Origin of the sequence: Haloarcula rubra, from assembly GCF_019599465.1 — an archaeon.
In the GTDB taxonomy this organism is placed as follows: domain Archaea; phylum Halobacteriota; class Halobacteria; order Halobacteriales; family Haloarculaceae; genus Haloarcula; species Haloarcula rubra.
Genome location: NZ_RKLR01000003.1, coordinates 109,143 through 165,555, shown reverse-complemented (window position 1 = coordinate 165,555; position 56,413 = coordinate 109,143). Strand labels below are relative to the sequence as shown.

Here is a 56,413-nt window from a genome sequence, read left to right as displayed (position 1 = left end):
ACCACGTCGAGGCGTCGCTGCCGGGCATCGAGGGCGCGTGGACGTGGGACGAGGACTACCGGGACGCGTTCGCGAACGCGGCCGGCGACGTCGTCCGCGTCCTCGACGGCGACCGCTCGAACCCGTCGACGGGCGAAGAAGCCACCCGGTCGCTGGAGATAATCGCCGGGTTCTACATCTCGCACTACACCGGTGGACAGGTGTCTATCCCGCTGGACCGGCCGCTCAGGGACGTGACCATCACGTCGTGGTGACCGAGTCCGTGGGAAAACCTGTTCCGCAGAAGTGAACAGCGTTTCTCTCTGTCCAGTCGCGTCGTTTTTCTGCCCTGAATGCGAACGGCCGGTATGGACGACGACGCCGACGTGGTCACGCTGACGTACAGAGCGAGCGATTCGGCCGGCGTCGCGGCGTCACTACGTAACGAGACCTTTCAGCAGTACCTCCGGCGGTCGAAGTCGGGTACGGTTGCCGTCGGTGACGAGTGGGACGAAGTCGTCAACGACGGGTGCGGGACGACGACGGCCGTGACGCTCACCGTGACGGCGGTGCGCGGGGGCGAGACTGTCGGCGAGACGACCCGGTTCTCGTTCTCGCCACCGGTGGTGTCCTGACCGACCCACCCGTCCAGTCGTTCAGCTAGAGTGAACGACACGTAGCGTCACCGCTCCCGCCGGATTCTCGTGAGTGTAACATACGTACGTTCGTTAGGATACGTGGTCGTGAGCGTTTTCCACGCCCGCCACTGCGTTCCGCAGGACCGAACAGTTGTCTCGCCCGTCCGGACGGGCTCTGCGGACAGTGAGAGGGCTGCTGGGAGACCGACGACGGACGCTGGCGGTCGTGTCGGCACCGACTCAGACCACCGTCACCGAGTTCGAGAGGCGACCGATACTCTCGATGTGGACGTCGATGCGGTCGCCCTGCTGGAGCGTGAACCCCTCTTCGGGGACCAGCGACGTCCCGGTCAGCAACACCGTCGTCTCCGGAATCCTGTTGTGGCGGGTGAGAAACGAGACGAGTTCCTCGCACGTCCGGACCATCTCTCCCGTCGACGTGACGCCCTGGTACACGCGCTCGTCGTCGCGGTCGACGGTCATCGTCATCTCCAGGTCGTGGGGGTCGCCGACGGCCGCCGGCGTCGCGACGCAGGGCCCGAGCGAGCAGGCGCGGTCGTAGATCTTCGCCTGCGGGAGATACAGCGGGTTCTCGCCTTCGATAGAGCGACTGCTCACGTCGTTGCCGACGGTGTATCCCACGATGTCGCCCTCGTGGAGGACGATACCGAGTTCCGGTTCCGGGACGTCCCACTCGGAGTCGCCGCGGATACCGACCGCCTCGTCGGGGCCGACCGTCCGGCTCGGCGTCGCCTTGAAGAAAATCTCCGGCCGCTCGGCCTCGTACACGTCGAGGTACATCTCGGGCATCCCGCTCTCGGCCTCGCGGGCCTGCTCGCTTATCTCGTAGGTGACGCCGGCGGCCCACACCTCGTCGACCCGCGGGGCGGCGCAGTCGGCGGCGTCGGGTCGGTCGACTGCGACGGCGTCCTCGAACAACCCACGTGCCACGGCGTCGGGAGATTCGCCGGCGACGTCCGCGACGTGCGCGAGGTCGGTGAACGCCGTCACGCTGGACCGGGCGGCGGTGAGGTCGTAGGCGTCGTCGCCGTCCCGCGCGACGAGTCGTGGCTCTCCGCCCGCGACTGTGCGGTAGTAGCGCATACGTGTCTACTGCACGCCGGGGGCTCTTGTCGGTTCCGGTGACCCACCAAAACTTTATCGTAGCCCGGGCGTGTCGGTTGATTCGATGGTCGATACGTACCACAACTACGTCGACGGCGAGTGGGTAGCCGCCGAGACGGGCGAGACGTTCGAGAACCGCAACCCCGCCGACCGGAGCGACGTCGTCGGCGCGTTCCAGCAGTCCGGCGTGGAGGACGCCGAACGCGCCGTCGAGGCCGCGGCCGCCGCGAGCGACGAGTGGGCCGACACACCGGGCCCAGAGCGCGGGGCGATTCTGCGGGCTTCGTCACAGGCCCTCGAAGCGCGCAAGGACGAACTGACAGAGACGCTCGTCCGCGAGGAAGGGAAGGCCCGGCCCGAGGCCGCCGGCGAGGTTCAGCGAGCCATCGACATCTTCTCGTACTACGGGGCGAAGGCCAGCGACATCGGCGGGACGGTCAAGTCCTCGAGCAGTCGCGACACGACGCTGTACACGGTGAACGAACCCGTCGGCGTCGCCGGCCTCATCACGCCGTGGAACTACCCCATCGCCATCCCGGCGTGGAAGATAGCGCCGGCGCTGGCGACGGGGACGACCGTCGCGTTCAAGCCCGCCTCCGCCGCGCCGAACGTCGCCCGGAAACTCGTCGAGTGTCTCGACGAGGCGGGTCTCCCGGACGGCGCCCTCAACTACGTGACCGGGCCGGGGAGCGCCGTCGGCAAGACGTTCTCGACGCACGAGGCCATCGACGCCGTCTCCTTCACCGGGAGTTCGGCCGTCGGGAACACCGTCGGCGAACAGGCCAACGAGACGGGCAAGCGCGTCCAGTTGGAGATGGGCGGAAAGAACCCCGTGGTCGTGATGGACAGCGCCGACGTCGACGAGGCCGTCGACATCGCTGCCAGCGGCGCGTTCGGCGTCACCGGGCAGGCCTGTACGGCCACCTCGCGAGCCATCGTCCACGAGGACGTCTACGACGAGTTCGTCGAGGGCGTCGTGGCGGCCGCAGAGGCCATCGAGGTCGGTCCCGGTCTGGCGGGTGCGGACATGGGCCCGCAGGTCAACCAGAGCGAACTCGACAGCACGCTGGAGTACGTCGACATCGGGGAGTCCGAGGGTGCGACGCTCGCAACCGGCGGCGGTGAAGTCGACGCCGGCGACGGGTTCTTCGTCGAACCGGCGGTGTTCTCCGACGTAGACCCGGACATGCGTATCGCACAGGAAGAGATATTCGGCCCGGTCCTCGCAGTCATCCCGGTCGGTAGCTACGAGGAAGGTCTCCAGGTGGCCAACGACGTACGCTACGGCCTCTCCGCGAGTATCGTCACGCAGGACCTCTCGGAGGCCCACGACTTCGTCGACGAGTCCGAGTCCGGCGTCGTGAAGGTCAACGAGAAGACGACCGGACTCGAACTCCACGTTCCCTTCGGCGGCATGAAGGACTCCTCCAGCGAGACGTACCGCGAACAGGGCGACGCCGGCCTCGACTTCTACACCCTCTCGAAGACGGTGTACCTGAACTACTGAGGCCGCTCGCCGGGTTCACCGTCCGTATCCGGTGCCAGCAGTTCGACGGGATGGCGCGGCTTGCGCTCCAGGAGCGCGTCTATCTGTTCGAGACAGGAGGTACCGCTGGCGACCACCGGCCGCTCTGCGACGTCCTCGGTCTCTAGCTGGTCGGCCAACCGTTCGCCCACGTCCACGCTGAGTTCGTAGTAGTCGCTCTTGTAGCCGAAACTCCCCGCCATCCCACAGCACTCGACGTCGGAGACGGCCACGTCGTAGCCCAGTCGTTCGAGGACGGCGACGGTGTGGGCTTCGAGACCGAGCGTCCGCTGTTGGCAGTGGGCGTGGTAGGCGATCTCCCCGGTGTCGACGCCGGCCAACGCGCCCTCGTCCGCACCGCCTTCGAGCAGTCCGTAGACGTACTCCATGACCTCGTAGCTGTGCTCCGCGAGCGTCTCGAAGGAGGACTCGTCGACCAGTTTCTCGTACTCCGAGACGAACATCGCGTGGTCGCTCGGTTCGATGACGACGACGTCTCGCCCGTCTCGAATGTAGGGTTCCAGCGTCTCGTGGACGCGTTCGGCGTGGTCCGTCGCCGTCGTGACCATCCCCTGCGAGAACGGCGCGCGACCGCTGGAGGGAACGGACGGGACCACGACGTCGACGCCGAGGGCTTCGAGGACTTCGACGGTCGCCCGCCCGCGGTCGACCTGCACGTGGTCGGTGTAGAGGTCCGGATACACGACGGCCCGCCGGCGGGGGTTCTCGACGGTCGATTCCCGGTCCGCGAACCACTCGACGAACGTCTCGCGCTGGAACTGCGGGAGGTCCCGGCGCGGGTCAACACCCAGTACCCAGTCCAGTAGCCACCGCGCGGTCTGCGTGTCGGCCAGCCAGTTCGAGACGGGTGCCGTCGCACTGCCGAGTCTCGCGACGGTGGCAAAGTTACCGAAGAAACGCTTCTGGAGGGGTGCCCCCTCGTCTTCCTCGTCGGGTGTCAAGCCGTCGACCAGCCAGTCCGCGGGTCGCTCTCCCTCGCGGTTGATGCGGTCCCGGACGACTGTGTTTATCCACGGGATGTCGATTCCGACCGGACAGGCGTCGACACACCGGGTGCACCCCGTACAGAGGTCGTTGAACTCGGCGGCGGTGTCGAGGCCCTCGATGCCGGCTTCCCACCCCGTGGCGATGCCGCCCGAGTACGTCTCGCCGCCGAAGGCGTGCCCGCCGACGCTCTGGAAGTTGGCACACGAGTTCGCACACGCCGAGCAGCGGATGCAGTACAGCGTCTCGCGCAACTGGTCGTCGTCCCGCATCGCCATCCGGCCGTTGTCGACCAGCACCAGGTGGAAGTCCCGGTCGTGTTCGAACTCGGAGAGGGGCGTCTCGTCGTCGGCGAAGTCGACCACGGGCGTCTCGACGGGCGGCGTCAACAGTGAGACGTACGAGGTGATGTCCTGACCGGTACCCGACCGACCGATGAGTTCGACGAACGGCTGGAAGTCGGCGACGCTCGGGACGACCTTCTCGACGCCGGCCACGGCGACGTGGGTGTCCGTCGCCGCCACCGTCTTCCGGGCGTTGCCCTCGCTCGTCACGAGCGCCATCGTCCCCGACTCGGCGGCGAGGAAGTTCGCCCCCGTGATGCCGACCTCGCTGTCGACGATGCGCTCGCCCAGTTCCGCCCGCGCGAACCGTGTCAGCTCCTCGGCCGTCTCCAGCGGTTCCTCGGGGTCGAACAGTTCCTCGAACAGGTCCGCGATGGACTCGCGGGACTTGTGGATGGCCGGCGCGACGATGTGTGAGGGCGCTTCCTCGGCCAACTGGAGGACCCACTCCCCGAGGTCGGTCTCCAGCACGTCCACGCCGTCGGCTTCCAGCGCCTCGTTGACTTCCAGTTCCTCGGTCGTCATCGACTTGCTCTTGACGACGCGGTCGGCGTCGCGTTCGGCTACGACCGACCGGATGTACTCGTTGGCGTCGGCGGCGTCCTCGGCGAGGTACACCGTGCCGCCGTTCTCCGTGACCGCCGTCTCCAACTGGTCGACGAGTTCGGGCAAGCGCTCGATAGCGTCCTCCTTGATGGCTCTGGCCTCGCTCTTGAGCTCTTCGTAGTCCGCTAAGTCCGCGACCGACGCGTAGCGGCCCTCGTTGAACCCCTGCGTGTTCTCGGCGATGGCGGCCCCCTCCGTCCGCATCAGGTCGCGGATGTCGTCGGCCCGCGACATCACCCGTCCTCCGTGACGACGACGTGGACGTCTTTCGGCCCGTGGGCCCCGCGGACGAGCGCACCCATGTCAGCCGTCGCGCTCGGGCCGGTCGCGAGTATCGTGCTCCCCCGCGATTCCTCCACAGCGTCCCCCAGCGACTCGATAGCTGTCTCCATCTCAGCGACGAGGTCGGCCTCCCGCACGACCACGACGTGGGTGTCGACGAAGAGACTCACCAGTTCGCTCCCGCGCTCGGTCTGGTCGAGCGCGACCGTCCCGTAGTCGCCCACGCCGAGACGCGCGCCAGTCACGCCCGTCAGCGCCGCCTGCAGTTCCGCAGGCGTGGGGTCGACGGTAACGTCGGTGTCGGTGAGCGAGAAGGCGTCGTCACCGAACGTCTCGTCGAGTGCGACGCCGACGGCCGGTGGGTCGGCGACTTCGGCCACCGTCGTCGCGACTGCCGCTCGGTCGGTGCGTGTCACCGGCACGTCGTACTCGGCGAGCGATGACTCGAAGGTAGCCAGCGTGTCCGTGGGCATCGATGTCTGGACACACGGAACACACGGGTATAAAGTTTCGAGCGGAGGGGAGACGTCGCCCGAACCGACACACAGCGTCTCTCACAGGGGTGCTATCCCGAACCCGGTGGTTGGCCGATGAGTGCGGACAGCGGGAAATTGTGTATAGCGACATGCGGTTTACGGGTGGGATTTCGAGCAACCCCAATTATGATATTTTTGACAGTATCGGGTACATCTATCGTCGCAGATAGGTGCGGATTCAGGATTCGAAGGTGTACTCGACGAGGTACTTCACGAGGTACATCGAGACGACGAGACTCACGAGCATCACCGCGACGACGATGAGGGCCATGAACAGGCGGACGAGACCGGGGTCTGCCATCCTACGGGCGCCCTCTGTGTAGCAGGTGGTCCTTCGGAGCCCGGTTCATACTCGCCACAAGCCAACCCAGCGTCAAGCCGTTTTGGATTGGGACTTCGTGTTCGTCCCGGCGTCGGTCTCTTCGCTGGCCGGCAGTACACCGGCACTTCTCGTCACAGGGCACTGGTCACGAGAGTGGACTCTATCGGGTCTTGAGGCGAGACATCGTTTCGACTTACGGAGACCATCCGCGATCGACTCTCGGAAGTGTAGCCGTGATAGATGCCGCGCCCGGAGCGGAACCCCAAGAGACGCAGCCCTGATTCACCTTCTTCGACCAGCAGGCATGGCGACGAGTCGGGCGTAGAGCGCGCTGATGACAACTGATTCGATCGACGAGATTCCTCGTGACCGTGACGCAGACGCTATCTAACGGGCCCAGAGCGTGCAAACCGTCAGGAAGAGCGTCTACGGTGGTGTCCCTGCACACACGCCTATCGGGCCTCGACGGTACTGCTACCGACGACGAGGACCCCCGCACATGTGAGGATACCGTCGACGACGGCGACGACGTGACAGTCGACCGCGGCGGACCGAGTCGAGCTACCATCGCTGTCGCGAAGCACGAGGCGCAGCCGGGGCCGACTTCCATCTTCACGGAACTGCGGCCCCCTGTCGAGGAGACAGCACCGGACACGGCGCCGCAGAGGCCTCCGTCAGGCGCGCGAACCGGAGTGGGACGACCGGGACAGGAAGGGTCCGAGACACCGGATTGAGCACGTTTGCGGCAGCCTCGGTGGCGACGGCTCCGTACTCGACCGTGGTGGTGCGCGGGTCGACAGCGTCTCCAGGAGACCAGTGTCACCGCCTCGCAGTCGTCGAAGCACACGGTGTGCTCCGTACGTCGAATGCCGGCGTTCGGGACAGGTGACCGACCGAGCACGTCACTAGTCGGTCGGCCAGAGGTGTCTCCATCTGTCGAAACGCTGCTCGTGTTCGGACGACTGGTCGGTTCCTGGGGCTGGAACGTCGAGGACTCGAGCCACTGCCGGCCTGTCGGGACCGAGACATCCGGTGAGGAACAGCCACGTCTTCGGTCGTCGATGAACGGGCACCCATACTACTGTCGGGATACGGCGAAGGAGGCACCACCGGGATGGCCCCAATTTCCTCGACGCGATAGCCTCGGTTTCTCGCCGACGAGTACCGGCAGGTGAATCTGGAAAGGACTCGGGACGAAGGAGCGTGATAGCCGAACGGGATGGTGTCGGGAAGACCAAGTCGAGTGGAGCGGCGATATTTTTTATCCGTGAATCTATCCAGCCACTGTTACCGAATCCGGGGCGCATATCCAACAGATGCGTATATCTATGACTAGTATCGGCTCTTTTACGGAGCCAAGCACACAGATAAATGTCTTTATCCGGTAAGGTAGGACTACTTTGAAGTGGCCGGGGTGAGTGGCAGTAGATATGACAGCGGACAGTGATGGGACCGAACGGACGTCGGTCCGGACGTACGTGCCGGCCTATCAGAAAGAGCAGTGGCGCGAACACGCGTCGGAACTCGACATGAGTCAGAGCGAATTCGTCCGTACGATGGTACAGGCGGGCCGGAGCGGGTTCGAACCCGCCGAACCGACGTCGACGGGCGACGCCCCGAACGGCGGCGGCCAGTCGGAACCCACTTCCTCGGACGCAACCCCTGGGGTCGACGGCCTGAAGACCCGGGTGCAGGAGGTTCTCTCCGACGGCGACCACTACGACTGGGACGAGTTGCTCGCGGAGCTCACCGACGACATCGAACAGCGACTGGACGAGACGTTACAGGAACTCCAGTCGTCGGGCCGGGTTCGATACAGCGGTCGGCACGGGGGGTACGTGCTGGACGAATGAGTTCCGACGCCGCCGCGCCCGACGCGAGCGAGGACCCGGTCGGGTACTTCCTCGACGACATCACGTATCACGGCAAGAGCGACCGGACGCGGTCGTTCTACGAGCGCGTCCTCCGTGACTTCGAGTCCTTCCTCTCCGAGGGTGGGCGACCGATTCCCGTCGCGGAGGCGTCACACCGCGACTGCATGGCGTACGTCCACGGACTCCGCGGGGGGAAGAGCGAGAGCACGGTCGCCACGTACGCCTCCTACCTCCACCGGTTCTACGCGTACATGACGCAGGTCGGAACCTTCGACTCGAATCCGATGACGCTGGTGATGGAGGAGATGGACGAGTCCATCAACACCGATCCGACACGGCGCGAGATAGGCCTCCCGGCGATGCGGTCGTTCGTCGCCGACGTCACCCACCCCCTCGAACGGGCCGTCGTCGTCACGCTACTCAAGACCGGAATGCGTGTCGGCGAACTCTGCAACCTCGACGTGCGGGACCTGAACCTCGCAGACGCCGGTCTACGACCCGACGTGCCCATCCGTGCGGGATTGGACGGCCGGCCCGATTCACTGTACGTGTCGGCGGCGCCGACCCGCGGGGACGTCGTCAACGGCGAGGAGCGGACGGCCTCGAACAAACGAAAGCGAGACACGACCGTCCCCGTCGACGACGAGTTGGCCGCCGTCCTGCGGCGGTGGCTCGCGATACGGCCGGACACGCGATCGCCGGCCACGCCGCTGTTCGTCTCGACCAGCGGGGACTGGGGCCAGCGCTTGACGCCGGACATGGTCCACCACGTCGTCGAGACACACGCTCGAGCCCACGGGTGGTACCGCGACGGCGGCGGCGCCGAGGAGAACGTCACGCCCCACTACTTCCGGCACTTCTTCACCACGCACCTCCGGGACCGAACCGGGGACCGTGGCGTCGTGAAGTACCTCCGCGGCGACGTCGCACAGGACGTCATCGACACCTACACGCACGAGTGGGGCGACCGCGTCAGAGACGTCTACACGGCCAACATCTACGGTCTGTTGTAGTTGGCCGCCGTATTCTGTTGTTGCTAGAACGACGAGATACTGGCCGACGTCCGACTCGTAAATCATATGTCGCTATATCGAATCGGCCGGCCAGTCCGCCCACGTCTTGTCGCCCACGCGCCACCGGCCTCGTGACGGGCAGGCAGCGTGTCGGCGGTTCGAAACTTCGTAACAGCGATACTTCTGTTAGAAATAACCCTCGGAGTTCCCAACAACGTCGTTCGTGATTTCGAACAGACCGTGCCTCTCTGTCGGGCGACAGGCGAGCGGTGGTCGCCCTGAGACGATGGGACCGCCCCCGAATACCGCCGTGGAGTCGACGGGCGCAAGTACCCGCGGTGGACGACGCCGAGCGTCGCGACTACTGTGGCGGGTCGGTGATTACTCGACGAAGCGGGTCCGGCCGGGTGGTCGCTCGTGGCGGTCGTCAGAGCGTCGCTGTGACCGTACGTAAACAATCACAATAGTACGCGTGTTATCCAATTCGTTCGACGGCGACAACCGGCGAGCGACGGACGGTTGTTCGAACAGAGAAGATTTATTACACTACGGAGGCAGAGTTTCGGTATGGCGACGCCAGAAGAAATTACTAATACGGCTCGGTTCTCCGTCGAGAATATCGGCGGTATAGACGAGGCCGAACTCGACATCTCTCCCGGAGTCACCATCCTCTCGGGCAAGAACGCGACCAACAGGACGTCGTTCCTGCAGTCCATCATGGCCGCGATGGGCAGCCGACAGGCGACACTCAAGGGCGACGCCGACGAGGGGAGCGTCACCTTCGAGTACGAAGACGAGGTGTACGAACGGACGCTGAAGCGTACCGGCGACAGCATCCAGTTCTCGGGCGAGGGCTACCTCGACGACTCCGAAGTCGCCGACCTCTTCGCCTTCCTCCTAGAGACCAACGAAGCGAGACAGTCCGTCGCCCGCGGCGACGACCTCCGCGACGTCATCATGCGCCCGGTCGACACGGAGGCTATCAAAGAGGAGATACGACGCCTCGAACAGGAGAAAGACGACATCAACGACGAACTCGCCAACATCGAGTCCCGGAAGCGGGACCTCCCAGACCTCGAACAGGAGCGCAACTCCCTGCGCGAGCAGATAGCGGAGAAGCGTGACGAACTCGCAGCGAAGGAGGAGGAGATAGACGAGAGCAGTCACGATATCCAGGAGAGCCGTCGGGAACAGGAGAAACTCGAAGAGCGCCTCGACGACCTGCGGAGTACCCGGTCGGACCTCGAATCGCTCCGACAGCGAATCGAGTCCAGAGAGGAGAGTATCCGCTCGCTCAAACAGGAGCGAAGCGAACTGGAGGACGAACTGGAGGAGCTCCCCGAGACCCCGATGGGGGACATGGACCACCTCGAGAGCGAAATCGAGCGGCTCCGGGAGCAGCGCCAGAGCATCAACAACGACATCTCGGACCTCCAGAGCCTGATTCAGTACAACGAGGAACGGCTCGAATCCGAGGACTACGAGGTACTCGGCTCCATCGAGGGCGAGGCCGAGGCAGAGGACGCCAACGGGTCGGTCACGGAGCAACTCCTCGACGGCGACGACGAGACGGTCGTCTGCTGGACCTGTGGCTCCTCGGTAGAGCGCGATCAGATAGAGGAGACTGTCGACCGCCTCCAGCGCCTCCGCGAGGAGAAACTGAACGAACTCTCCGAAATAAAGGACGACCTCGAGGACCTCAAGAGCGACAAGCGCGAGGCAGAGCAGAAACAGCGCCGACGCGAGGAGGTCGAACGGAAACTCGCCGACGTCGAGAGCGAACTCGAACAGCGGACCGAACAGGTCGACTCGCTGAAAGACCAGCGCGAAGAGCTCACCGAAGAGGTCGAGGAACTGGAGTCGGCCGTCGAGGAACTGGAGTCGGAGGACTTCGAGGACATCCTCGAACTCCACCGCGAGGCCAACCAGCTAGAGTTCGACATCGACCGGCTCGAGTCCGACCTCGACGACGTCAGTGAGGAGATAGAGGAGATAGAGGAGATGGTCGAACGCGCCGACGACCTCCGCGAGGAACGCGACGAACTCGTCGACGAACTCACCGACAAGCGAACGAAGGTCGGCCAGATAGAGACCGAGGCCGTCGAGGCGTTCAACGAGCACATGGACGCCGTCCTCGACATCCTCGGATACGAGAACCTCGACCGCATCTGGATAGAGCGCATCGAGCGCACGGTCCGGGAGGGGCGGCGCAAGGTCGACAAGAGCGCCTTCGAACTCCACATCGTCCGCAGCACGGAGAACGGGGCTGCCTACGAGGACACCATCGACCACCTCAGCGAGAGCGAACGCGAGGTCGTCGGCCTCATCTTCGCGCTGGCCGGCTACCTCGTCCACGACCTGCACGAGACGGTCCCGTTCATGCTGCTGGACTCGCTGGAGGCCATCGACGCCGACCGCATCGCCGCGCTCGTCGACTACTTCGCCGACGCCGCAGAGTTCCTCGTCATCGCGTTGCTCGAAGAGGACGCGCAGGCCCTCGACGACGACTACACCCGCGTCACGACCATCTGAGCCCAGTAGCCTTTTGAGGCCGAGTTGCGAAGAGACGGTAGAGAATGAGTTCAGACACCGACGACCGTCCGTCGAGCAAGGTGGCGCGCCTCCTCGACGAGTACGGCCTCGAGGAGTTCGGCAGGGAGTTAGAGCGACGGTGGACCGGCGACGGCTACGAGCGGATGAGTCTCAGAGACCTCGCCGACTACTTCAACAAGCGACTCCTCGAACAGGCGCTCCGGGACGCGGGGCAGGCCGCCCTCGACAGCGACGTGGAGACGACGTATCGGAACCTCACGGACGACGACGTCAGCACCGGGGTCCGGACCGACACGCGAACGCGACTGGAACGGGAGGGACTCGACGTCGAGTCGCTCGAACGGGACTTCGTCACCTATCAGGCGATACGGTCGTACCTCAAGGAGTGGCGCGGCGCGGAGTACCAGCAACCGTCTGACGAGGAGAAGCGAGCGAACGACCGCGAGAGCATCCAGCGGCTACTCACGCGCACACTCTCGGTGACCGAAGACCGCATCGAGAAGCTTCGTGACACGGACCGCATCGACGTCGAGGAGTTCGAGGTGTTCGTCGACGCGCAAGTCCTCTGTCAGCGCTGTGGCACGCAGTACGCCGTCACGGAGTTCATCGACAACGGTGGCTGTGACTGTCTCCGGGACGACGAGTGAGCGACCGGCCGGTTCCATACGGCGTCCGTACGAACGTCGAGAGTGACCCCGAGTCGACGGGGCGGGCCGCCGGCCGACCGCCGTCGCGGGCGCCTGCGGAACAAAGCGAGGCCTAGACGGGGTCGACAGCGACGGGGACCGATGGTCGGTTGGCGGAAGGCCGAGTATACGTTCGCTACGTCGAACGGTCGATTCGAGAACGACACGTAAGGCCGGCCTATCCGGTCGTCGGGTGTGCATACTAAATACTTGGTCCCGTGTGCGGCGTGTCATGGTGTGTGATACCGTGGAACGACCGTGGTGGCGACGTTCGGGTGGTGACCGATGACGGGGAGGCAGTCGGCGCCGGAGCGCGAGGACGCGACCCGTCACGACCACCTCGAAGCCATCTTCGTGAACGTGACCGGGACCGAGAAACTGGTCGAAGAACAGACACAGGACGCCTCGGTCTCCCGAGAAATCGGCGTCGACGGCGAGGGCCGGTCACAGACGCTCTCGGAGTACGTCTCGACGATGGTCAGGGACGACGGCCTCACGGAGACGTTCGCCGAACCCGACACCGGGCCGACCCCGGAGTGACGGACGCCTCGGTGGGGACGTAGGCTTATTAGCTGGCCCGGCCAACGTGTTACTGTTGCATCATGACCGTTCAGGACATCGCACGGACGGCGGTAATGACTGCACAGCGCGACCAGACGACCGGGAATCTGGCCACGGTGATGAAGGAAGAAGACGTCGGGAGCGTCGTCGTCGTCGAGGACCGCCAGCCGGTCGGTATCGTCACCGACCGGGACCTGACACTGCACGTCGTCGAACCGCGGGCCGACCCCGCCGACGTCACTGCCGAGGAGGTGATGACCGAGACGCCGGTGACGGTACACACCGACGCCGGGGTCTTCGAGGCGACGGCGGCGATGTTCGAACACGTCGTTCGCAGACTGCCGGTCGTCGACGGTGAGGGCAACCTCACGGGAATCGTGACGCTGGACGACATCGTCGTGTTGCTCACCGACGAACTGGACAACCTCGCCGGCGTCATCGAGGCGGAGTCGCCGCCCTACTGAGTACGAGATGGAACCGGGGAGACCGCCAGCGGTCTCTCTCAGTCGCCGTCGAGCAACCGGCCGTGGACGTCTATCTCGCCGTTTCGAATCCGGGTGCTACTGATTCGCTTGCCGTCCTCGGCGACGACGAACGGGGAAGTGTGAATTTCGAGCGGTCGATACCCGCGCTCGATTCGAGCGTTGTTGAGTTCGTGAGCCCGTTGCTGGGCCTTGCCCTCCGGTGCGACGACGAGTGCGTCGGCGTCCTCCCGCGTCGCCGCGGGGCCGAAGGTGTCGGTAATCTTCACTATCTCGTGGCTCGCGGTGTAGGCGCCAGCGACCCGGTCCAGCGTCTCCGCGAGGGCGTCCCGTCGCTCGCCGAACGACCCGAGGAGGTCGGCGTGTGCGGGGTCGCTCCGCGTCTCGCTCGCGAGGTCGGTGGAGGTGAGGCCGACGAGGACGTGGCCGTCGCCCTCGCCGTCGTGACTCGCCGTCTGGAAGGCGCTGTGGAGGAGCGCACGGTGGCCGTTGTGCAACGGGGTGAACGTCCCACCGAGGATGGCGATGCGGTCTGTGTCGGGCATAGACGGCCGTTCGACCGCCACCGTGGTATAACTGCGGGGCTCCCGCCGACACCGCGGGGTCCGGACTCGGGCGACCGCGAGAAAGTGACAAAATTATAACTATCGTCGGCGCGAACTCCGACTATGGAGAGCATCCTGTTAGCCACGGACGGGAGCGAGTACGCGCGTGCGGCCGCCGAACGCGCCATCGACGTCGCGGCCGAGGAGGGAGCGCGGTTGCACGTCATCTGCGTCGTCGACGAACGGCGGTTCAACGAACCGGCGCTCAGTTCCGCCGAACTGGCCACCATCTTCGCCGAGGACCACGCGCACATGTGTGTGGCCGACGTGCGCGAGATGGCCGAAGACTCCGGCGTGGAGGTCGAAGGCGTCACCCGGCACGGCCTGCCCCAGGAGGTCATCCTCGACTACGCCGACGAGGTGGACGCGAGCACTATCGTCATCGGCGAACACGGCTCACACGAGGCACACTTCTCGGGCGTCGGCCGGAGAGTCACCGAGCAAGCAGACCGCGAGGTCCTCATCGTCGAAGCGGCACCCCAACCCTGAGTCAGGTGACCCACGCCATTGACTATCTCTCGTACCCTCGATTCGAACTCGTCGACGCCGGCGGGTGGAGCGAGGCACGGGAGGCCCAGACCGGAGGCGGCCCACAGGAGTGACCGGACCGACGGGACGGGTCTATGACGCTCCGACTCGGTCTGACCGGCGACGTGATGCTCGGTCGTCTCGTCGACGAACAGCAGCTGCACCGGTCGGTGACGGCGGTGTGGGGTGACCTACTGGAGAGGCTTCGGTCGCTCGACGGCCTCTGCATCAACCTCGAATGCTGTCTCTCCACGCGGGGCCGGCAGTGGCGACGCACCCGGCGGCCGTTCCACTTCCGGGCGGCACCGGAGTGGGCGATACCCGCGCTGGAGGCCGCCGGCGTGGACTGCTGTGCGCTGGCGAACAACCACGTCCTCGACTACGAGGAACCGGCGCTCCGGGACACGCTCGACGAACTAGACGGCGCGGGCATCGCCCACGCCGGCGCGGGAGCGACCGAGAGTGCTGCGCTGACCCCCGCCTCCGTCGCCGTCGGTGACTGTTCCGTCGCCGTGGTCGCCCTGACCGACAACACGCCCGAGTACGCCGCGACTGCGACCACGCCCGGGACGGCGTACGTCGAGATAGACGTCGAGGACGCCGGGACGCGCCGGACCGTAGAGACGGCGCTCGGGCAGGCGCTCGCCCGGGACCCGGACCTCGTGATTGCCTCGCTCCACTGGGGGCCGAACATGGAGACGGAGCCACCCGAGGCGTTCCGGCGGTTCGCCCACTGGCTCGTCGACGAGGGCGTCGAAGTCGTCCACGGCCACAGCGCCCACGTCTTTCAGGGGGTCGAGGTGTACGACGGGTGTCCGATTCTCTACGACACCGGCGACTTCGTCGACGATTACGCCGTCGACCCGTCGCTGCGGAACGACCGGAGTTTCCTGTTCGAGGTGACGCTGACGCCCTCGGGGACGCCCGTCGAACTGCGCCTCTCCCCGACCGAGATAGCCGACTTCGCCGTCCACGCGGCCGGCGACGAGGCGGCCTCGTGGAGTCGCGACAGGATGTGCGAGCTGTCTGCCCCGTTCGGCACCACGTTCGACCGTGAGGGCGAGGCCCTCGTCTGTAGGCTCGGCGGATAGCTTCATCACCGGGGCTGGTGTATCGAGGGCTATGCGTCTCCAGATAGACACCGACGAACGCGTGACGGTCGTGGATGTCACCGACGACGTGGCCGAAGCCGTCCCGGAAGACGTCGAGGCTGGCGTCTGTACGGTGTTCGTTCGCCACACCACCGCCGGCGTCTGTGTCAACGAAGCCGAACAGCGGTTGCTCACCGACGTCGAGAACGCGCTCGAACGTCTCGTGCCGACCGACGGCGGGTACGACCACGACAGACTCGACGGCAACGCCGACGCCCATCTACGGGCGATGCTCCTCGGGTCGAGCGTCTCCGTGCCGGTTCGCGACGGCGACCTCGCACTGGGAACGTGGCAGTCGGTCCTGTTCGTGGAGTGTGACGGTCCGCGCACGCGCGCTGTGGACGTCACCGTGACCTCGTCGTAACGACCGACAGGAACCGCTGTCTCTCTCTCAGTCGCACACGCACGCGACGCAGTTCGAGCGCGCTTTGCCGGGCGCTGTCGAGATGCAAAGTGTGGTGACGGTCCTCACGGCTTCGTCCGAGTACGAACGCGGGTCAGTCGAGCATAGAACGGCGACCGACAGTACTGATCAGCTACATTCAGTCGGCGACAGGGTCTAGCTCTCCACAGAGCCGCCAGTACAGCGCCAGTTACCGACCGCTCGTATCCGATACAGAGAATCTGTCGGTACAGTCCGTTCGACGGGTCTGGTTCGAACGGGTCCGAGTCGGGCGCCGAGGTGCCGAGTAGCGGCCGTCTTCACCCGTATAGGGGCGACGTACCGCCTGAAGCGCCAGTATCGGGACAAACGGCATCTTACCGGAGCATCCGCCGCCGGCCGTCCCGACTGCCGCCCCCTTACCGTGCCGTCGAAGGCAGTAACCCGCGTATGGTGATATTGGTGTACGAACAAGGTAGGGGCGTCGCGGCCAGGGTCGAGGCCTCCACTGGTCCTGTCCCTCGCCCGCGTCGCGACGAGAGCGATACTCCCGACCCTCGGCGGGTCGGAGTCTCGACGGCCGAAGCGGAGCGCGTGGTGCACGTCCGAACCCAAGTCGGGGCCGGGAACCTGGGAGTCTCCGGTCCGAACGTACCACCGCTTTTCCGGCGGCGTAGCCCTCACGGACCGTCGGTGACCACACCGTTTTCCACCGAGCGGCGGCGACACAGTGACACACGGCGGCACCGCTACACTGTCGGGCCGACACGTCAGGTGGAGACCACCCACGTCTGCGAGGCTCTGTTCTTCCCGAACCAGAACGTCGAGCACGGACTCGACACAGGTTTTTGCCGGTGGCGCTCGACGTCCGGGTATGTTCGCCGACCGGTCGTCGCTGGCACGGACTGCACACCACGCCGTCGCGCTGGACTGCCTCGAAGCGGCCATCGAGGCGGCCGCGCCGGACAGGGCGGTTCGAGCGGCAGTCACGCGGGACGGCGACACGCTTCGTGTCGGTGAGTCCGAGTACGACCTCACCGAGTATCGCGAAGTGGTCGTGGTCGGCGGCGGGAAGGCGAGCGTCGGCGTCGCACGGGCGCTCGAAGACGTCATCGGTGACCGACTCACGGACGGCGTCGTCGTGGCCGAACACGCGGAGACGCTCGACACCGTCTCGGTGCGCGTCGGCGACCACCCGGTCCCGTCCGAGCGCACCGTCGAGGCGACGGCGACAGTGCTAGAGACGGTCCGGGCCGCCGACGAGTCGACGCTCGTCCTGTTCGTCGTGACCGGCGGGGCGAGCGCCCTGTTGACGGCGCCGGCGGGCGACCTCCCGCTCGCGGCCCTCCGCGAGACGACGACGGGACTACTCGAGAGCGGCGCGCCGATAGCGGCCATCAACGCCGTCCGCAAGCACCTCTCGGCCAGCAAGGGCGGCCAACTCGCTCGCCTCGCAACGCCGGCGACCGTCGCGACGCTGGCGCTCAGCGACGTCGTCGGCGACGACCTCTCGGTCGTCGGGAGCGGGCCGACCGTCCCGGACGAGACGACCTACGCGGACGCGCTGGACGTGCTCGACCGCTACAACGTCACCGTCCCCGACGCCGTCGAGACGCACCTCGAAGCCGGCGCGGCGGGCGAGATTCGGGAGACGCCCGGCCCCGACGACCCCGCCTTCGACCGGGCGACGACCCACCTCGTCGGTACGAACGCAGTGGCGTTAGACGCGGCCGAACAGTCGGCCGCGGACGCCGGCTACACCCCCCTCCGACTGACGTCGCGGCTCCGCGGGCCGGCCCGACACGTCGGGCCCGTGGTCCACTCGATCGCCGAGGAGATAGCGGCGACGGGGCACCCGGTGTCGCCGCCCGCCGTCGTCGTCGCCGGCGGTGAGACGACGGTCACCGTCGACGGCGAGGGCGGTCGCGGCGGCCCGAATCAGGAACTCGCGCTGGCCGCCGCTGTGGAACTGACCGGCCCGTCGGTGCTCGCCGCCGTCGACACGGACGGCGAGGACGGCAGTTCCGACGCCGCGGGCGCTCTCGTCGACCGGGAGACGGTGCCCGAGGAAGAGCGCCGACGCGCGACCGACGCGCTGGATACACACGACGCCGGGGGCTACCTCGACGCCGTCGGTGCGACGCTCCACACCGGCCCGACCGGAACGAACGTCAACGACGTCGTGGTCGTCGTCGTTCCCGATGTCTGACTGGTCGACGGACTCGGCGGACCGTTCACGGGCGGCGTAAGACTATCCTACTGCAAGACAGCGCCGGGTTCCAGTCGGTCGCTCGCCGGTTCCGGTCCCGGTCTGTGGCGCCGTCACAGGGGTCGGCTTGATATCTGTAAGCAGTTTTTTACAATACCGATAGCTCTCATCGGCTGTGATGCCGGCACGGTTTCGCACCGGTTCGCCGGTGCGCTATCGGTCGGCCAACCTGAGAACACCACCCGAACGGTACACCATCCACTTGTGTCCGACGCAGACCACTGAGGGGCGGCCAGCCAGCCCGTGTACCCCATCCGACTCGTACCGAACGTGCTGGCCACCCCCATTTTCACCGCACCGTACCCCCACGACCAGAGGGCCGTACTGTCTCGTGGACCACTGACCAGCGTGCCCGTCGACGACGCCTTCCCCGCCGCTACGCACGGAATGTTCGATTGTAGATGGACGGGAGAGCTGGTCGGACGCCGGTCCGGTGCCGAACACTTTCGTCTCAGGCCTCGGCTCGGGCGTCGACCAGCCAGTGCACGCCAGAACAGAACGCGAACGTCGCGACCACCAGCCCCAACAGCGTCAGCAGTACGCCGCCGCTGAAACCCATGACGGCCGACAGGCCGAGGATGGCGACGCCGATGCCCGACACGACGGCGTAGTAGTGGTGCCAGTCGACGACGGCCTCGTCGCTCGGCCGGTCCAGATACTCCATCAGGTGCTCCGCGGCCGGTGCCAGACGGACGTGCCCGCGGTCCTGATTGAAGTCGACGACACCCATGTCGTCCATCTTCGGGAGGTGACACTGGTAGAGGCCGACGTAGACGCGCTTGCGCTGACTCGACGTCAGGGCGTCGGTCGTCGTGTCGTTCTCTATCGCGGCGACGTGTTCGGCCAGTTCCCCGAGCGAGACTCGCTCGTCGTCCTCTAGGTCGCGGAGATAGTGGAGTACCTCTCGTCGGCGACTGTTCTTCAGTATCTCGAATATCAGGTCTAACGACAAGTCCTCTGGTTCACTCTGTTCTGTCTCGGCGTCGCTCGCCGCTGTCTCCACCGACTCCGAGTCCGTGGGAGTCGGATCCTCTATTCCAGCACCGGTGGTGGGTTGGTCCTGCGTGCTCATGTTCAAGCCCTCCTCGGCCCGGCATTCGGGCGGCGGTGTCGACCGCGACGACGGCAGCGCGATGGCCGCACCCCCAGATGCAGCCGCGACAGGTGCGCCCGTCCGAACCCAAGAGCGTGTCAAATCAGACACGCTTTTGGCACTTAATACTTTGTTACTTATTGAATCTGATACTTGTTAGGAGCGGCACAGGTTCTGGATGCTCTCCTTAACCGCGGTAGCGAACGATTGTTGAGTTATCGCTCACTCACGCTACGAACGCCCACTTCCGATAGTGTAGACGGCGGGCGAATCGTCCTCGACGACGTCGCGCGTATCGACCACCACGCCGTTCTCGAACGCGTCGAACGCCACCGTCTCGTAGTCCTCGTGGGCCGTGACGAGGACCACCGCGTCGAACTGCGACGCGGCCGACTCGATGTCGTCGTGGTCGAGCGGCGTCGCTTCGAGGTCGGGGACCTCGCCGACGTCGACCACCGGGTCCGTCGCGTACACGTCGGCACCGAGTTTGGAGAGAGCGCGCGCGATGGGCCGGGCCGGTGCCTTGCGCGTCTCGTCGACGCCCGCGCGGTAGGCGACGCCGAGCAACAACACGTCGGCGTCCGCGACGTCGGTGCCCTCGTCGCCGAGCAACTTGACCACCGAACTCGTGACGAAGGCCGGCATCGCGTCGTTGACCGACCGACTCGTCTCTATCAGCGGGAGGTCCGTCTCGACCTGCGAGGTGAGGAAGTGCGGGTACAGCGGGATACAGTGCCCGCCGACGCCGGGTCCGGGGTCGTGGATGTGACAGAACGGCTGGGTGTTCGCCACCTCGATGGCCCGCCGGACGTCGACGTCGAGGGGGTCCGCCACGCGCGCGAGTTCGTTCGCCAGCGCGACGTTGACGTCGCGGTAGACGCCCTCGAACACTTTCACGCACTCGGCGCTCGTGGCGTCGCCGGCCCGGACGACCTCGTTGCTCGTCACCTCGTCGTAGAGCAGGCTCGCGACGCGCTCGCTCTCCGCGTCCACGCCGCCGACGACCTTCGGGTAGGCTCCGCGGATGTCTCGCAGTGCTCGGCCGCTGGCCGTCCGCTCCGGGCAGAACGCGACGCCGAACTCCTCGGGATCCAGTCCGCTGCGCTCGGCGAGTCGCGGCGCGACCACGTCGCGCGTCGTCCCGGGGGGGACCGTCGACTCGACGACCACGAGGTCGCCCGGCGAGAGGCCCTCGGCGATGGCGTCGACGGCCGCGAGCAACGCGGAGAGGTCCGGGTCGTTCCGGTCGTCCAACAGCGTCGGAACGATGACGACGTGGAACCGCCCGTCGGCGGCCGCGTCCACCGGGTCACCCGTCACCCGGAGCGAGCCGGCGGCGGTCGTCTCGGCGACCAACTCGGCGAGTCCCGGTTCGCCCTCGACGGGGGACTCGCCCCGTTCGACGGCGGCGACCACCTCCGGGTCGATGTCCGCACCGACGACGTTCCCGGTGACGTCGGCGAGGACGGCCGCCAACGGCAGTCCCATCTTCCCGAGGCCGTACACGGCGACCGGAACGTCGCCGGTGACGAACGCCTCGCGGAGCGCCGGGCCACCGCTGTCGGCGGCGTAGACCGCGCTCTCAGGTCGTACTGCCGTCACTGACGCTCACCTCCGCTAGACCGAGGTCCCGGGAGGTGGCGAGGTCGCTGATGTCGCGGGCTATCGACAGCGCCCGGAGCCCCTCCTCGCCGGTGACGCGTGGCGTCGACCCGGCGGTGACGCACTCGACGAACGACCGGAGCTCGCGTTTGAGCGGCTCGTCACTCTCGACGGCCGGCCGCTCGATGATGCTCTCCTGTGTGTACCGGACGTCGCCGTTCTCGGTGTGGTAGGACGGGTCCGTGTGGCGGTAGATGCGCATCGACTGGTCCATGAAGTCGACGGCGACGTGGCACTCGCGGGTGGTCACGGAGAGGTCCCTGATGCGTTCCTGCGTGATTCTGCTGGCGGTCAGCGAGCAGACGGTGCCCCCGGCGAACTTCATCTGGGCGTCCGCGTAGTCCCCGTCGCAGGCACCGACGGCGGTGACGCCGTCCACTTCGTCGTCGAACAGCGAGCAGACCACGTCGATGTCGTGTATCATCAAGTCCATCACCACGTCGTCGTCGACGTCCCGCGAGACTGGCGGACCGAGGCGACGCGCGGAGGCGGCTATCGGGTCGAGGTCCGCCAACACGTCCTGCAACACGTCGACGACGGGGTTGAACCGCTCGATGTGGCCGACCTGTAACTGGACGCCCATCTCGGCGGCGCGGTCGATGAGTTCCTGACCCTTCACCGGGTCGCGGACGAACGGCTTCTCGATGAGGACCGAGACGCCAGCCTCGATGGCCTCCATTGCGACGTCGTAGTGGAACCGCGTCGGGACGGCGACGGAGACGAGGTCGACGACCTCGAGTAAGTCCGACGGGTCGGCGACCGAGGTGCCGTACTCCGCGGCCGTCTCGGCGGCGGAGACGGGGTCGGCGTCCGCGACGCCGACGAGGTCGACGCCCGGTATCTCGTTGTACACGCGGGCGTGGTGCGTGCCCATACTGCCGACGCCGACGACGCCGGCGGCGAGCGGTTCTGTGCTGTTCATCGTGGGACCTCTCTGAGGGCGATAGTCATTGTCTGAATTCGGTGAGAGCGAGGGTGACGGCGCGAACGTCCCGCGGGGACAGGCCCGGATGGACCGGGAGCGACAGGACCTCCTCGGCGGCCCGTTCCGCTTCGGGGAGGGACGCGTCCACGTCGTCGTAGGCCGGTTCCTCGTGAATCGGCGTCGGGTAGTACACGGCCGAGGGCACGCCGTAGTCGTCGAGGTGTGCCCGAAGGGCGTCGCGGTCGGGACAGCGGACCGTGTACTGGTGGTAGGAGTGGCGACAGCCGTCGGGTTCGACGGGCGCGACGAGGTCGGTGTCCGCGACGGCGTCGTCGAGGGCTCTAGCGTGGTCGCGTCGCGCCGCGACGTACTCGTCGAGTTTCGCTAGCTGGGCGCGGCCGATGGCCGCGCAGACGTCGGTCATCCGGAAGTTGTGCCCGACGGTCGCGTGGTTCCCCTCGCCGTCGCGGCCGTGGTCGATGAACTGCCAGAGACGGTCGGCGACGTCGTCGTCGTCGGTGACGACGATGCCACCTTCCCCGGTCGTCATGTTCTTCGTCGGGTAGAAACTGAAGCAGGCGGCGTCGCCGAGGCTGCCGACGGGGTCGCCGTGGTACGTCGCCCCGTGGGCCTGTGCCGCGTCCTCGACGAGTGCGGCGTCGTGCCGGTCGGCGATGGCTCGCAACTCGTCCATCGGGGCGGGACAGCCGTAGAGGTGGACGGCGAGGATGGCGTCGACGCCACCGACCGCGTCGGCCGTCGCCGCGACGCTCGCGGGGTCCAGGTTGTACGTCGCCGGGTCGATGTCGGCGAACACCGGCGTCGCGCCGGCGTGCCTGACGGCGTTGGCCGTCGCCACGAAGGAGAAGGGCGTGGTGAGGACGGTGTCGCCGTCGCCGACGTCCAGCGCCTCGAGGGCGGCGTGGAGCGCCGTGGTGCCGTTGCTCGTCGGCACGCCGTGGGAAACTGTACAGTACGTCGCGAACTCCTCGCCGAAGGCTTCGACCTCGTCGCCGCCACTCAACCGACCGGAGTCGAGGACGGCCCTGATGCGTCGCAACTCGGCCTCACCGACGTCCGGTGCCGCTATCGACATCGAGACGTCGATAGAGTGGGCGTCGGTCACGTCCGCTCACCGCCGTCGAGGGACGGGTGCCGACGCCGCTCGGTCGGCTTCGGTTGTACAGCTATCACGGTTTGCGGCAAGCAAAGTGAAGCCATTGTTATGCGCGCCCTGTGTCACGAAGGCGCAGACTTCACAGACACCCGGGTGTGGCCGTCTCCGCCGATTCTGCAGCGTGGATACCACGTGGCTACCCAGTCGTTTCGCCCGGGATACCGACCGACCTCCGTATGATATGTGATACGTAACAAAGGCCGGTGCCTGTGATGGTCACCCAACAGTGGCCTCACGACCCAGACGCTCGCGCCCCCGACGTAGTCATACCCGGAGGGAGTGATGACGGGACAGCACCAGCGGCTCTCTCGCGATACCGTGTTCGAGGTGCTGAGCAACAGCCGTCGGCGATTCATCCTGGCGACGCTCAGACGGCGCGGGTCACCGATATCGGTGAGCCGTCTCGCCAGACTCATCGGGGCGCACGAAGACGACGTCTCGCCCTCGGAGATAAGCGCGAGCGAGGAGAAGCGCGTCTACGTCTCCCTCTACCAGTCACACATCCCGAAACTGGAGGCCGCCGGGTTCGTCGAGTACGACGAGGAGGCGCGCTCGGTGATGGAGACGCCGGCGACGGCCGAGATAGACCGCTATCTCGGCCCCGTCCCGCCCGCGGTACACTGGCCGCGACTCAACGGTATCGTCTCCCTCGCCGCTGGAACGACGTTCCTCGCGTCGGCCGCCGACGTCGGCGTCCTGACGGCGCTGTCGCCGTACACCGTCGGCGGTGCCGTAGTCCTCGTCTTGCTCTCGGTCACAGTCGCACAGTACGCCGACCACAGACGGCGCAGCAGCGCCCGTCCCCCCGAACTCAGAGAACACTAATGTCACGACACAACACGCACCGGACCGGGTCACACAGGAGAGTCGACACCGACGAACGACCGTCCGCGCCCGGGCGACGCAGGCGAACGGCACCGCGCGACGACCGACGACACACCGGGAGGCGTCCGACCGGGGCGTCCGTGTGGACCCACGAGGTGCGAACCGATGGCTGACTCGGACCCGTGGGACGAGGTCAGCTACGTCATCAGCTCCCGGTATCGCGTCGAGACCCTCCGCCGGTTGGCGGAGGGGCCGGCGACGCCGTCGCTCATCGCCGACGAGACTGACCTGAGTATCGCCCACGTCTCGCGGGCGCTGCAGGAGCTACGGGACGCCGACCTCGTGACGCTGCTCGTCTCCGAAGACCGCCGGAAGGGACGGGTCTACGGAATCACGGACCCGGGCCTCGACGTCTGGAACACCATCGAGACAGAGAACATGCTGTGAGCGATTCAGTCGGTCGCCGAATTCGCGTCTCCCTCGGGGTCCGTCATCGCTTCGTCCGGGAGTAACTGTTCCGGGCGCCGCCGATGCTTGGGCGTCCGCGCGAACTCCGTGATGCGTTGCCACTCGTCCGACGTCAGATGACCACTCATGCAGTGTGTTAGTGACCACCACGCCGACTTCGTAATTCGTCGGTTAGGGCGAGAAAGTGGTGCTTTCCGCCACCGGTGACGCGTCAGTTCTGCTGGACGGTGATGCCCGCTTCGGAGACGCGGACGGTGGCCCCCTCGTGTTCGAACCGGAACTCGACGTCCGTGTCACCGTTCTGGAACAACTTGTCGAGTGCGTCCGGATCGATAGACTCCGCCAGTGGTGTCATCTCCACTGGACTTTTTCCGATAGTCGACGCGAGCCGTCGCGCAACTGTGGTGCTGACGGCCTCTTGTGGCCGAAACTCGAACGTGTCACCGACCCCCTCAGTGTCACACATCTCCATACGAAACGGCACACAGTATTGATATATATGTTTTTTGCTGTATCTGTAAGTGTTCGAACTGTTCACCGATCGGTGGGAATCGGGAAAGCCGAGCGTACCGTGTTCCACAGGTCCCGAGCGAACGGGCCGGGGTCGTCGCTGCTGAGTACGTCGAAGCGAGGCTGGGTGGCCAGCGACGAGAGTACGTCCACGGCCGTCCGCGTCAGCGACGGTTTGGGGACGAACGGGTACGACTCGGTGGCGACGCTGAGGAGGTGGACCGCTTCCCCACGCAGGAGGTGCGACGCCGTCCCCGGAGTGTACTCCGGGTCGAACGGACCGGTCACCCCGTTGGCGAGGTGCCAGTAGTAGAGCGGGTAGTCGACGCCGGCGTGGTGGTCACAGGGCATCGACGACCAGAACCGGGGGTTTATCTCGAGCATCTTGAACGCGCCCGTCTCCTCGTCGCGGATGAACCCGACCGAGGCCGGGCCGTGCCACTCCAGTTCGTCGAGCAAGGCCAGCGCGGCCGCCCGAAGGTCGGGGATGTCGACGGCCTCGTGGTAGATGCTCGGCCCGCGCGGGTACTTGTAGCCGCGCCGGAGCGCCTTCTGTGTCGTCAGGACCGGTTCACCCTCGTCGTAGAGCGCACGGACGGTGTACTCGGTTCCGGGCACGTACTCCTGGACTATCGGGACGTGGCCCATGCGTTCGGTCAGGTCCTCGACGTCCGGCCGGTCACCGGGTTCGATGTACTGGGTGTTCGGCGTCGGGTGGACCGCACCGGGTTCCATCCCCTCGACGTAGTGGCCGGTAACCAGCCCGTACCGTGCCTTCGCGATGAGCGGGCGGTCCCACTCCGGCACGTCGTCGAGGAGCCACGTCTCGGGGACGTCGACGCCGGCCCGTTCAGCCGCCGCCACGAGTTCGACCCTGTCGTGTGCGACGCCCAGCGTCTCTATGTCCGGCCAGACCGGCCGGAGGTGCTCGGCGAACGCGTCCCGGTACTTCGAGAGGACGAAGACGTCCTCCTCTCGCACGGGTGCGACGGTCTCGACCGACGGCCGGGCCACCAGGTCGAGTAACGTATCGCGGTAGCCGTGCAGGTCGGTTTGCGGGTCGGGCAGCGAGACGCGCTCGTCGACGTACTTCGAGGCGTAGACCGGTGGATGCGCCTGCTCCGAGGCGGCTATCGTCCTGATGCCACGGCGGCCGAGCGCTCGAACGATACTCAGCGGTGCGGCCGAAGTGTTCGAGACGACGACAGCACTGCCTCGCATCCCAGAGTCCTCCATACCGCGTCATCGGTGCGACTATCGAAAGTAAACAGTACCGTATCGGCCGTAAGCGCCACGTTCCGGCCGTCTCGGTCACTCGTCGGACGCGAGCGTGAGTGCGAGGCCGTCCCGGAGCGTCACCGACGCCTCGAAGTCGAGGTGGTCACGAGCGGCATCCACGTCGGCCTCGCTCCTGTCGATATCGCCCTCCCGCGGCGGGACGTGTTCGACGGGGACGTCGGCACCGACCACCGCCCGGACCGTCTCTGCGAGGCGGTTGATGGTGACGCTCTCGCCCGTACCGACGTTGAACGGGCGGCCGACGGTGTCTGTCGTCGCCGCCCGCAGGTTCGCCCGGACGACATCGCCGACGTAGACGAAGTCGCGCGTCTGGTCGCCGTCGCCCTCGACGGTCAGCGGGTCACCGGCCTGTGCCTGCCTGACGAACGTGCCGATGACGCCCGCGTACTCCCCGTCGAGGCCCCGCGGCCCGTAGACGTTGAAGTACCGGAGCGGGACCGTCGGCAAGCCGTACGTCTCGGAGTAGAACGCGGCGTACTGCTCGTTGAGGCGCTTCTCGAAGCCGTAGGGCGAGGCGGGGTCGACCGGGGCGTCTTCCGAGACGGGGACCGACTCCGGGTCCCCGTAGACGGCGGCGCTGGAGGCCAGTACGACACGGGCGTCGTGGCGGCGCGCGCAGTCGAGGACGCCGAGGGTCGCCGACCCGTTCAGGTCGTGACAGGCGACCGGTCGCTCGACGGACTCGGGGACGCTGACCATCGCGGCTTCGTGGAACACCACGTCGGCCCCGGCCATCGCCTCGTCGACGGTCGATTCGTCTCGGACGTCACCCTCGACGACGGTGACGTCGTCGGGGAGGTAGTCGCGTGACCCCGTCGAGAAGTCGTCGAGGACGGTCACGTCGTTCGTCGGCGCGAGCGCGGCGACGAGGTGGCTCCCGACGAACCCCGCGCCGCCCGTGACTAGGACCTCCCGTTCGCTGAGCGAGTCCACTGCCATCTCGACCGGTGCGTGCGTGGACTCGGCGTAAGTTATGCGGTGACGAACGGTGTGTTGGGTGTGCCTACGGGTCGCCCCCCGGTGTGTTCGGCGCCGGCAACCGACGGTCTGCGCACGCGTTCGCGCGAACGGAGAGTATAACAATGACTGTCACTCTGAAAGTCGTCGCTGATGACGGAACAGGTCCCGTTCACGGACGTCTACGTCGACGACGACATCGTCGACAGCGTCGTCGAGACGCTCGAATCGCGGCGCTACGTCAAGGGCCCGCGAGTCGAGGAACTCGAAGCACAGTTCGCCGAGACGTGCGGCGTCGACCACGCCGTCGGCGTCAGTAGCGGGACGGCCGCACTGTATCTGGCGATGAAGAGCGCCGGCATCGGCGAGGGCGACGAGGTGCTGGTCCCCGGCCACACCTTCTTCGCGACGGTCAGCCCCGTCCTCGAACTCGGTGCCGACCCGGTCTTCGTCGACGTCGACCCGCAGACGTACACGATGAGCGGGACGGACCTCGCGCGTAAGGCGTCCGACGCCGACGACGCGTCGGCCGTGGTCCCGGTCCATCTCTACGGCCACCCGGTCGAGATGGAGACGGTCAAGAGCGTCGCCGACGCACACGACCTGACCATCGTAGAGGACGCCTGTCAGGCTCACGGCGCGACGTACCGGGGCGACCCCGTCGGGAGCCTCGGCGACGTCGCCTGCTTCAGTTTCTACCCGTCGAAGAACATGACCGTCGCGGGCGACGGCGGCATCCTCGTCACCGACGACGCGGACATCGCACGGACGGCCCGCGAGTTGCGCAACCACGGCCGCGACGGCGACGGCAACCACGTCCGACTCGGCCTGAACCACCGTCTCGACGAGGTCAGTGCGGCCGCAGGTCTGGAGCAACTCTCCCATCTGGCCGACTGGAACGCCGACCGGGCCGCCGCCGCGGACCGCTACCGCGAGCGACTGGCCGACGTCGACGCCGTCGAACTCCCGGTCGAACGCGAAGATGTCACACACGTCTATCACCTGTTCGTCGTGCAGGTGCCCGACCGGGACGGGCTCCGGGCCTATCTGGACGACGAGGGCATCCAGACCGGCATCCACTACGACCCGCCGGTCCACCTGACGCCGGCGATGCGGGACCACCTCGCCGAGGTTCCCTCCCTCCCCGAGACGGAACGGGTCTGTGAGCGAATCGTCTCCCTCCCGATGCACCCCCGCATCACGGACGAGGAGATAGACCGCGTCTGCGAGGCCATCCGGGGGTACTACGGATGAGGTACGGCGTGGTCGGCACGGGCTACTGGGGGAAGAACCACGTCCGCGTGGCCCGAGAGCTACTGGACGAGGGCCGACTGGACGAGGTGGTCATCTGCGACACGGACGAGCGCCGCGTCGAGTCGCTGGCCGACTCCTACGACCTCCCCTACGTCACCGACGTCGCGGAGATGGACGTCGACGCCGCGACGGTGGCGACCCCCTCGACGACCCACCGCGCCATCGGGACGGACATGCTGGAACGCGGCATCGACCTCCTCGTCGAGAAACCGCTCGCACTGAACGCCGAGGACGCCTGGCATCTCGTCGAGACGGCCGAGGACAACGGCTGTTCGCTGGGCGTCGGGCACATCTTCCGCTACCACCCGGCGCTCCGGGCGCTGAAACGCCGCGTCGACCGCGGCGAACTCGGCCGCATCAAGTACCTCCAGACGCGGCGGTTCTCCTTCCGCGTGCCCCGCCGGACGACCGGCGTGCTGTACTCGCTGGCCGTCCACGACGTCGACGTCTACGACTACCTGCTGGACGCGCGCCCGGACACGGTCCACGGCCGGTTCGACTCGTTCGTCCGCGAGGGCATCGTCGAGACGTCGACGCTCACGCTCGGGTACGGTAACGTCACCGGCGTCATCAACTCGTCGTGGCAGATTCCCGTCTTCGACAAGACGCGTGACCTCGTCGTCGTCGGGTCGAACCGGTCGGCGTACATCGACTATCTCGAGAACACGAAACTGGAACTGTTCGACGCCGAAGTGTTCTCCGACCCCGAGGACGGCCTGAAGTCGCGCAACGACGGCGCTATCGTCCACACGACGGACGACGAGGAACCGCTGAAGACCGAAGTCGAGGCGTTCGTCGACGCCTGCGAGTCCGGCGAGCACCCGCCCGCGAGCGGCGCGGTCGGAGCCCGCGCCGTCGAGACGCTGGAACACGCCGAGCGCTCCGCGGCGAAGAACGAGGTCGTCACCGTCGACCGGCCCGGACTCGCGACCCAGTTCTGAGTGGCCCCGGAGACGCCATCGGGGGCTGGCACCTTCGGCCTCGGTCGGTAGAGCGGGTCGAGCGAGCCACGAGGGGAAGGGTTTGAGTACGTCTGCCCATAGAGGGACGTATGGATACGAATCGGCTGAAGGAACTCGCGCCCCACTACGTCGCGATGTTCGTGCTGGTGTTTCTGGTACTCGCAGTCGTTCGCGCGTTGGTGGGCGAAATCGGTTTCTGGACCGAGTTGGCCGTCATCGTCGTCATCGTCTTCGCGTACCGTCCGGTCGTCGTGCGACTCGGTATCGGTCCCAGCGGCTGGGAGTAGTGGGCCAGACCGTACGCTACTCGAAGCCGTCCGAGAGCCTCCCCTAGTCCTGTGCGAGGGCCGTCGACGTCGCTTCCCGCTCGACGTCGAACTCCGGGACGGATGCGTCGTCGAAGATGTCCGTGTACGAGGCGGCCGTCAACTGGACGCGGTGGCCGCCCAGTTCGGTATAAGCCGGCTGGAACGGCGGGAAGTCGAGTGCGCGAATCTTGTCGTACACCGCCAGTTGCGTCGCCTCGTCGTCGGCCGCCAGTCGCTCCGGCGGAATCAGCTTCTCGCCGTCGAGACTCTCTTTGGTGTAGAAGTAGCGCTCGCCCTCGTAGGCCGCCTGCGGCGTCGCGAGCTGGTGGACCTGCCCGTCTTTCAGCGTCTGGAGGTGTTCGCGGAACATGGCGACCGACGCCTCGGTGACGCGGTCGTACAGCGTGCGGGCGGTGTCCGTCTCACGGATGGGGACGAAGTCGCGGGCGAGGACGTCGCCGGCGTCGACGTCCGGTGCCATGACGTGGAACGTCGTGCCGTACTTCCAGTGGTCGTCCTCCCGGGCGTTCATGATGGCGTGGCTGAAGACGTTGCTCCCCCGGTAGCGGGGGAGTTCGGCCTGGTGGAGGTTCAGCGGTGCGACGTTCGGGTGGTCGAGGAGTTCCTCGCCGAGGATGTTCGGGTAGTAGACGCTGAGGAGGTAGTCGACGTCGTAATCGAGGACGTCGCGCTCGTCCGCGCGCGTGACGACCGTGTGACCGAGGCGTTCGGCCCGGTCGTACAGACACCCGTCCCACCACGTGTCCTCGTCGGGGCCGTAGGTGACCACCAGTTTCACGCGGAAGTCGTCGTCGCCGGTGAGTAGTTCGAGGCATCGTTCGCCGAGGGGGTGGCTCCCCATGAACGCGACCGAAGGCATGGGCCGTCCTAGCCCAACGGGAGCCGTAGTTATGGAGTGCCTGTCAGGTGATGAAGGACAAGACGGCGCGGGGTTCGAGCAGGCCGCTGGCGACCGAGAGCGCCGCCCAGATGGCCCCGCCGAGCAGGATGGCGCCCGCGAGCGTGAACAGGCCCGTGACGTACGGCATCACGGTGTAGACGACGCCGCCCATCACGACGGCGATGGCGGTGACGCGAGCGAGGTGGTTCCCGACGGCCGCCGCGTCGAACGGGAGTTCCCGGTGGAGGTAGTACATGTTGACGAGGCCGTACCCGGAGTACGTGAGGACTGTCGCGATGCCCGCGCCGAGCGCTCCGAGTGGTGGGATGAGCACGAGGTTCAGGCCGACGTTGCCGACGGCGCTGGTCCCGCGGGCCACGGCCCGCACGCGGGCGAGGCCGAGGTAGTCGAGCGTGTTCGCGGTTATCTTCTCTATCGCGCGCATGATGACGAAGACGCCGTACAGTTGAATCAGCGGAACTGCGCCGAGGTAGTCGGGCCCGACGACGAACCGGACCATCGGTTCGGCGACGACGAGGAGGCCGGCGGCGGCCGGGACGTACAGCAGGAGGATGTTCCGGAGCGACTGCTCGTAGATGTTCGCCGCCCGGTCGCGGTTCTCCGCGGCTGACTGCTCCCCGAGCGTCGGCGTGACGGCGTACCCCAGCGACTGGGCGGGGACGATGCAGAGGTCGGCGACCTGTCGGGCGAGCGTGTAGAACGCCACGGCCACCGGCGTCGACAGCATCCCGACGAGGACGGTGTCTATCTTGCTGTCGAGGACGACGCTCGCCCGCGTGGCCGCCGTCGGGACGCTGTACCGGAGCAGTCGGCGCCGGAGACCGGTTTCGGCGTCCTCGGTCCTCGGGAGTCCCCGGTAGAATCGCGTGTACAGGAGCACGAACCCCAGCATCGCGGTCAGACCGAACCCGAGGACGTAGCCCGCCATCGCGCCGACGACGCCGTAGCCGAGGACGACCAGCGCCACGGCCGCACACAGTCTGACGACGCTGTTCGTCGCGGTGAGGACGGCACTGTACGTGACTGCGTTGAACGCTTGGAACACGGACCGCTCGTAGCTGATGAACGAGCGGCCGGCGACGTAGAAGCCGCCGACGGTCAGGACGGGTGCCACCTCGGGCCGGTTGAGCAGGGCCGCGAGCGGTGCGCTGGCGAGCGAGATTGCCGCCGAGACGCCGACGGCCATCGCGAGGACGCCGTAGAACGACCACCGCATGATGTGGCGGACCTGCGTCTCGTCCTTCTCGAGGTACTCGTTGACGTATCGGGCCGTCGCCTTCGTCAGCCCGAGCGTGCCGAACAGTTCGGCCACGCCGACCACCGAGACGGCGAAGTAGAGCAGTCCGTACTGCTCGGGGGCGAGGAGGTACCGCGTGAAGACGAGGAGGAGCGCCCCGTTGGCGACGGCGTGGACGACCCGAGAGAACAGCGTCGCTTTGAACCCCTTGGCGATGCGCTCCCGGAGCGTCATCGGAGGCAGTCCTCACCCCTGACGAAGTAGAGTCGGTAGTCGCCGTTCGACTGGACTCGGTAGACGTCGGGGTTCTGCCGGAAGGAGCGGAACGCCTCGGCGGAGTAGCGGAAGCCCTCGTACAGGCCGATCTCCTTCTGGTAGTCCTTGGAGGTCAGCGGGACGTACCGACAGTGGGAGTAGTGGGTCGACTCGTTGTTGCCGAACACCGCGAACGGTATCTTATCCTCCTTCCCGGGGAAGTGCTCGCCGGTCGGCGTGTAGTCGGAGTAGGTCGTCCCGTAGTAGGCGTCGACGAACCGGCGCGGGCCACCGCGCGGCCCCGCGAACCACACCGACGGGTCGCGGTTCTCGAAGGTGGTGACGTGTCCCTCGTAGTACGTCTCCGGGACGTGGTCGGAGTCCTTGTAGATGTGCGGGGACTGGTGGAGAATCATGGCCTGTGGCACCACGAGGAGGACGAGGACGACGGCGACGGCGGCCCGCCAGTTCTCCGTCGAGAAGTCCAGTCCGAACGGGATGCCGTCGGCGACGGCCACCGCGGCGAGGATGGTGACGAACACCATCATGAAGCCGAGGTAGCGGAACGGCTGACGGGTGACGCTCGTGACGAAGAAGATGCCGAACAGCATGAACACCGGCACGAACCCGAAGGTGAGGTAGCGCAGCATCGCGTTCCGGTCGGGGTACCGGTCGTCGAGTCGGTCGGACATCGCGGCGAGCATCACGAGGCCGGCGACTATCGAGAGGACGGTGCTGACGAGGAACACCTTGGCGAACAGGATGCCGATTCCGCTCCCGATGGCCGACAGAGAACTGCTGGACTGAGATATCTCGTCGGCAGGGTTCGCACCGTACAACAGGCCGCTGACGACGGCCCCCATCGTCCCCGTCGCACGTTCGAACCGGGGCGTCCACAGCGCGAAGAACAGGCCGACGACGACCGCCTGCGGGGCGAGCGACCGGTGGCCAGTGATGCGGTCCTCGAACTGGACGTGGCCGTACAGTTGCGCGAGCACCTGCAGTCCCAGCCCGGCGACGATGACGAGCAGGACGTTCGACCCGGCCTGTGGGTGGATCAGGATGGCCGAAACGCCGACCAGCGTCAGCACGACACCCAGCGGCGTGACGATACGGACCCCCTGAGCGGTCAGCAGCGACTCCCTATCGCCGAGGTACCGGAGGAGGACGTACAGCGCGAACGGCGTGAAGAAGATGGCCTCGCTCGTCGGGTACGGGAAGATGAAGGTGTGGATGTTGTTGATGGGCAGAAAGAGCAGGGCGAAGAACGTCCCGACGGCGACGGCGTTCGAGCGAGCGGCGATGCGGGCGACACAGAGTGCGGTGAAGAGGACGTAGAGGCCGACGAAGAAGAGGACGATCAACTGGAGCGAGCGGCGCGGCGGCAGCCCCGAGACGCTCGTCAGGGTGACGGCCGTGCTGTGGATGCCCGGATAGAGGAAGTTGACAGGGTTGAGCGACCCCTCGGCTATCATCCGCGTCCAGCCGAGGTAGCTGAGCGCGTCCCCGACGCCGTAGTAGTAGTAGTCGCGAATCATCGGCAGGAGCGTCACGGAGAGGCCGACGAGCGTCCCGAGGAGGAGCGCGAGCCGGTGGCGCGCCGTCGCGACCGGTGCGTTCAGACTGACGAGGATGGCGGTGACGAAGGCGAGGGCTACCCCCACCCAGAACGGCGTCGGCGTCGCGCTGTAGATGGATATCTCGTAGCCGGTCGGGACGTGGCTCGCGGCCACGGTGACTCCGACGGTGAAGGCGATATAGCCGACGAGGAGGGCGGCGACGTGACGGCGACGTTTCGAGGACATGACGGCTATCTGGAACCTGCTGGGGGGTGTTCAGCCATTGTTATGGTCTGTCTGTGAACGGTATGTCCGGGTTTCTGGTCATTCGTCTATCACGTCTTCGTAGACACCGACGATGCGTTCGCCCATCCGCTCAAGCGCGATGGCGTCGGCGTACTCGCGGCCGTCCGACCGTTCGCTCTCGCCCAGAATCTCGGCCAGTGCGTCGGCCAACGCGGCGTCGTCGTCGCTGACGGCACTCGGTTCGACCGGGGACAACCGCGTGCGGACGTCGCCGACGTCCGTCGAGACGACGGGCAGATTACAGGCCATCGCCTCCTTCACCGTGTTCGGCGACCCTTCGCGGCGCGAGGTCATCAGCATCGCGTCCGCGGCGTTCAGGTAGTACGGCATCCGGTGGTGCGGGACGCCGGTCGCCGTGCGGAGCGACACGTCGGCGTCGACGCGGTCCCGGGCACTGTCGACGACGCGTTCGGCGCGTGGATAGTTCTTCACGTCTCGTTTCGGCGGGTACGGGAAGAGGACGATGCGTTCCTCGTCCGGCCAGCCCAACTCCTCGCGGGCCGTCGACTGGTCCATGGGTCGGAAGACGGAGAGGTCGACGCCGTGTGGGATGACCAGACACTCGCCGTCGTATATCTCCGCCATCCCCTCGGACATGACGATGACCTCGTCACAGAAGCGGGCGAACTGCTGTGTGACCGGCCCGTACCTCCCCATGAGGTCCGACCCCCACAGCGAGAGGACGACCGGGAGAGTCGGTTGCGCGACGGCCATGGGCGCGGTCAGGCCGTAGTTCGCGTGGATGAGGTCGTAGTCGTCGAGCGAGTTCGCCAGCACCGACGGGTAGAACTTCGCGTAGTCGAGGATGGAGCGCTTGCCGTCCTCGTCGGCGTCGATAGACTCAGAGCGGTTCCGACCGGGGACCGACAGGGTGGTCAGGTCGACGCCGCGGCGCTCTAGCTCCTGTACCTGCGCCCGGAAGAACTGGGCGTCCTTGTTCGTGACGAGGTTGAGGACCCGAATCGTGGTCACCGTGTCACCGCCGTGAAGGCCGATTTCGCGATGTTCATCGCCGCGCTGTCCGTCTCGATAGCGTAGTAGGGGACCAGTTCGCCGGCGAACTTGCCCTTGTAGTCACAGAGGCGTCTCGTGTTCGCGCCCATCAGGTCGTACTCGGTGATGGCCTCGAAGGCCGGGTCGGTGAGGACGTCCTCGATGACCCGCCAGTGGACGAGGCTGTTGACGCTGACGCCGTCGTGTTCGGTGCGCGCACCCCCCTGCCAGAAGTACGCGGTGTCCGGGCCGTACAGGACCGTCACTCCCGAGACGAACTCCCCGCCGCCGTCTCGCGCGACGTACGCTCTGGCCCGGTCGCCGAGGCCCGTGACGAGGTCGCGGACGTAGGCCCACGTGAGCGGGAAGCCGCGGTCCTGGTCGACGTACCGCTCGCGAGTCGTCTCGTACACCTCCCTGATGGCGTCGAGGCCTTCGACGGAGACGGTCACGTCGCTCTCCCGTCCCCGGCGGATGTCCCGGCGGAGGCTCTTGCTGAACGACCGGAGGACGCTGTCCGGGTCCGTGTCGGCGAGGTCGACGACGTACGTGAACTGCGTCGAGAGGTCGAAGTCGGCCCACTGGAAGGGGCGAGGGTCGCCGTAGTGGCGTGGTGTCAGGAGGCGGACGAGGGACAGCGCCCTCGTCGCCCCGAGGTCGTCGAGGACGGCCTCGACGAACTGTTTGTTCACGCGCTCGCGCTTGCGCTGTTTGGGGCTGGTCGGCATCACGATGGGACCGAGTCGGGGGATGTTCATACCGGGCGGCGGGGACATGAGCGTCCGGCCCACGGTCCGACGCGTCTCGACGATGGGGAGCAGGCCGACGGGTTCCTGTCCCTTGAACCCGCCGAAGAGGACGAGGTCGCCGTCGACGTGCGTCTCGATAGCCGACAGCGCCGCTGGGAGATGGAAGACCTCGTACCCGCTCGACGGCAGTGCGTCCCCCCACTCTGGGAGTGTCAGTCGTTCGACTCGCATCTTGCGGTCCCGAGTCACCTGTCGACGGTATTGGTTATCTGGTTCCTACGCGCTCGGTGTAGAGGTCGCCGGGTGGACCGACCCACGCGCCCCGGTCGAGCGCGGCCCGGACGACCCGCCGGTAGAGACGGTCGTACCCCGGGTGGTCGCGGCTGAAGTACCGCGGGTGCCACAGCACCGTCATGACGGCGTCGTTCGCCTCGGCCTCGTCGAGGAGCGACTGGCACGCGGCCCACGCCCGGTCGAACGAGTCCGCCGGGTCGGGGAGTGCGGCCTCCATCGCCGTCAGCGGGAAGACGACGAACTCGTCGTCGAACGGTCGGAACGGGTGGTAGCCGTCGGTGAACCCGTACTCGGTCGGACTGCCGAGCGTCGTGTCGTACTGCAGGCCGATGGCCCGGTAGTGTTCCCACGTCTCCGGGCGCTCCAGCCGGAGGTAGTGCTGTCGCCCGCCGAGCACCGGTTCGCCCAGCACCGATTCGAGGTGTTCCTTCTCCGAGCGGAGGCGTTCCCGGTCGTCGACGGACTCGTAGGAGCCGTGCAGACCGACCTCCCACCCACCGGACCGGAGCGTCTGGAGGAGGTCCCGTATCCGCTCGTCCTCGATGTCGTACCGGCCGGCGTACAGTTGCCAGCCCTCCATCGTCAGCCACTCGCTCGGCGACCGGTCGGTGAACAGCGATTGCTCGTCGAGGACGTAGAACGCCGAGCGGACCCCCTCCCCTCGCTCGAAGTCGAGGAGGTCGTCGAAGGTCCAGTACGGCGTCCGACTCGGCGCGAGGTCCAGCAGGTGACTCGGGTCCCGGCGAGTGAGCGCGTAGAACAACGACTGGTAGGTCTTGTACGGCCGGTCGACGTCGTGGGTGAGACAGAGTGCGAACTCGTGTCCGTCCGGCACCCACTCTGTCCCGGTGAGACGGTCACTCATCGGCCCACGTCCAGCGTCTCTTCGACGACGACGTCGGTGACGTCGACGCGTTCGGCCAGCAGTCGCTCCCGGCGGTGGTCCCACTGGGCGGCCGACTCTGGGCTCTCGACGATGTCTCTCACCCGGGCTATCGCCTCCTCCTCGTCGGCAACGTTGACGATGAGGCCCCGGTCGTCCAGTTCGCGGAACATCGAGATGTCGTCGTCGCCGACGAAGGAGTTCGACCGGACCGACGGCGTCCCGAGGAATGCGGCCTCCAGCGCCATGGTCTGGGAGTCGCCGACGTAGCCGTCGGCGTAGTACAACAGGTCGTGGATGTCCTCCGGCGGGATAGGGAGCCGATGGCGCTCGAACTCGGGCGGGAGTTCGGACTCGCTGGTGATGTACACCGTGCCCCGCTCCGAGAGGTAGTCGACGAGGGTCCGCTTGGCGTCGCGACTGAACCCCGAACGGCCGACGTCGTGGTGGGCCGCCCACGAGACGAACCGCAGGACGTAGTACGGTTCGTCCACGGCGACGCCGTGGTCGCGAAGGCTCGACGGGTCGGGGTCGAAGCGCTCCGGGTGGAGGTAGGCGAGTTCGTGATAGCCGTCGTAGCGGCGGTGTTTCTCGCCGAGGTCCAACTCGAACCCCGCCGGCGTACAGATGCGGGAGGTGAACGGGAGGGTGAACCGCCGGAGCGAGCGCGTCTCCACCTCGTCGTCGGTGAACGTGACGCTGGGCGTCCCGGTCAGGCGGGCCGCCTGCGCGGCGACGGGGCTGAGGTGGCTCACGACGACGTCCGAATCGAACGCGCGGATGGCTCGGATGAGTTTCAGTTCCCGCAACGCCCACTCGAGAATCAGCCGCGGCGTCGAGTCCGCCTGCGTCGACAACACCTCGTAGTCGATGTCGTAGGCGTCCAGCAGGTCCGTCGTCACCTCCTTCTCGCGGGCGGTGACGAGCGTCTCGTGGCCGCGGTCCTGAAACTCCCAGATGGCGTGTTTGAACAGGTGGACGTGGGCCGGGTGCCCTACCTCGAAGTGGACGTTCATCGCAGGAGTGTCAGCCCCCGTTTCCCGACGTTCGTGATGGCGTCTTTCGCCGCCTCGGCGACCAGTTCCGGCGTCGAGTCCGCCCACCGGTTGGGGTGTGTCAGCAGGCAGGCCCGGTCGACCCGGTGGCTCCGCAGGAGCGCCCGGAGGTCCGCCGTCGAGTCGGCACCGACCCGTTTCTCGCCCTCGCCCATCGTGTGGTCCTTGATCTTGAGCGCGCCGTCGCGCCACGTCCGCCCGGTGTCGGAGAAGTAGGTCACGTCCGTGAAGTCCATCGAGAGGTACGCCTCGCCGACGAGGCCGTACGGTTCGAGGTCGGTGGGGTCGGCCCACATGTCGCGGTTGTCGTGGGGCGTCAACGGGTTCCCGTGCATGCAGACGGTGTCGACGGTGGCGTACTCGCGCAGACGGGCGAGGTGGTCGGCGAACGACGCTCTGGCAGCCTCGACGTCGCCGTCGGCGCGGTCCAGGTCCTCGTAGTGGTAGCCGACCTCGTGACCGAGCGCTTCGAGACGTTCGATCTTCTCGGGGTCGAACACTTTCTCGATGGTGCGGACGTAGTACGTGCTGGAGACGTCGCGTTCGGCTTCGATACGCGCGAACCGGACCGAGTTCTCGGGCTTGCGGTCCACGTCGTGGCGGAGAATCAGGAACCGGTCGGGCAGGGACTCGCGCCGGACGTACTCACGGACCGTCAGAAAGTCGTAGCCCGCGTCGAGCGCGGTGTCCAGTAACGCTGCGTAGGCGTCGTCGGTGAAGTCACGCGTCATCGGTAGGCGTTGGCGGCGTCGAGGTGCTCCGGCAGTGGGCGGTGTTTCGCGGGCGTCCCGACCGCCAGCGTCCGGGGCGGCACGTCGTCGGTGACGACGGCACCGGCCGCGACGAACGAGCGCTCGCCCACGGTGACGCCCGGCAGGAGCGTCGCGTTCGCGCCGATCGAGACGTCGTCTTCGAGCGTCGGGCCGACGAGATCGACGTCCATGCGGAGGGGGTACGGGTCGTTCGTCAGCGTCGCCCGCGGGCCGAGGAACACTCGGTCGCCGACGACTGTCTTCGGCGGGACGTACACCCCGGTCTGCATGCTCACGTCGTCGCCGACATCGGTCTGTCCGTCGATGACCGACTGCGTTCCGACGACCACGTCGTGTCCGACCGTCGTCTCCTCCCGAATCACCGCGTTGTGCCCCGTCTGTAACCCGTCGCCGACGACGACGTCGGGGTATATCACCGTCCCGGAGCGGACGACGCCGTCGTCGCCGATGCTCGCAGGCGTCTGCTCGCCCTCCGGTGGGAGAATCTGTGCCGACTCGGCGATGCGACATCCACTCCCAAGTTGACACTTACTCATGCGCCCGGCCTCCGCGGAGGGGAACGGTACGTCTCGGACCGGTCGACACAGCGGGTCCCGTTCATCGGTGCTCTGTCGGAGATTTCAGCAAGTTCCGGGCTTTGTTATGGGCGTCCTGTGAAATCGGCGGCCGCTACCGGTCGCCGTCGGCGGGTCGTAACCTGATGCTACAGTCGGCTTACCGACCCGTCACCGTCGCATAACCAATACGAGCGACCCCGACTCGGAAACAAATGGGAACTGTCGTCGTCTCCGTCGACGCGGAACTCGGCTGGGGCTTTCACGACTATCCGCCCGAGGACCGCCCGACCGAGCGCATCGAGCGGGCACGCTGGGGGTGGGAGCGCCTCGTCGACCTGTTCGAGGAGTTCGCGGTCCCGGCGACGTGGGCCGTCGTCGGCCACCTGTTCGAGGACTCCTGCAACGGGGCACACGTCGGCCACCCGTCGCCGCCGGGGTGGTTCGCCCACGAGCGGGAGCCGGACCCGATGCCCGAGCGGTTCCGCTTCGCGCCGGACCTGATTCGCTCGCTCGTCGACGGCCCGGTGCCACACGACGTCGGCTGTCACACCTACTCGCACGTACTGTTCGGGGCCGACTACGCGACGCCCGAACTCGCCGACGCGGAGTGCCGTCGAGCGGTCGAAGCGGCCGAGGCCGCCGGCGTCTCGCTACACTCCTTCGTCTTCCCACGCAACCGCGTCGGCCACCGAGAGGCCCTCGCGAACGCCGGGTTCACCTCCTACCGGGGCACCGCGCCGTCGCCCGGGGTCGACGGTCCCGTCCTCGGCGCGGCCCGGAAGGTCGCACGGGCGACGGTGGTCGAACGGCCGCCGCCGCTCGTGACCCCCACCGTCGACGAGTACGGCCTCGTGAACGTCCCCGCGTCGATGTACCTCTTCGAGTTCGAGGGCGTCGCCCGGCAGGTGTTCTCGGCGACGGTCGGCGACCCGGTGGTGAGACAGGCCCGTCTCGGTGTCGACGCCGCGGCCAGCGAGGACGGCGTCTGCCACCTCTGGTTGCACCCGAACAACGTCACCGAGCGCCGCGACGTGGACCGCCTCCGCGCGATTCTGGAACACGTCGACCGACGCCGCGAAGACGGCGACCTGACGGTCGAGACGATGTACGACGTCGCACGGCAGACGCTACGGGCGGAGTCGACGCCCGTCGCCGACGGTAATACGTCGTGACACAGAGAATACGTCGTGGGTGCGACTGTTCCCGGTCACTCGCTGCCGGACTGGGCGGCAGACGTGGTCTCCTCGTCGACCCCGTCCGCGACGGTGACGGCGTCGTCCTGTAGCCGCTGTTCGGCCGCGTCGCGGTCCTCGGGATAGCCCACGTCCACGCGCCATCCGTCCATGCGGATGGCGTCGATGGTTCGCCCCGAGTCGATGAGCAGGTCCACGGCGTCGCTCAGTTCGTACTCGCCCCGGTCGGAGGGCTGGACGAGGTGACAGGCGTGGAAGATGGCCGGGGTGAACGTGTAGAAGCCGGTCATCACCAGGTTCGACGGCGGGTCGTCGGGTTTCTCGACGACATCGGTTATCTCGCCGTACTTGTTGGTGTCACAGACGCCGTACCTACTGGCCTCCTCCCACGGCACTTCCTCGACGAGGAAGGCGGCGTCGGCCCGCTCCTCGCGCTGGCGCGTTATCACGTCGCCGAGGTTGGCGTCGAAGATGTTGTCGCCGAGTAGCAACATGAACTCGTCGTCGACGTGCTCTTCGACGGTGAGGAGGGCCGACGCGAGGCCGTTCTGTTCGCGCTGGTGGGTGTACGTGATGGGGACGCCCTCGAACTCGTCCTCGTAGTAGTCGATGATGACCTGTTTCTTGTAGCCGACGACGACGTACAGTTCCTCGGCACCGAGCTCTATGACCTGTTCGAAACAGTGCGTGAGGATAGGCTTGCCCGCGACTTCGACCATGCCCTTCGGTTTGTCGTCCGTGAGCGGACGGAGTCGGGTGCCCTGACCGGCCGCCAGTATCACAGCGTCCATCGTACCGACGAGGCGGCGTCCCGAGAGAAAGGTATGGTCCGCCTTCGCTCGGTAGGCGACGGTTTCACACCTCGATGTCGTTGTCCTCGGTCTCGACGCTGGGCAGGCCCAGCAGTCGCCGCGTGACCGTCGGGGAGGCGACCTCTCGGAGCGAGTAGCGCGTCCGCTCTGCGGCCTGCCGGACGAGTTGGGCGTTGCGCTCGACGGGCGTCTCGGGGCCGACGAAGAGGTTGTCCTCCATCCCGACGACGGGGTGGGCCCCGAGGAAGAAGGCCACGGCGGTCAGCGGGTACTGGTTCGGGCCGGTCGCACGCACGAAGCAGGCCGCCTCGTCGGGGACGGCGTCGAGTAGCGAGAGGACGTTCGTCGGCGTCGCGACGGTCCCGTCGGCGGCCCCGAACAGGAGCGTCAGCACCGGCGGGTCCTCGAGCACCGACTGCTCGCGCAGTCGGTAGACCTCCTGCAAGTCACGACCGCTGGTGACCAACAGGTTGGGTTTTATACCGCGCGTCACCAGTTCCTCGACGAACCTGTCGACGTCTCGACGACTCGTGTCGGACGCCTCGCGGTAGCCGTACTGGGCGGGGCCGACCCGGACCGACGCCAGGTCAGGCGCGGGGCCCTCGTCGAGGATAGCGAGGAAGTCGCCCGGCGAACACCGCGGTTCGACGGCGTACTCGACGAGCACGTCGTCCTGACAGAGGTCCCTGACTGCCGACCCGAACGCCGACAGGCGTGACGGGGCCGGCTCGCCGTCGGCGTCGCGGCCGTGGAGGTGGGCCAGCGTCGCGCCGAACGACGCCGATTCGTACACCTGCTCTGCGACCTCGTCGGGAGCCACAGGCAGCGATTCGTTCACGTCCGTCGAATAGCGGTAGCCCGTCGGTGCGACGCCGAGTATCGCCTCGTCGCCGCGAATGTAGTCGTCGTAAGTCATCGTCACCCACACCGAGTGTAGTGGTGTGTGCGACCACACCACGCATCGGCGGATAGTTATAGAGGCCCTTAAGCCGCCCTCACTCGCGCAGTTCCACGAGGGCGTCGGCGCCGGCGACGATGAAGGCGTCCTCTAGCAGGTGGTCCTCCTCTGCCGGGAGGAAGACGTACTTGTCGTCCGTCTCCGACTGGATGACGGTGAGTTCCTCCATCTCGTAGTCGAGGTTCTCGTGCGGGTCGGGGTCGTCCGGGACGTCGTCCCACTCGTTGTTCGAGAACATCTTCAGCCGTGGTAGATGTAGAGTTCACCGTCGCCCTGCACGTCCACGTCGCGGAGACGCCCACTGTAGTAGTAGGCGTCGACGCCGTTCCCGACGTGTCCGCTGACGACTTTACACCCGACGTGGTCCGTCTTCTCGTCGGCCGCCGTCCCGCTGTTGACGACTTTCGTCCGCTCCTCGTCGACGACGACGTCGCCGGTGACCGAGAAGGTGTAGGTGGCGTCCTCCTCGGCGTCGCCGGTCCCGTCTATCTCGATGCGGTTGGGGTACCCCTTCGGCGCCGACGACTTCTCCGCGCCGGTCTCGCTCCGCGAGTCGCCCGCGTCGGACGACCCACCGCCCTGATTCTGCTGGGCGGGTGCCTCGGAGCTATCCGAGGGAGCGGCTTCGGTGGGTTCGGCCGTCGCGGTTTCGGTCGGCTCCGGCGTGGCCGTCTCCGTGGGCTCTGGTGTGGCCGTCGCCGTCGGTTCGGGCGTCGCGGTTTCGGTGGGTTCCGGCGTGGCCGTCGCCGTCGGTTCTGGCGTTGCCGTGTCGGTCGGCTCGGGGGTCGCGGTCGCCGTCGGCTCCGGCGTGGCCGTGTCCGTGGGCTCTGGTGTAGCCGTCTCCGTCGGTTCGGGCGTGGCCGTGTCAGTCGGCTCCGGCGTCGCGGTTTCGGTCGGCTCCGGCGTGGCCGTCTCGGTGGGTTCGGGGGTCGCCGTCTCGGTACTCTCCTCGGTCGTGGTCTCGGTGCTCGTCTCTGTCTCGGTCTCAGACGAACTCGTGGACTCGCTCCCGACCGGCGTCCAGATAGCGTAGTCCGTGTCCGCGGGCGTGGCCTCGCTCCCGGTGACGGCTTCGAACCCGTCGGGTACGTCCGTCGGACCGCTGCCCGTGAGTTGGATGTTCTCGCCGGTCCAGTTGCCCGTGACGTCCCAGTCTGTGTCGAACGGTTCGCTGTCGCCGTCGTTCGTGATGCGGCAGTTCCGGACGACGCCGGAGCCACCCTCCCCGCGCTCGTGGAAGTCGACGCAGGGACCGCCGACGTCGGTCCAGTTGAAGTCGCAGTCCTCGATGACGACGCTCTGGCCCGCGTCGTCGATTTTGATGCCACGCTGGGCGACGCCGCCACCGGTCTCGGAGGGCGCCTCCTCCGTCGCTTCGAAGTAGCAGCCACGGACGACGCTGTCGCCCGGCGCGAAGCGGACGCCGGCCGCGTTGGTGTTCCGGAAGACGCAGTCTTCGACGACGACCTGTCCGTTCTCACCCGTGTAGGGGTCCGAGACGTAGCAGGCGACGTTGCCGAGTTGCGCGAAGTAGCACGCCTTAATCAGGAGTGTCCCGGCGTGGTCGGAGCCGGCGTAGACCCCCGTCGAGTCCGAGTTCTCGACGGTGCCGTCGGGGACGTTCACGTTGACGACTTCCATGGTCGCACCCTCGTCGGCGCCGACGCGCCAGCGGGACTGCTCCTCGCCGCGCTTGCCGCGGACGGTGATGTTCTCGATGCGGACGGTCCCGCTCGTCGCCCGTATGCTCGGCCTAACCGTCGTCTCGGGGTCGTCAGGGCGGTTGAACGTGACGCCGTCGGCGGACCCGACGAGCGCGGCGTTGGCGACGTCGCCGCCGAGGCCGTCGCCCGTGTACTCGTACTCGCCGGCCGGAATCAGCACTTCGTTCCCGTCGACGAAGAACTCCTCCAGATAGGGGTCGATAAGCTCTCCATTCTGGAGGCCCTCGTCGGCGAGGTCGACGGTCGTATCGGCCGCGAACGCCCCGGTGACGGCCGTACTCCCGACAGCGGCCGTCGCCGCGACGCCGACGGTCTTCATGAACGTGCGGCGGTTAGTACGATGTCCTTTCTCGGCGGAGTCGTCGTCATGGCTTCCTGCCATATCCGGGCAGGCTCAACCTACCTGAAAAGGTGTTCTGACCAGCTGCTGCGTAGGGTTATCCTACTTAGGCGAGATTAGTCACCGACTACGTACGGTCTTCTTACCACCCGTAGTTGGTTCCTCGTAGCAGGAACTTAATTCAGGTTTTCTATAGACACGCGAAGAAATAGTTCCCTAAGCTGAATCTACTCCTCAGTAACGTGTGTCTAGGAGTTGCATACCACACTGCTGTCGGCAGTAAGACTCGTATAACGAAGCCAACAGCCGCGGGAGACGGCTACGATGCAGACACTGCTGTTGGGGTTGGACGGGGTCTGTCGCTCGGTCCTCGAACCGCTGTTCGACGCCGGGGTGACGCCGACGCTGTCGGGACTCTTCGAGGAGGGCGTCAGCGGGCCGCTGACCTCGCAACTCCCGCCGTGGACACCGAGCGCGTGGCCGTCGCTGTACACCGGCGTCAACCCCGGGAAACACGGCGTCTACGGGTTCCTCCGCTTCGACGGCTACGACCACGACGTCGTGGACGCGACGGACGTTCGCGCCCACGCACTGTGGGAGTTGATGGATCACCACGGCCACAGCAGCGTCGTGGTGAACGTCCCGGTGACCGGCCCCGCGAGCGACGTCGACGGCGCGGTAATCCCGGGTTACGTCTCTCCGGAGGACCCGCCGGGCCACCCCGAGGGTATCCTCGACGACGTGCGTTCGGCCATCGGGTCCTACTCGGTCTACGGGCCGATGGACACACCGGGCGAGGCGGCACTCGACGACGTAGCGGCACACGCGAGGTCCAGAGGCGACGCGTTCGCCTACCTCGTCGACCGGTTCGACCCGGACTTCGGCTTTCTGGAGTTCCAGCAGACCGACACGGTGTTCCACCGGCGACCGGAAGACACCGAGGCCGTCGAGTGTGTGTTCGAGGCCGTCGACGACGCCGTAGCGATGGCCCTCGACGCCGCGGCCCCGGAGAACGTCGTCGTGGTCAGCGACCACGGCATCGGCCCCTACGAGGGGCACGAAATCCGCGTTAACGAGTGCTTACGGGACTGGAACCTGCTTGCGACGACGACCGGCGGGGAGGGGATGCCGTCGTGGGACGCCATCGCTCGCCGTCGCCTCCAGCAGGGCGAGAGCGGCGGGACGCCCGACCCCGGCCCGTTGGAACGGGGCGTCGGCCTCCTCGCCCGCGCCGGTGTGACGAGTCAGCGCGTCGAGGCCGTCCTCGAGCCGCTCGGGCTGGCAGACACCGTCGCTCGAATCGTGCCGACCGACGCCGTCCGGGCGGGCACGGAGCAGGTCGACTTCCGTGCTTCGCGAGCGTACATGCGCGACCGCATCGAACTGGGCGTCCGTCTCAACCTCGCGGGCCGCGAACCCGAGGGCGTCGTCGACCCGGACGCGTACGAGTCGACGCGCCGGGAGGTTATCGACCGGCTGGCGGCCCTCGAAGACCCGGACGGGGAACGGGTCTTCGAGGCGGTCCGCCCGCGGGAGGCCGTCTTCGACGGCCCCTACGTCGAGGACGCGCCGGACGTGGTCGTCGTCCCCCGAGCGTTCGACAACTTCCTCAACGGCTCCCTGCTCGGCGAGTGGTTCGGGACGCCCCGTGAGCCGTGGAACCACAAGCGCGACGGCGTCGTCGCCGCGACGGGGCCGGCCGTCGACGGGTCGGCGTCGCTCGCGGACGCGCACCTGTTCGACGTGGCACCGACGGTCCTGAGTACGCTCGGCGTTCCGCGTGCCGAGCGGATGGACGGGACCCCGCTCCCGATAGTCGACCCGTCACCGGTCGAGTCGTACCCCGACTACGAGACCACGGAGCGGCGGGTTCGGGAGGACCACGACGTGGCCGACCGACTCGCCAACCTCGGCTACCTCGCGGACGGCGAGTGAGCACCGGCGCGGTCACGAGCAGTCACACACGCCGTTGCTCACGCGGCCGGGACTCCCGAGCGACTGGAGGCTGAGGTCACGCCTGTCGAGCGCCGCTTGTTCGGTCACCAGCGGTGTCCCGGTGACGGTGATGGACGACTGGCGGAGGGCGGAGTCGGCCGACTGGACGACAGTGACGCCGTTCCGCCCCCGGCCGGTCTGGCAGACACAGAGGCCGTCGAGGAGCGTCCCGTTCCGCCCGCTTATCATTATCGCCGTGTTCCCGGCGGCGGACCCGTCGACGGTGAGGTTCCGAATCTGCAGCGGGTAGCGGCGTTCCGCGCTGGAGCCGTTCTTCGGGTCTTTCGCCCAGAGCGCCCGGACCCCGTCGGCCCGGACGGTGACGTGGGTGTTCCGAATCGTGGCCGACTCGAGCCAGTTGGCGCAGGTGATGGCGCCGTCGCTCTCCGTCACGCGGTCCATCACGACGCGACAGCCGTCGACGAGGACGTTCGAACCCTCGCGGAGGCGGATGCCGCGCATGTTCGGGACGCCCGGCCGGGCCGTGTCACAGCGGACCGTCACGCCCTCGACGGTCGCTGGCCCGCTCACCCGCACGTTCGAGACGCCGTTGTTCTCGTACCGACCGCCGACGACGTCGACGCGACCCGGCGCGGGGGAGGCGTAGAGGCCGTTGTCCGGGAATCCACCCACGAGACAGTCCTCGAACCGGACGTGGCCGCGGTGGTCGTCGCCGACGTAACAGCCGGTGTTCGTGAACTGAGGGGCGCCACCGTCCGGCATGCGGAGGCGTCGGACGACTCCCGTCCCGTCGGGGTCGGTGACGCCGAACCGCATCCCGTCCTGGTCCACGTCGAACTCGCCGCGCACGGTGACGTCCGAGACGTGCAGGTCGTCGGCGACGGTCAGGTGGAGCGGCCGTGGTCCGGTGTTCTCCCGCCGAAAGTCGAACGTCAGCCCCTCGACGGCGAGGTCGGTTGCGTCCTCGCTGCGACCCAGCCCGAACAGCGGCCCACCGAAGTTCGGGACGGTGGTGATGGTCGCCTCCGGGCCGACGATGCCCAGCCGAGTGAACTCGTCGACGTACCAGTGTTCGTCGAGCAGGTACTCGCCGGGCGGGAACCGGACCAGCGTGTGGTCGGTGTCCAGCGACTGGAGCGTCGAGTGGATGGAGACGGACCCGGTCGGGTCGGCGCCTTCCTCGACGACGTCGACGACCTTGTCGTAGTCCTCGGGGGCCGGCGTGGCGGTCGCTGACTCGGTGGCCGTCGGCGTCTCTCTGGAGACGGCGGTGTCGACGGTGGTCGGCCGCGTCGTCCGTTCCGTGGGCGTCGTGGTCCTCGGCGCGCCGTCCTCGCGTGGACACCCGGCGAGTGAGCCGAGCAGACCAGCGGCGCCGAGTCTGGCGAGCAACCGACGACGCGTCCACTCCCGTGACATACCGTCCCTGACGACGAGAATCGAATTGTTATGGTGGCTTTACACCGAGTAAGACCTTGCTGCCGTCAGTCGTCGCCGACGGCGGGCGAGACGGAGGCCGAGGACTCTTCGCTACCCTCGGACTCCGCGTCGGCCACGGGCGGGTCGATACGGTCGTCGAGATGCTGTTCGTAGTTCCGGTCGACCAGTAACGCCCCGGCGAGGAAGGCGGTGCCGAGGAGGAGCGACCCGAGCAGGCGGGGGAGGGATTCGAGGAGGGACCCATCGCTCCGCACGGCGTCGACGACACCGGCGAGGACAGTCATCGCCGCGCCGACGAACAGCGCGAGCATCGAGTACGGCCCCTCCTCGACGTGTTTGGTCCGCAGGCGCCAGAGGAAGTTCCGCAGGAGCATCCCCGACACCTTCGGGATGTACGAGCGATAGGCGATGTGGCTCTCCTCGTCGCCGTAGTTCGCCGGCCGCGGCACGTCGACGACCCGGAGACCCGCGACGTTCAACCTGACGAGGAGGTCGTTGCAGTAGCCGTAGTACTCGTACATGTCCTCGATGCCAGCCTCCTCCAGTGCGTGCAGCGAGATGGCGGTGTACCCGTTCTGCGGGTCGCCGATGGTCCAGTAGCCGCTCGCGATGCGGGTCAGCCACGTGAGGATGCGATTGCCGACGTAGCGGAACCGGGGCATCCCGCTCCGGTGGGCCTCGTTCATGAGCCGATTCCCTTTGACGTAGTCGGCCTCGCCCTCAACGATCGGGCGGACGACGCCTTCGAGCAGTTCCGGTTGCATCTGGGCGTCCCCGCCCATGACCGCGGTCACGTCGATGCCGTCCTCGCGGGCGGCGAGGTAGCCGGTCTTTATCGCACCCCCGACGCCGCGGTTCGCGTCGTGCTTGATGGGAACGACACGACGCGAGAAGCCGTTTCTGGACGTCGAGGCGGCGTTGACGCGCTCGGCGGTCTGGCGTATCTCCGCCCACGTCCCGTCGGTCGACCCGTCCTCGACGGCGTATATCCGGTCGACGTAGCCGGGAATCGTCTCGATAGTCTCGCCTACCAGTCCCTCCTCGTTGTACGCTGGCACGACGACGGCGACGGTTGCGTCACGGTACATCGTCACCACGCTCCGACGCGCCGGGGAGTTTCAGGGCCCATTCTCGCCGGAAACTGGTGTTGTCTCGGGCATTGTTATGGTCGGCTTGTGCCGTGCGTCCGGTCGATTCGGCGGCTATCGACGGGACGACGGCGTCGGCCACCGGTAACGGCGTCGTGACGACGCCAGTAGAAGGGCCTTACCGCCGCACACAGCGCCTATAACAATACCGACAGCACCGAGGTGATGTGACGATGACGCTGAACAGCGCAGTCGTCGGCGGCGGCACGGTGTCCGACGTCCACCTCTCCGGCCTCCAGAAGTGTCCGCTGACGAACCTCGTCGCGATATGTGACCTCGACGAGTCACGAGCGCGAGCGAAAGCGACCGAGTACGACATCGGTGCCTTCGCCGACTTCGAGGGGATGCTCGCCCGTGAAGACCTCGACTGGATTCACCTCTGTACGCCCGTCCAGACACACCTCGACCTGGCGCGGATGGCCATCGAGGACGATATCGCCGTCCAGATAGAGAAGCCCGTGACGACGTCGGTAGTCGAAGCGGAGGAACTGGAATCGCTCGCCGCCGACCACGACGTGCCGGTGTCGGTCGTCCACAACCACAACTTCGACCCGGCCGTTCGCAAGGCGACCCGGCTCGTCGACCGCGGCGCCATCGGCGACGTCCGCTCCGTGAACATCCTCTACACCGGCGAGACGTACCCCGACGACGTGCGCCGGGGCGCGTGGGCGTTCGACCTCCCCGGCGGCGAGTTCGAGGAGGGACTCCCACACCCCATCTACATCGTGCTGAAACTCGGCGGCTACCCGGTCGACGACGACGCGATTCAGGCCCAGACCACTCTCACCAGAGAGTACGAGCAAGGGTTCGACTACGACAGCGTCCAGTTCCAGTACACGAGCGAGACGGACGTCCTGTGTAACGCCACGATACTGGCCAGCGACGTCCCGCACAAGTCCATCCGAATCCACGGCGAGCGGGGCAGTCTGCTCGTCGACGTCGTCTCCCAGACGGTGACGGTCCTCGACCGGGACTACGAGGCCTCCGCGAAGGCCCGCGCGCTCACGAACGTCGACCACGTCCTCGGCCGCATCGAGGGGACGCTGGAGAACGTCGTCGCCGTCGCCCGCCGGAGCTTCACCGACGACTGGGCGGCCGAACGCGACCTCGACTCCCACTACTACCAGTTCGACGCCGAGGCCAGAGCGATTCTCAACGGCGACCCGATGCCGGTCCCCGTCGCCGAGGGGACGTGGACGCTTCGCATCATGGAAGAGGTGCGGCGGGCCGCGGCACGACCGGCCGCCGGCGAGCAGATTCAACTGAACACCGACTCGGTGTAAGTGGCCGTTACCGAGAGACGGCGCTCTATAACAAAGCCGTACTCTTCTGAAACCCGGCCATACTCAGTCGGGCACCAGCCCGTCGGACCATCATGGAACGGGAGACACTCGCAATCAGGAGCATCGCTTTGGTACTGCTCGTCGTCGGCGCAAGTATCGGCCCCTTAGGACCGGTCGGCACGGCCGCGGGGAACGTCGAGAACGTCGAGAACAGACCGGCCGCCTACAGCGTGGTGCAGGGCGAGCGGTGTGTTCCGCTTACCATCGTCGGGGACGGGTCACAGGACGTCGTCACGTACTACGACTACCAGAACGACACGGACTTCAGCTCTCACGGGACCGACGAGCGGCAGGTGTCGCAGGTAAGCCAGTTCTACGTCTATCGCGGGTCTCAGGGCGACAGTCTCGTCTTCCTCCACGACAAGCGCAACGACGGGGGCGACACCGCCGGCGCCGTCTCGATGGACATCACGAACATCCCGACAGAGGCGGAGTGGGCCGTCGAAGACGACAATTACCCCAACCAGGACGACCGATTCGTCCACAACGACACGTCCAGCCAGATGGACTGGATGTGGGAACCGGACCGGAACGACGGGGGCGCGCTGCGCGGGCTCGCGCACGCCAACGACTCCGCCATCGTCGTCGACGCCGAGTGGGGGAACGACACCTACGCAAAAGAGAGCAAGGACTGGGCGTACGCCGACGACCCACTGAACTGGAGTGCCAGAGGGCCGGAGGAGCGCCTCGCCCCGCTCTCGAAGAACGCCTCGGTGTCGGTCCAGCAGGGGGCGTGTGCGGCCGGGAGCGCACCTGACGCGTCGCTGACGGCGTCGCCGTCGAACGCCACCGTCGGCCAGACGGTCACCTACGACGCCAGCAACTCGACGGACGACGGGGACATCTACGGCTACTTCTGGGACACGGACGGCGACGGCACCGTCGATGTCGAGACGGACGGGCCGACGCTGAACCGGACGTACGACACGACCGGCGAGAAGACGGTCACCGTGTTCGTCGACGACATGGAGCGGCGGCGCGGCGAGGCCACGGCCTCGGTGACAGTCACGTCCAACCAGTCCGTCGAGGCGGTTATCGAGGGGCCGACAGAAGCCAACGTGGGCGAGACGGTCACCTTCGACGGGCGTAACTCGACCGTCGGCGAGTCGGCCACGTACGCGTGGACGCTCGGTGACGGCACCAGCGCGACCGGCCCCACCGTGCAGCACACCTACACGCAGGCTGGCTCGTACAACGTCTCGCTGACCGTCAGCGACGGCCAGGGCGACACCGACACGGCGAACACCAGTATCGACGTCGTCGTCGACCAACCGCCCAGCGCGGCCCTGTCGGCGCCGGAGACGGCGCTCCGGAACGAGAGCATCGTGCTGGACGCGGGCAACTCGACGGACGACTTCGGTATCACCGAGTACCGCTGGGACGTGGACGGCGACGGGACGGTCGACCGGCGAACCACGGCGTCGCAGATTCAGACGACGTTCGCCACCACGGGGAATCGGACGGTGGCCGTCACCGTCGCCGACGCCAGCGGACAGACGGACAGCGCGAACGCGACAGTCGCCGTCCAGCGTAACGCGACCGAGGACCCGGTCGCCAGACTCGACGCACCCGCGACTGCACGTCCGGCGGCGAACGTCACGCTGGACGCCAGCAACTCGACGGTCCCCCGCGGTGGCGCCACCTACGAGTGGGACACCGACGGCGACGGCACCGCCGAGAACGTGACGGCGAACGCCACGCTGACCACGGCGTTCGACACCGTCGGCAACCGGACGGTGAGCGTGACCGTCACGGACGCCGAGAACGTGTCGTCGACGGCGACAGCGACGGTCAGCGTCGAGGCCGCGACGGACCTGACGGCCACGCTGTCGGCGGACAGCCAGCAGGTGCAGCCGGGCGAGACAGTGGTGTTCACCGCCGAGGCGACCCCGGCGGACCGCGTCGAGAGCCAGCGTCTCGACTTCGGCGACGGGACCACGACCACGTCTGTCGCCTCACAGACCAGCCACGTCTTCGAGACGAGCGGCCAGTACACGGCGACGTACGAGGTGACCGGCCGGTACGGCCAGACGGCGAGCGCCGCCGTCACGGTGACCGTCGCACAGTCGTCCAGCGGTGGCGGTGGGGGCGGTGGAGGCGGCGGAAGCGACAGCGGCGGAGGCGGTGGCGGCGGTGGCGGAGGCGGTGCGGCCCCCGCCCCGGCGCCCGAACCAGACGACGTCGAACCCCCCGGGACGGCGACGCGCGAGGGGAACGCCGTCGTCGTCGAGAGCAACGTCGAGTCGAACCTCGTCGGTGCCGAAATCGAGGACGGAGCGCTCGGAAGCGGTCCGGTGACGGTCCGGCGTATCGCGCTCGCCGACGTCGAACCCGACACCGCAGTGACCGTGACCGACGAGTGGAACGGGAGCGACGGGCCACCCACCGGCACCGACGAGACGCTGTTGGCACTCGGCCCGACCGTCTCGTCCGGTCCCGCCCCCGCCTCGGTCACCTACCAGCTAGCCGTCGACCGAGCGGCAGTCCGTGACCGTGGTGGCTCGGTCGACTCGCTCGTCGTCGCGACGTGGAACGGGTCCGGGTGGGAGCCCGTCGAGACGACGCTGGTCCGCAACGACTCGACCGTCGTCCTCAACGCGACGGCCGGCCCGGAGGAACCGCTGGTCGTCGGCCTCCCGACGGCACAGGTCGTCGGGACCGACCTCGCAGTCGCCGGGTCGCCGGTGGCGAACCGGTCGACGAACGTCTCGGTGACGCTCGCCAACACCGGGCACCGGGACGGGTCTGAGACGGTGACGACGGTCCTCGGCGGTCGCGTCGTCGCCTCCGAACGCGTGACGATTCGGGCGGGCGAGACCGAGCGTCTCCAGTTTACCGTCGTCCCGACGGCGGCCGGGCAACAGCGCCTCACCGTCGCCGGCCTCCAGACGACCGTCGACGTCGCGCCAGCGAGAGCCGACATCGGCCCCCCGTCGGTCGACGTGGAACGCGAGACGGTCGACGCCGGGGAGTCCGTGCAGGTGCGCGCGACGTTCCGCAACGACGGGACCGTCACCGGCACCGAGAACGCCTCCTTCGTCGTCTTCGGTGAGGTGGTCGAGCGCCAGTCCGTGACCGTCGCACCCGGCGAGACGAAGACGGTCACTTTCGACCAGCGAATCGAACACCCCGGCCAGTACACTGTGGGCGTCAACGGACAGAACGCGTCGGTGACCGTCGGCGGCGAGGCCAAGACCGTCCAGACCGAGTCGTGGGTCCAGTCCGGCGGCGACGGCGGTTCGATGTCCCCGCTCCTGCTGGGCCTCCTCGCGCTCGGCAGCATCGGACTCGTCGCGGGCAGTATCGCCGTCCTCAGTCGACAGCTCTGAGACCCTCACGTTCGGTTTCCGGTCCTTCTCTCGGGTGGACGGTGGATTTCGAGGCGAGGAAGATACTGACAGCCGCCGACAGCGATGCCGTCGGGTCGAACCGCCATTCGAACCGGACGAGCAGTCTCGGCGGCGGAGTCTGACGGCGTCAACGTCGCCTGCTGTTGCACACGACGATGCGCGACGGGCGCGACCGTCGATAGTCAAAAATGTCGCGGACGTGACGAGCGTCGTCGAGAGAAGCGGTTCCCCGGTGACAGAGCAAGGACGGTGACGGCGGCTACCGACCGATGCGACCGTCGGCCAGCCCGGTCACCGCGGCGCGACGTCGATTCGCAGGTAGAGGACCTTGTCCGCAGTCCCGTCGTCGACGGTGTCCGGCATCGGTCCGCGGACGACGTAGTACGCCAATCGGAGGTCCTGTCCGGCCATCGTCGGCGTGACCGTGTGGTCGTACGTCCACGTCTCGTTCACGGCGACCCGCTGTGACTGACGGCGGAGCGTCTCGCTGGCGAGGACCGTCCCGCCGTCGACGCGCTGGAGCCTCGCGACGACGGTGTAGGTGGCGGCGCTGTCGTGGTGGTTCGTCACTTCGACGACGAGCGAAGTCGACTCGCCGACCGTCCCGTTCGTCGGGTACCCACCGGCGACGTTCTCACCAGAGGGCGACTCGGTCAGCAGCGAGGCACTGGTGTAGGACATCGACTGGGTCGGCCCCGCGAGGGCGACGGTGAGCGACCCGAGCGCGGCCACGACGGCGATACAGAGACAGACGGTGAGCGCGCGAGTCACGGCGTCGCCGCCGAAGAAGCGCTCCGTCCCGGTCTGCCGGGCGACCGCCAGCGGGTCGAACCGCTCGTGGGACGGGACGGCGAGCCGTCGAGCAGTGCCGACGACCACGCCGAATACGACGACGACCCACACCGATGCGAGCACGGACTCCGTGGTCAGTCTGATACCCAGCGCTCCGAGCGTGACCGCGGCGAGCGGAATCAGCGTCACGCTGAGACCGAACGACAGCGCCAGTCGCTCCCGTGCGAGGACGCCGTCGTGGGCGGCCGTCAGCGACAGGCCGATAGCGCCCTCACCGGCGTCCCTGTTCTGTGGTCGGCGGGGAAAGAGGGCAGCGATGACCGCGTACCCCGGGACGAAGAACACGAGGAGGGAGCCGACCACGAAGCCGACCACCGTCCCGCCGACGCCGACGGTCACTGCCGCGCTGGCGAAGACGACGTAGACGAGGAGTGCCACGAGGTCTATCGGTACGACGTCTAACGTGGACGCCGCCAGCCGGCGAGCGGTCTCGGTGACGCTCACGCCCTAGACCTCCACCGGTCCGTCGTCGACTCACGGGTCGCCCGAACGCTAGCCCCAGACATTGTTCGATACGGGCTATCCGGGAACGTCGCTTTGTTATGGCGTCCGTACCGCCGGAACGCCCGTCTCGACGGCCCGCAGGTGCCGTGACTGCGTCCGGAGGTAGGCTGGCTATAACTTACCCCCCGTGGTCGTCAGTACGAAGCGAGCGATGTTGGCGCTTACCGGTCTCCGGAACTGGGGGATACGAAGAGGGATGGACCCATGAGCCTGGAAATAACCGCGCTCGACGCGAGCGACAGCGACGTCTGGAACGACACGTTAGAACGGACGGACGAACGGACACCGTTCCATCGCTTCGAGGCGCTCTCGGTGTTCGCCGACCACGCCGACGCGGCGTTTCACCCGCTGATAGGGTACAAGGGTCAGGAACCCGTCGGTCTGTTCCCGCTGTTCACCATCGAGAAGGGGCCGATAACGACGGCGTTCTCGCCACCACCGGACCTCAAAGTGAGCTACCTCGGGCCCGTCATCCTGACCAGTCCCGGGATGAAGTCCAACTCGGTCGAGCGCCGTCGACGCCGGTTCGTCGAGCGCTGTCTGGACTGGCTGGACCGGACACACGCCCCTCGATACGTCCACGTCCGAACGTCTATCACGACCCCCGACACGCGCCCGTTCGACTGGGAGATGTTCGAAGAGACGCCGCGGTTCACCTACGTCGTCGACCTCGAGGCCGGCCCGGACGCGCTGTTCGACCGCTTCAGTCGCGACGCCCGGTCGAACGTGAGGGAGGCAGAGGACGACTGTACGGTGACCGAATCCGGACACGCGGCCGCCCGGAGCATCATCACACAGGTCCGCAACCGGCACGCGGAACAGGACCTCCAGTTCCCCGTGACTATCGAACTCGTCGAGGACCTCTACGAGGCGTTGCCCGAGGGGTACCTCCGCCCGTACGTCTGTACCATCGACGGCGTGTTCGCGGGGGGTAGTCTCGTCCTCGACGACGGCCGCCGCGCGTACGGCTGGCAGGGGACGGTCAAGACCGACCTCGAATACGACATCAACGATCTGCTGCACTGGTACGTCATCCGTGACGCGTCCGCACGGGGCGTCGGAGCGTACGACCTCGTCGGAGCGAACAACCCGCGGCTCTCGCGGTACAAGTCGAAGTTCGCCCCGACGCTGACCCGCTACCACTCGCTCGAGCGGAGCGCGCCCGGGTTCGGCGCGATGGCTCGGCTCTACCGACGGCTCAAGTGAGCCACCGGCTAGTCGTCGCGCATGGTCTCTAACCACGT

At 67.1% G+C, this 56,413-nt stretch carries 54 protein-coding genes (2 of these 54 only partly in view); 23 read left to right on the top strand and 31 right to left on the bottom strand.

The window, feature by feature from the left end; translation table 11 throughout:
• Positions 1–254 carry the 3' end of a Gfo/Idh/MocA family protein gene (locus EGH21_RS09150; protein ID WP_220618172.1) on the top strand. It extends 844 nt beyond the left edge of the window, so only the last 254 of its 1,098 coding nucleotides appear in the window; its start codon lies off the left edge, out of view; its stop codon occupies positions 252–254.
• A 93-nt stretch (positions 255–347) separates the two neighbouring features.
• On the top strand, positions 348–614 hold the full coding sequence (locus EGH21_RS09145; protein ID WP_220618171.1) for a DUF7968 family protein: 267 nt from the start codon (positions 348–350) through the stop codon (positions 612–614).
• A gap of 243 nt (positions 615–857) precedes the next feature.
• Here the strand turns inward: EGH21_RS09145 and EGH21_RS09140 are convergent, their stop codons facing one another.
• Positions 858–1,721 (bottom strand): fumarylacetoacetate hydrolase family protein, encoded by an 864-nt coding sequence (locus EGH21_RS09140; RefSeq protein ID WP_220618170.1) that lies wholly within the window; start codon positions 1,719–1,721, stop codon positions 858–860.
• A gap of 85 nt (positions 1,722–1,806) precedes the next feature.
• Here EGH21_RS09140 and xacF point away from each other — a divergent pair, with 85 nt between their 5' ends.
• Positions 1,807–3,249: a 2,5-dioxovalerate dehydrogenase gene (xacF, locus tag EGH21_RS09135; protein WP_220618169.1), complete on the top strand. Its 1,443-nt coding sequence runs from the start codon at positions 1,807–1,809 to the stop codon at positions 3,247–3,249.
• Here xacF and EGH21_RS09130 read toward each other — a convergent pair.
• The 4 genes from EGH21_RS09130 to EGH21_RS24390 form a co-directional block, all read right to left on the bottom strand.
• Positions 3,243–5,456: an LUD domain-containing protein gene (locus EGH21_RS09130; protein ID WP_220618168.1), complete on the bottom strand. Its 2,214-nt coding sequence runs from the start codon at positions 5,454–5,456 to the stop codon at positions 3,243–3,245. The genes xacF and EGH21_RS09130 overlap by 7 nt on opposite strands.
• Entirely contained in the window at positions 5,456–5,977 is a 522-nt protein-coding gene (locus tag EGH21_RS09125) for an LUD domain-containing protein (RefSeq protein WP_220618167.1), read from the bottom strand. Before EGH21_RS09125 ends, EGH21_RS09130 begins: the two co-directional genes overlap by 1 nt.
• A 241-nt stretch (positions 5,978–6,218) precedes the next feature.
• Complete coding sequence (locus EGH21_RS24395; protein WP_268899054.1) at positions 6,219–6,341, bottom strand: hypothetical protein; 123 nt, start codon at positions 6,339–6,341, stop codon at positions 6,219–6,221.
• A gap of 473 nt (positions 6,342–6,814) precedes the next feature.
• Positions 6,815–6,946: a hypothetical protein gene (locus EGH21_RS24390; protein ID WP_268899053.1), complete on the bottom strand. Its 132-nt coding sequence runs from the start codon at positions 6,944–6,946 to the stop codon at positions 6,815–6,817.
• Positions 6,947–7,792: 846 nt separating this feature from the next.
• Here EGH21_RS24390 and EGH21_RS09120 point away from each other — a divergent pair.
• The 6 genes from EGH21_RS09120 (at position 7,793) to EGH21_RS09095 (ending at position 13,513) form a co-directional block, all read left to right on the top strand.
• Positions 7,793–8,215, top strand: coding sequence for a DUF5805 domain-containing protein (locus tag EGH21_RS09120; RefSeq protein ID WP_220618166.1), 423 nt, complete (start codon positions 7,793–7,795; stop codon positions 8,213–8,215).
• A complete protein-coding gene (locus EGH21_RS09115) occupies positions 8,212–9,249 on the top strand; it encodes a tyrosine-type recombinase/integrase (protein ID WP_220618165.1) in 1,038 nt (345 codons plus the stop codon). Before EGH21_RS09120 ends, EGH21_RS09115 begins: the two co-directional genes overlap by 4 nt.
• Before the next feature lie 567 nt (positions 9,250–9,816).
• Positions 9,817–11,781: an archaea-specific SMC-related protein gene (locus EGH21_RS09110; protein WP_220618164.1), complete on the top strand. Its 1,965-nt coding sequence runs from the start codon at positions 9,817–9,819 to the stop codon at positions 11,779–11,781.
• 44 nt (positions 11,782–11,825) lie between these two features.
• Entirely contained in the window at positions 11,826–12,449 is a 624-nt protein-coding gene (gene rdfA, locus EGH21_RS09105; protein WP_220618163.1) for a rod-determining factor RdfA, read from the top strand.
• A gap of 324 nt (positions 12,450–12,773) precedes the next feature.
• Complete coding sequence (locus EGH21_RS09100) at positions 12,774–13,028, top strand: hypothetical protein (RefSeq protein ID WP_220618162.1); 255 nt, start codon at positions 12,774–12,776, stop codon at positions 13,026–13,028.
• Positions 13,029–13,090: 62 nt separating this feature from the next.
• Complete coding sequence (locus tag EGH21_RS09095; protein ID WP_220618161.1) at positions 13,091–13,513, top strand: CBS domain-containing protein; 423 nt, start codon at positions 13,091–13,093, stop codon at positions 13,511–13,513.
• A 38-nt stretch (positions 13,514–13,551) separates the two neighbouring features.
• On the opposite strand, the gene EGH21_RS09090 is transcribed toward EGH21_RS09095, so the two are convergent.
• Entirely contained in the window at positions 13,552–14,076 is a 525-nt protein-coding gene (locus EGH21_RS09090; protein ID WP_220618160.1) for a phosphopantetheine adenylyltransferase, read from the bottom strand.
• Positions 14,077–14,199: 123 nt separating this feature from the next.
• Between EGH21_RS09090 and EGH21_RS09085 the strand changes: the two genes are divergently transcribed.
• The 4 genes from EGH21_RS09085 (at position 14,200) to EGH21_RS09070 (ending at position 18,406) form a co-directional block, all read left to right on the top strand.
• Entirely contained in the window at positions 14,200–14,625 is a 426-nt protein-coding gene (locus EGH21_RS09085; protein WP_220618159.1) for a universal stress protein, read from the top strand.
• 134 nt (positions 14,626–14,759) lie between these two features.
• The gene (locus EGH21_RS09080; RefSeq protein ID WP_220618158.1) at positions 14,760–15,755 is read left to right on the top strand and encodes a CapA family protein; all 996 of its coding nucleotides are present in this window, start codon (positions 14,760–14,762) and stop codon (positions 15,753–15,755) included.
• 31 nt (positions 15,756–15,786) lie between these two features.
• On the top strand, positions 15,787–16,179 hold the full coding sequence (locus EGH21_RS09075) for a secondary thiamine-phosphate synthase enzyme YjbQ (protein WP_220618157.1): 393 nt from the start codon (positions 15,787–15,789) through the stop codon (positions 16,177–16,179).
• A gap of 892 nt (positions 16,180–17,071) precedes the next feature.
• Complete coding sequence (locus EGH21_RS09070; protein ID WP_220618156.1) at positions 17,072–18,406, top strand: glycerate kinase type-2 family protein; 1,335 nt, start codon at positions 17,072–17,074, stop codon at positions 18,404–18,406.
• A 511-nt stretch (positions 18,407–18,917) separates the two neighbouring features.
• On the opposite strand, the gene EGH21_RS09065 is transcribed toward EGH21_RS09070, so the two are convergent.
• The 4 genes from EGH21_RS09065 to EGH21_RS09050 form a co-directional block, all read right to left on the bottom strand.
• Positions 18,918–19,538, bottom strand: a complete 621-nt coding sequence (locus EGH21_RS09065) for a DUF7344 domain-containing protein (RefSeq protein ID WP_236035487.1) — start codon at positions 19,536–19,538, stop codon at positions 18,918–18,920.
• A 252-nt stretch (positions 19,539–19,790) separates the two neighbouring features.
• On the bottom strand, positions 19,791–21,161 hold the full coding sequence (locus EGH21_RS09060; protein ID WP_220618155.1) for a nucleotide sugar dehydrogenase: 1,371 nt from the start codon (positions 21,159–21,161) through the stop codon (positions 19,791–19,793).
• Complete coding sequence (locus EGH21_RS09055) at positions 21,142–22,143, bottom strand: Gfo/Idh/MocA family protein (RefSeq protein WP_220618154.1); 1,002 nt, start codon at positions 22,141–22,143, stop codon at positions 21,142–21,144. The genes EGH21_RS09060 and EGH21_RS09055 overlap by 20 nt, the downstream gene beginning before the upstream one ends.
• A 25-nt stretch (positions 22,144–22,168) precedes the next feature.
• Entirely contained in the window at positions 22,169–23,242 is a 1,074-nt protein-coding gene (locus tag EGH21_RS09050; protein WP_220618643.1) for a DegT/DnrJ/EryC1/StrS family aminotransferase, read from the bottom strand.
• 363 nt (positions 23,243–23,605) lie between these two features.
• On the opposite strand from EGH21_RS09050, the gene EGH21_RS09045 reads away from it, so the two are divergent.
• On the top strand, positions 23,606–24,148 hold the full coding sequence (locus EGH21_RS09045; protein ID WP_220618153.1) for a winged helix-turn-helix domain-containing protein: 543 nt from the start codon (positions 23,606–23,608) through the stop codon (positions 24,146–24,148).
• 165 nt (positions 24,149–24,313) lie between these two features.
• Positions 24,314–24,595: a winged helix-turn-helix domain-containing protein gene (locus EGH21_RS09040; RefSeq protein ID WP_220618152.1), complete on the top strand. Its 282-nt coding sequence runs from the start codon at positions 24,314–24,316 to the stop codon at positions 24,593–24,595.
• Positions 24,596–24,600: 5 nt separating this feature from the next.
• Here the strand turns inward: EGH21_RS09040 and EGH21_RS09035 are convergent, their stop codons facing one another.
• From EGH21_RS09035 to EGH21_RS09020, 4 genes are all read right to left on the bottom strand, one after another.
• A complete protein-coding gene (locus tag EGH21_RS09035) occupies positions 24,601–24,744 on the bottom strand; it encodes a hypothetical protein (protein WP_220618151.1) in 144 nt (47 codons plus the stop codon).
• An 83-nt stretch (positions 24,745–24,827) separates the two neighbouring features.
• The gene (locus EGH21_RS09030) at positions 24,828–25,082 is read right to left on the bottom strand and encodes a HalOD1 output domain-containing protein (protein ID WP_220618150.1); all 255 of its coding nucleotides are present in this window, start codon (positions 25,080–25,082) and stop codon (positions 24,828–24,830) included.
• A 68-nt stretch (positions 25,083–25,150) separates the two neighbouring features.
• On the bottom strand, positions 25,151–26,362 hold the full coding sequence (locus tag EGH21_RS09025) for a carboxylate--amine ligase (RefSeq protein WP_220618149.1): 1,212 nt from the start codon (positions 26,360–26,362) through the stop codon (positions 25,151–25,153).
• A gap of 75 nt (positions 26,363–26,437) precedes the next feature.
• Entirely contained in the window at positions 26,438–27,364 is a 927-nt protein-coding gene (locus tag EGH21_RS09020) for an NAD-dependent epimerase/dehydratase family protein (RefSeq protein ID WP_220618148.1), read from the bottom strand.
• A gap of 171 nt (positions 27,365–27,535) precedes the next feature.
• Here EGH21_RS09020 and EGH21_RS09015 point away from each other — a divergent pair, with 171 nt between their 5' ends.
• The 3 genes from EGH21_RS09015 to EGH21_RS09005 all read left to right on the top strand — a co-directional run bounded on the left by EGH21_RS09015 (position 27,536) and on the right by EGH21_RS09005 (position 29,945).
• A complete protein-coding gene (locus EGH21_RS09015; protein ID WP_220618147.1) occupies positions 27,536–28,636 on the top strand; it encodes a DegT/DnrJ/EryC1/StrS family aminotransferase in 1,101 nt (366 codons plus the stop codon).
• Complete coding sequence (locus EGH21_RS09010) at positions 28,633–29,637, top strand: Gfo/Idh/MocA family protein (protein WP_220618146.1); 1,005 nt, start codon at positions 28,633–28,635, stop codon at positions 29,635–29,637. The genes EGH21_RS09015 and EGH21_RS09010 overlap by 4 nt, the downstream gene beginning before the upstream one ends.
• A 110-nt stretch (positions 29,638–29,747) precedes the next feature.
• Positions 29,748–29,945 carry a hypothetical protein gene (locus EGH21_RS09005; protein WP_220618145.1) on the top strand — a complete coding sequence of 66 codons (198 nt, stop codon included), beginning with the start codon at positions 29,748–29,750 and terminating at the stop codon, positions 29,943–29,945.
• Positions 29,946–29,988: 43 nt separating this feature from the next.
• Here the strand turns inward: EGH21_RS09005 and EGH21_RS09000 are convergent, their stop codons facing one another.
• The 9 genes from EGH21_RS09000 to EGH21_RS08960 form a co-directional block, all read right to left on the bottom strand.
• Complete coding sequence (locus EGH21_RS09000) at positions 29,989–30,846, bottom strand: methionyl-tRNA formyltransferase (protein ID WP_220618144.1); 858 nt, start codon at positions 30,844–30,846, stop codon at positions 29,989–29,991.
• A 43-nt stretch (positions 30,847–30,889) separates the two neighbouring features.
• Positions 30,890–32,359, bottom strand: a complete 1,470-nt coding sequence (locus tag EGH21_RS08995; protein ID WP_220618143.1) for a flippase — start codon at positions 32,357–32,359, stop codon at positions 30,890–30,892.
• Positions 32,356–34,185 carry a hypothetical protein gene (locus EGH21_RS08990; RefSeq protein ID WP_220618142.1) on the bottom strand — a complete coding sequence of 610 codons (1,830 nt, stop codon included), beginning with the start codon at positions 34,183–34,185 and terminating at the stop codon, positions 32,356–32,358. Before EGH21_RS08990 ends, EGH21_RS08995 begins: the two co-directional genes overlap by 4 nt.
• 78 nt (positions 34,186–34,263) lie before the next feature.
• Complete coding sequence (locus EGH21_RS08985) at positions 34,264–35,208, bottom strand: glycosyltransferase (protein ID WP_220618642.1); 945 nt, start codon at positions 35,206–35,208, stop codon at positions 34,264–34,266.
• Positions 35,209–35,213: 5 nt separating this feature from the next.
• The gene (locus EGH21_RS08980; RefSeq protein WP_220618141.1) at positions 35,214–36,218 is read right to left on the bottom strand and encodes a lipid II:glycine glycyltransferase FemX; all 1,005 of its coding nucleotides are present in this window, start codon (positions 36,216–36,218) and stop codon (positions 35,214–35,216) included.
• A gap of 34 nt (positions 36,219–36,252) precedes the next feature.
• The gene (locus EGH21_RS08975; protein ID WP_220618140.1) at positions 36,253–37,146 is read right to left on the bottom strand and encodes a polysaccharide deacetylase family protein; all 894 of its coding nucleotides are present in this window, start codon (positions 37,144–37,146) and stop codon (positions 36,253–36,255) included.
• Positions 37,143–38,180 (bottom strand): DUF354 domain-containing protein, encoded by a 1,038-nt coding sequence (locus EGH21_RS08970; protein ID WP_220618139.1) that lies wholly within the window; start codon positions 38,178–38,180, stop codon positions 37,143–37,145. Before EGH21_RS08970 ends, EGH21_RS08975 begins: the two co-directional genes overlap by 4 nt.
• A complete protein-coding gene (locus tag EGH21_RS08965) occupies positions 38,177–38,950 on the bottom strand; it encodes a polysaccharide deacetylase family protein (protein ID WP_220618138.1) in 774 nt (257 codons plus the stop codon). The genes EGH21_RS08970 and EGH21_RS08965 overlap by 4 nt, the downstream gene beginning before the upstream one ends.
• Positions 38,947–39,528, bottom strand: a complete 582-nt coding sequence (locus EGH21_RS08960; RefSeq protein ID WP_220618137.1) for an acyltransferase — start codon at positions 39,526–39,528, stop codon at positions 38,947–38,949. Before EGH21_RS08960 ends, EGH21_RS08965 begins: the two co-directional genes overlap by 4 nt.
• 233 nt (positions 39,529–39,761) lie before the next feature.
• Here EGH21_RS08960 and EGH21_RS08955 point away from each other — a divergent pair, with 233 nt between their 5' ends.
• Complete coding sequence (locus tag EGH21_RS08955; protein WP_220618136.1) at positions 39,762–40,721, top strand: polysaccharide deacetylase family protein; 960 nt, start codon at positions 39,762–39,764, stop codon at positions 40,719–40,721.
• Positions 40,722–40,756: 35 nt separating this feature from the next.
• On the opposite strand, the gene aglF is transcribed toward EGH21_RS08955, so the two are convergent.
• The 4 genes from aglF to EGH21_RS08935 all read right to left on the bottom strand — a co-directional run bounded on the left by aglF (position 40,757) and on the right by EGH21_RS08935 (position 44,618).
• Positions 40,757–41,533, bottom strand: coding sequence for a UTP--glucose-1-phosphate uridylyltransferase AglF (gene aglF / locus EGH21_RS08950; protein ID WP_220618135.1), 777 nt, complete (start codon positions 41,531–41,533; stop codon positions 40,757–40,759).
• A 64-nt stretch (positions 41,534–41,597) separates the two neighbouring features.
• On the bottom strand, positions 41,598–42,470 hold the full coding sequence (locus EGH21_RS08945; protein WP_220618134.1) for a beta-keto acid cleavage family enzyme: 873 nt from the start codon (positions 42,468–42,470) through the stop codon (positions 41,598–41,600).
• A 79-nt stretch (positions 42,471–42,549) separates the two neighbouring features.
• Positions 42,550–42,750 carry a hypothetical protein gene (locus EGH21_RS08940; protein ID WP_220618133.1) on the bottom strand — a complete coding sequence of 67 codons (201 nt, stop codon included), beginning with the start codon at positions 42,748–42,750 and terminating at the stop codon, positions 42,550–42,552.
• A 2-nt stretch (positions 42,751–42,752) separates the two neighbouring features.
• Positions 42,753–44,618, bottom strand: coding sequence for a right-handed parallel beta-helix repeat-containing protein (locus tag EGH21_RS08935; RefSeq protein ID WP_220618132.1), 1,866 nt, complete (start codon positions 44,616–44,618; stop codon positions 42,753–42,755).
• A 282-nt stretch (positions 44,619–44,900) separates the two neighbouring features.
• Between EGH21_RS08935 and EGH21_RS08930 the strand changes: the two genes are divergently transcribed.
• On the top strand, positions 44,901–46,511 hold the full coding sequence (locus EGH21_RS08930; RefSeq protein WP_220618131.1) for an alkaline phosphatase family protein: 1,611 nt from the start codon (positions 44,901–44,903) through the stop codon (positions 46,509–46,511).
• Positions 46,512–46,523: 12 nt separating this feature from the next.
• Here EGH21_RS08930 and EGH21_RS08925 read toward each other — a convergent pair whose 3' ends face one another.
• Positions 46,524–47,951 carry a hypothetical protein gene (locus EGH21_RS08925; protein WP_220618130.1) on the bottom strand — a complete coding sequence of 476 codons (1,428 nt, stop codon included), beginning with the start codon at positions 47,949–47,951 and terminating at the stop codon, positions 46,524–46,526.
• Between the two features lie 65 nt (positions 47,952–48,016).
• Entirely contained in the window at positions 48,017–49,060 is a 1,044-nt protein-coding gene (locus EGH21_RS08920) for a glycosyltransferase family 2 protein (protein WP_220618129.1), read from the bottom strand.
• A 233-nt stretch (positions 49,061–49,293) separates the two neighbouring features.
• On the opposite strand from EGH21_RS08920, the gene EGH21_RS08915 reads away from it, so the two are divergent.
• Both EGH21_RS08915 and EGH21_RS08910 read left to right on the top strand, forming a co-directional pair.
• Positions 49,294–50,403 (top strand): Gfo/Idh/MocA family protein, encoded by a 1,110-nt coding sequence (locus EGH21_RS08915; protein WP_220618128.1) that lies wholly within the window; start codon positions 49,294–49,296, stop codon positions 50,401–50,403.
• 92 nt (positions 50,404–50,495) lie between these two features.
• On the top strand, positions 50,496–53,792 hold the full coding sequence (locus EGH21_RS08910; RefSeq protein ID WP_220618127.1) for a PKD domain-containing protein: 3,297 nt from the start codon (positions 50,496–50,498) through the stop codon (positions 53,790–53,792).
• A gap of 312 nt (positions 53,793–54,104) precedes the next feature.
• On the opposite strand, the gene EGH21_RS08905 is transcribed toward EGH21_RS08910, so the two are convergent.
• Entirely contained in the window at positions 54,105–55,109 is a 1,005-nt protein-coding gene (locus EGH21_RS08905) for a DUF1616 domain-containing protein (RefSeq protein WP_220618126.1), read from the bottom strand.
• Between the two features lie 264 nt (positions 55,110–55,373).
• On the opposite strand from EGH21_RS08905, the gene EGH21_RS08900 reads away from it, so the two are divergent.
• Positions 55,374–56,375, top strand: a complete 1,002-nt coding sequence (locus tag EGH21_RS08900; RefSeq protein WP_220618125.1) for a GNAT family N-acetyltransferase — start codon at positions 55,374–55,376, stop codon at positions 56,373–56,375.
• An 8-nt stretch (positions 56,376–56,383) separates the two neighbouring features.
• On the opposite strand, the gene EGH21_RS08895 is transcribed toward EGH21_RS08900, so the two are convergent.
• A protein-coding gene (locus tag EGH21_RS08895; protein ID WP_220618124.1) for a DUF7344 domain-containing protein crosses the window boundary here: on the bottom strand, positions 56,384–56,413 show its end. The gene runs 333 nt beyond the window's last position; only the last 30 of its 363 coding nucleotides appear in the window; its start codon lies off the right edge, out of view; the stop codon is at positions 56,384–56,386.

Coding starts and splice junctions, on each gene's coding strand:
- EGH21_RS09145 (WP_220618171.1), top strand. CDS start 348: ATGGACGACGACGCCGACGTGGTCACGCTGACGTACAGAGCGAGCGAT.
- EGH21_RS09140 (WP_220618170.1), bottom strand. CDS start 1,721: ATGCGCTACTACCGCACAGTCGCGGGCGGAGAGCCACGACTCGTCGCG.
- xacF (WP_220618169.1), top strand. CDS start 1,807: ATGGTCGATACGTACCACAACTACGTCGACGGCGAGTGGGTAGCCGCC.
- EGH21_RS09130 (WP_220618168.1), bottom strand. CDS start 5,456: ATGTCGCGGGCCGACGACATCCGCGACCTGATGCGGACGGAGGGGGCC.
- EGH21_RS09125 (WP_220618167.1), bottom strand. CDS start 5,977: ATGCCCACGGACACGCTGGCTACCTTCGAGTCATCGCTCGCCGAGTAC.
- EGH21_RS24395 (WP_268899054.1), bottom strand. CDS start 6,341: ATGGCAGACCCCGGTCTCGTCCGCCTGTTCATGGCCCTCATCGTCGTC.
- EGH21_RS09120 (WP_220618166.1), top strand. CDS start 7,793: ATGACAGCGGACAGTGATGGGACCGAACGGACGTCGGTCCGGACGTAC.
- EGH21_RS09115 (WP_220618165.1), top strand. CDS start 8,212: ATGAGTTCCGACGCCGCCGCGCCCGACGCGAGCGAGGACCCGGTCGGG.
- EGH21_RS09110 (WP_220618164.1), top strand. CDS start 9,817: ATGGCGACGCCAGAAGAAATTACTAATACGGCTCGGTTCTCCGTCGAG.
- rdfA (WP_220618163.1), top strand. CDS start 11,826: ATGAGTTCAGACACCGACGACCGTCCGTCGAGCAAGGTGGCGCGCCTC.
- EGH21_RS09100 (WP_220618162.1), top strand. CDS start 12,774: ATGACGGGGAGGCAGTCGGCGCCGGAGCGCGAGGACGCGACCCGTCAC.
- EGH21_RS09095 (WP_220618161.1), top strand. CDS start 13,091: ATGACCGTTCAGGACATCGCACGGACGGCGGTAATGACTGCACAGCGC.
- EGH21_RS09090 (WP_220618160.1), bottom strand. CDS start 14,076: ATGCCCGACACAGACCGCATCGCCATCCTCGGTGGGACGTTCACCCCG.
- EGH21_RS09085 (WP_220618159.1), top strand. CDS start 14,200: ATGGAGAGCATCCTGTTAGCCACGGACGGGAGCGAGTACGCGCGTGCG.
- EGH21_RS09080 (WP_220618158.1), top strand. CDS start 14,760: ATGACGCTCCGACTCGGTCTGACCGGCGACGTGATGCTCGGTCGTCTC.
- EGH21_RS09075 (WP_220618157.1), top strand. CDS start 15,787: ATGCGTCTCCAGATAGACACCGACGAACGCGTGACGGTCGTGGATGTC.
- EGH21_RS09070 (WP_220618156.1), top strand. CDS start 17,072: ATGTTCGCCGACCGGTCGTCGCTGGCACGGACTGCACACCACGCCGTC.
- EGH21_RS09065 (WP_236035487.1), bottom strand. CDS start 19,538: ATGAGCACGCAGGACCAACCCACCACCGGTGCTGGAATAGAGGATCCG.
- EGH21_RS09055 (WP_220618154.1), bottom strand. CDS start 22,143: ATGAACAGCACAGAACCGCTCGCCGCCGGCGTCGTCGGCGTCGGCAGT.
- EGH21_RS09050 (WP_220618643.1), bottom strand. CDS start 23,242: ATGTCGATAGCGGCACCGGACGTCGGTGAGGCCGAGTTGCGACGCATC.
- EGH21_RS09045 (WP_220618153.1), top strand. CDS start 23,606: ATGACGGGACAGCACCAGCGGCTCTCTCGCGATACCGTGTTCGAGGTG.
- EGH21_RS09040 (WP_220618152.1), top strand. CDS start 24,314: ATGGCTGACTCGGACCCGTGGGACGAGGTCAGCTACGTCATCAGCTCC.
- EGH21_RS09035 (WP_220618151.1), bottom strand. CDS start 24,744: ATGAGTGGTCATCTGACGTCGGACGAGTGGCAACGCATCACGGAGTTC.
- EGH21_RS09030 (WP_220618150.1), bottom strand. CDS start 25,082: ATGTGTGACACTGAGGGGGTCGGTGACACGTTCGAGTTTCGGCCACAA.
- EGH21_RS09025 (WP_220618149.1), bottom strand. CDS start 26,362: ATGGAGGACTCTGGGATGCGAGGCAGTGCTGTCGTCGTCTCGAACACT.
- EGH21_RS09020 (WP_220618148.1), bottom strand. CDS start 27,364: ATGGCAGTGGACTCGCTCAGCGAACGGGAGGTCCTAGTCACGGGCGGC.
- EGH21_RS09015 (WP_220618147.1), top strand. CDS start 27,536: ATGACGGAACAGGTCCCGTTCACGGACGTCTACGTCGACGACGACATC.
- EGH21_RS09010 (WP_220618146.1), top strand. CDS start 28,633: ATGAGGTACGGCGTGGTCGGCACGGGCTACTGGGGGAAGAACCACGTC.
- EGH21_RS09005 (WP_220618145.1), top strand. CDS start 29,748: ATGGATACGAATCGGCTGAAGGAACTCGCGCCCCACTACGTCGCGATG.
- EGH21_RS09000 (WP_220618144.1), bottom strand. CDS start 30,846: ATGCCTTCGGTCGCGTTCATGGGGAGCCACCCCCTCGGCGAACGATGC.
- EGH21_RS08995 (WP_220618143.1), bottom strand. CDS start 32,359: ATGACGCTCCGGGAGCGCATCGCCAAGGGGTTCAAAGCGACGCTGTTC.
- EGH21_RS08990 (WP_220618142.1), bottom strand. CDS start 34,185: ATGTCCTCGAAACGTCGCCGTCACGTCGCCGCCCTCCTCGTCGGCTAT.
- EGH21_RS08980 (WP_220618141.1), bottom strand. CDS start 36,218: ATGCGAGTCGAACGACTGACACTCCCAGAGTGGGGGGACGCACTGCCG.
- EGH21_RS08975 (WP_220618140.1), bottom strand. CDS start 37,146: ATGAGTGACCGTCTCACCGGGACAGAGTGGGTGCCGGACGGACACGAG.
- EGH21_RS08970 (WP_220618139.1), bottom strand. CDS start 38,180: ATGAACGTCCACTTCGAGGTAGGGCACCCGGCCCACGTCCACCTGTTC.
- EGH21_RS08965 (WP_220618138.1), bottom strand. CDS start 38,950: ATGACGCGTGACTTCACCGACGACGCCTACGCAGCGTTACTGGACACC.
- EGH21_RS08960 (WP_220618137.1), bottom strand. CDS start 39,528: ATGAGTAAGTGTCAACTTGGGAGTGGATGTCGCATCGCCGAGTCGGCA.
- EGH21_RS08955 (WP_220618136.1), top strand. CDS start 39,762: ATGGGAACTGTCGTCGTCTCCGTCGACGCGGAACTCGGCTGGGGCTTT.
- aglF (WP_220618135.1), bottom strand. CDS start 41,533: ATGGACGCTGTGATACTGGCGGCCGGTCAGGGCACCCGACTCCGTCCG.
- EGH21_RS08945 (WP_220618134.1), bottom strand. CDS start 42,470: ATGACTTACGACGACTACATTCGCGGCGACGAGGCGATACTCGGCGTC.
- EGH21_RS08940 (WP_220618133.1), bottom strand. CDS start 42,750: ATGTTCTCGAACAACGAGTGGGACGACGTCCCGGACGACCCCGACCCG.
- EGH21_RS08935 (WP_220618132.1), bottom strand. CDS start 44,618: ATGGCAGGAAGCCATGACGACGACTCCGCCGAGAAAGGACATCGTACT.
- EGH21_RS08930 (WP_220618131.1), top strand. CDS start 44,901: ATGCAGACACTGCTGTTGGGGTTGGACGGGGTCTGTCGCTCGGTCCTC.
- EGH21_RS08925 (WP_220618130.1), bottom strand. CDS start 47,951: ATGTCACGGGAGTGGACGCGTCGTCGGTTGCTCGCCAGACTCGGCGCC.
- EGH21_RS08920 (WP_220618129.1), bottom strand. CDS start 49,060: ATGTACCGTGACGCAACCGTCGCCGTCGTCGTGCCAGCGTACAACGAG.
- EGH21_RS08915 (WP_220618128.1), top strand. CDS start 49,294: ATGACGCTGAACAGCGCAGTCGTCGGCGGCGGCACGGTGTCCGACGTC.
- EGH21_RS08910 (WP_220618127.1), top strand. CDS start 50,496: ATGGAACGGGAGACACTCGCAATCAGGAGCATCGCTTTGGTACTGCTC.
- EGH21_RS08900 (WP_220618125.1), top strand. CDS start 55,374: ATGAGCCTGGAAATAACCGCGCTCGACGCGAGCGACAGCGACGTCTGG.